Raw genomic sequence first — 45,194 nt, 5'->3', positions numbered from 1 at the left:
GGAAGAATTTCGCGCAAAGAATATAACCTGTAACTCATTGAAAACCACTAACTTACAAGTGGTATGCGCAGTGGGGTAAGGTCAGTATATGTGGAAAAAGCAAAGGGTCGCATGTGCATAAGCAAGATAGAATCTTCCCTTAGGCCTAATTTTCGCGCGCCTGTGTACTGATTCACTGCAATTATTGGTTGGCGGAGGTTTTTGCCATGCGCTCCTTAGGTTGACATCAAATTAGTACAAAGCATAATCGGCTGGAGACATGGGCAAGCCAGAAAAATCACCAGTAAAGAGTAGACTGCATGCAAGAATTCACAGTTAGACGTGTTCGCCAGGATGATTTGGAGAGTATAGCTGAAATAGAATCCGTGTGCTTTCCTGCGGCTGAAGCCGCCTCACGGGCCTCCTTTAAGGAAAGGATTGCGGCTTTTCCTGAGTCTTTTCTTGTGGCTGAAGTCGGCGGTAGATTGGTGGGGTATATTAATGGATGTGCTACCGATAGCCCCGTCATATACGATGAACTCTTTTATAGCACGTCTCACCACAATAAGACTGGTGAAAACCTAACTGTTTTCGGGCTGGCTGTGATTCCAGAATTTCGGAAACAAGGCGTTGCCTCTCAGCTCATGAAGAATTTTGTGCAAACAGCTAAAAAGTTAGGCAAAAAGAAAGTTATACTGACGTGCAAAGAGCAACTGATTCGCTACTATGAATGCTTTGGTTATGTGAATGATGGAATTTCGAAATCAAGTCATGGCGGCGCGCAGTGGTTTGATATGACGCTTGCGCTTGATACGTAAAGTAAACTGTAAAAATTGCAGTGTGGAAAAGTGTTCTGCTTCTTTTTCCACGCCCTTTGCGATTCCTTTAGAATTGCCAAAAAACAAGCCCGGCTTTTGGCCGGGCTTGTTGCGTATATCTGCGGGTTAATCCCAGTGACGCTTGTCTTCGATGGGTCTGATCTGCGGGGGCAGGCTGCCGGGAGCCAGCACGCGCAGTTCGGGGCGCAGTTTGATCTTTTCGCGGAACTGGTGCAGCAGCTCTTCTTCGCGCTTGAAGCCGCTGGTTTCCACAAACAGGGTCATTTCGTCGATGCCGCCGGGGTTGGTGACTTCGATCTGCCAACGTTTGATTTCTTCAAAGCGGCTCATGACCTGTTCAACCTGATGCGGGTACACAAACATGCCCATGATGCGGGCGGTGGTGTCCACGCGGCCCACAATGCTGCCAAGGCGCGGGCTGGTGCGGCCGCAGGCGCAGGGGCTGCGGTCAATGTACGAAAGGTCGCCCGTGGCAAGGCGGATGAGCGGGTAGGTCTTGTTGAAGGCCGTCACCACGATTTCGCCCACTTCGCCGTCCTTCAGCGGGATGCCCGTGTCAGGATGGCAGATTTCCACGTAGCAGCGGTTGGCAATGTGCAGGCCGGTTTTGTGGAAGCATTCGTAGCCGATGCAGCCCACGTCGGCGGTGCCGTAGCCCTGACGCATGACGAGGTCGTACTTCTTTTCCATCTGGGAGCGCATCTTTTCAGACAGGCGCTCGCCGGTGACAAAGGCCACTTCGAGGAAAAGATCCTTGCGCAGGTTAAGGCCTTTTTCTTCGGCCTTTTGCGCAAGGTGCATGAGAAAGCTGGGCGTGCCCACATAGCCGGAGACGCGCAGCTTCTGCATGATGTCGAGCTGGGTGGCGGCGTCTGTGGGGCCGGCGGGAATAACCGCGCAGCCCAGGTTGCGCAGCGGCTCTTCAAACATGAGGCCAGCGGGCGTCAACTGGTAGTTGAACGTGTTCTGCACGGCATCGCCGGGGCGGAAGCCAACGGAATAGAAGGCTTCGGTGTAACCCCAGTAGTCTTCTCCACGGTCTTCGGGATCGAAGATGGGCCCAGGCGACAAAAAGATGCGCTTGAGCTCGCCGATATCCTTGGTCAGCAGACCGCCCAGGCGCGGCCCCATGGACTGAAGGAAGATAAGTTCTTTCTTCTTCAGGATGGGAATGTGCTTTATATCGGTAAGTGTTTTGAATTTCTCCACATTGAACTGCGCACGGTCGAAGCGTTTTTTAACGTCTTCTGAATAGCGGTATGCGTAGGAGAGCAAATCTTTGAGCTGAATAAGGCAGTACTGGCGACGCTCACTTTCGTCCAGTACTTCTCGGCGGCTGTATATGCCTTCTGTGCGGTCTTTACGGGTCATACCTACTCCATGGGGCGCGGTTGGTTTTGCAATTGGTGAACATAGACACTCCAATTCCAAAACGCAAGCATTTTTTTAAAAATTCAAACATAACAAATAGTTATATGAATAAATTTTTTGCGGCATCGTGCCCCTTTTGCACGACCTTTCATTTTTGCAGTTGTGTTGCGTTGCCTGACGCATCGGTATCATTGCCATTTTTGTCGCTTGGGGCTGCCGCGCCAGCCAGATCAAGGCAGCGGGCGCGCAGGCTGTCGTACACAGGTTCGGAGCGCAAGGCATTGGCGGTGAAGGCGGCAATATAAGCCGTGAGCACCACCGTGGGGATGTTGTGGAACGATCCTGTCATTTCAAGCAGCAAAAATGCGCCGGTCAGCGGCGCGCGCACGGAACCGGCAAAAAGGCCTGTCATGCCGAGGGTCAGCACTGTGGCGGTCTGCTCCGGGCTGATAATTCCGGCAGATTGCAGGCCCGAGGCCATGCATGCCCCGCCAATGGAACCCATGAGCAGTACGGGCATCAGCAGGCCGCCGGAAACGCCGGAGGCAAAGCTTATCCATGAAAAGGCCATCTTTACCGCCAGCAGGCCAAAGAGGCCCAGCAAGGGCAGGGGCAGGCTCTCAAGCTGCAAGGTGCTGAAGCCAATGCCCACAAGCACCTGCGGGCATAGATAAAGCAGCGCGCCCGCCAGCATGAAGGGCAGGAGCACGCGCAAGGGGCGGGGCATCAGGGGGCTGTGGTCGGCCCAATGGGTGAGGCGCAGCAGTATCAGATTATAAAAAGCGCCCAGAACGCCCATGGCAATGCCGACAAAGGGGATGACCCACCACTGCGTCCAGTGGATAAAGGGCTGTTGCGCAAAGGGGAACACCAGGCCGAATCCGAGCAGAACCTGCACCACAAACCATGCGGCAAGGGCGCACACGCCCGTAAACAGCAGCATGGGGGCGCTGAGGATGGTTTTCATTTCTTCAAACGCAAAGAACATGCCCGCCAGGGGCGCGCCAAAGGCGGCGGCAAGCCCGGCAACGCTGCCCCCCACAAGATAACGCGGCAGGCTCTGCCCACTGCGCTCGCCCCACAGGTGCCCCACGCCAGCCCCCACGGCCGCGCCCATCATGATGGAAGGCCCCTCGCGGCCCACAGACAGGCCGCCGCTGAGCGAAACGAGGGTTCCGCCAAATTTGCACAGCAGCACGCGCAGCCAGTTCATGCGCATCTGCCCGCGCACCATCAGCTCCACCTGCGGAATGCCACTGCCGCTCACAAGGGGTTCAAGGCGCAGGGCCAGCAGTGCCAGCAGAGCCAAGATCGCCAAGCCGCCGAAAATCCAGGCAGCCGCAACAGGGTCATAAAGGTCGTGCTGGCGTATGGTGTGCACAAGCGCGGCGTTGATGTGGTCGTAAGCAAGGCGAAAAAGGCCGATAACGCCGCCAGTGACGCCGCCGGTAACAAGGGCCTGCATGATGACGCGCTTGACGCCAATGTTGCGCAGGGCATCGAGATCCCGCAATGTTGGGGGGATGGGGCTGTGAAAAGGCACGATAAATCCTTGATTTGATCTGTTGACGGGGGAAGTATGGCCGGAAGAAAGCCATATTTCAAGCCGTTGTACAAAATTCTTAAAAAAAAGCTTGCCAAAGTCAGCGCAAGTAGATAGAAGACTTTTCCAGCCGCTGTGAAAGAGCAAACGCTCTGGCGGCAAGCCCTAATGGGCCGAGGTAGCTCAGTTGGTAGAGCAGGGGACTGAAAATCCCCGTGTCGGCAGTTCAATTCTGTCCCTCGGCACCATATAGATTTCAAGGACTTATGCATGATTTGCATGAGTCCTTTTTCTGTTTCTTGGCTGTTTCTTTCCCCCGTTCTCCCCCCTTAGTGGTGCAGGACTGCACGTAACCTGTGCTTGTCCTCCTTATGCCCTTTCCTCCCTGCCATGCATATGGGCGGCAGCGCCCGTAACTGCTTTTATTGCCAGCCCTTCGCCATGCCGCGCTCGGTCTGCCCTTTCACGCTCTTGACAGAAAGAGTGAATGTGCGTCACATTTTTATTAGTGTGCCGCTTCCAGTCTCCATTTATCTCGTGCGCCCCCGTCCCATGCCCGCAACCAGTCCTTGCCCTGAATCCCGCGTAGCCCTTTTTGCAAGCCCCATGCGCGTTAAGGCAGCCATGTCAAAAGCGACCCCCGATAGTCATACATCCCACCTAGCGGAGCAGAATGCGTCTTCCGGTCTTTTTGACCTGAGCGGCGAAGAGTGGCGGTGCGCGCTTGGCGCGGTGAACCACTTTGACGACTGCGCCGAAGTCTTTCTCGGGCAGTGGACACTGCGCATGAAGGCTGCGGGCTACCTGTCCTTCACCACGGCCAGGCGGGAAGACTGCATGACCTCCTGCGACGGACTGCTGGACGCGGTGAAAGGCCATGCCGACCGCAACACGCCGCCTTCGTTCGAAATGCTGCGCACCAATGCCGACGGCTGGGCCGATGCGCTGAAAAGCTCGGGTCTGCGTCATTTGCGACGGGGCATCACCAGCAGTATGTTTCTGGGTTGCTACAAGACCTTCACTCTGGCGGTGCAGGATGCCCTTGAGGCCCTGCCGCGCCTCGCGCCTGAGGTAACGGAGCGCGCAGCGGCCCTGGCCGCGCGGCTGGTGGAGGTTTACAGTCAGGCTTTTGAAATAGTGTGGATGGAAGCCTGCATGCAGGCCGCCCAGAGCGCCCACTCCATTGATCAGGACGAGCTGTTTCGCCTGCTGACCGTGGAAAAGTGCCGCTTTGAAAACGTGTTCAACGCCACGTCCGACGGTGTGCTGGTCATGGATTCCGCCTGCCGCATAGTCACCGCCAACCGCTCCTTGCGGCAGTATGCGGGCGAGAACCTTGAAGGCAAATACATCTGGGATGCGCTTGGTCTGGAAGAATCAGACGCAAAAACATTTTTTGCCCGCTACAAGGTGGGGCAGACCGTCGAAATTTCCCCCTTCGGCAATGGCTTGGTGTTCCGGCTTTCCATGGCTTCGTTGGGGGACCTGAGCATGGCAAGCTCCGGCGACTTCTTGCTCCTGCTGAACAACATAACGCCGCACGTGTTGCACAGGGAAATGCTTGAAGACGCGGTGCAGCGGCAAACGCAGGATCTTCAGCAGGAAAAGCAGCGTCTTGAAGAGCTGAACATCACCCTGCGCAACGTGCTGCGGCATGTTGAGGAAGAGCGCTGCCAGCAGAGCGATGAGCTGGCCGAAAACGTGCGCAGCTTTCTGTGGCCCGCCCTGGCGGAGCTGGGCAGGGAGCAGGATGCCACAGCCCGCAAACAGGGAATCGAGCTTGCGCGCGAGCAGCTTGAGCGCATCCTTGGAGGCACAGGTTCCGCGCAGGAGCAGCTGGTTAAAGACAAGGGGCTGAGCAAGCTGACCCTCGCCGAGCTTAAAATCTGCCAGTGGATCCAGACCGGGCGCACGACCAAGGAGATTGCCGCCATCCTGCGCATTTCGCCGGAAACTGTGCAGACCCACCGCAGAAACATCCGGCGCAAGCTTGGCGTGCGCGGGCACGATACCCAGCTTGCCATGTACCTGATTACCAGTCAGGCCTGAGGCTCTGCCGGATTGCATCCGCAGTCCGGCTTCTCTTCATTTCGCTCCTTCATTTTTCCCTTCCTACCCAATGCCGATTAATCGGGTATAGCTGCATACCCGATCTCTCACCAAACATTCACTCTGGCGCACTGCACACAGAGCGGGCATTTTAATAACGTATCAAAATGCTCGTGATGCCCCGCGTGGGGCGTCCTGCCCGGAGGCTTGAATGTCCCCATCATTACCAGAAATGCAGACCCTGGCTCAGGCCTTGCGCGACTTTTTCAGCAGCAAGGATGCTGAGGCGCTGGCTGCGGCGGCCACGCGCTTTGCGCCCGTGGAAATCCTGCCCGACAGCATAAACTGGCAGGCGGAAGAGTACGCCTTTAACCGGCTGTTTGTGGGGCCGCAGGCCGTGCCTGCGCCGCCCTACGCCTCGGTGTATCTGGAAGCGGAACCCCGACTTATGGGCAATGCCGCAACAGATATGCGCGAAATGCTGCAAGCCCTTGGCCTTGCCGCGCCGGAGGGTCAGCCGGACGACTTTATCGCCTGCGAGCTGGAAGCCTGGACTATGCTGACCTTGCTCTTGCGCCCCGAGTGCGGCGCCCCTCTGCGCGTCCATGCCCGTGAGGCCCTTGCCTGGCTTGTGGATGAGCACATGGCGCGGTGGCTTCCCGCTTTTGTGGAAAGGGCACGCAAGGCGGACGCGCCCACGCCCGCAATGCAGGCTGCCCTGCGCTGTCTTGAATATTGGCTGTGTCATTGCACGCAAAGGAGTATGTATGCATAAATCTGATTGCTCAAAAGAACGGCGCGGCTTCCTTAAAGGATTGCTGGCGACCGGGGCCGCGGGCGCGCTCGGCGGTGTTTCCGGTTCGCTGCTTTTGCCTGCGCGCAGCGAGGCAAAACCCTTTGACCCCTCGGCCTATCAGGTGTTTCGCAACGCCTGCCCCCGCAACTGCTACGATACATGCAGCATAAAGACCTACGTCAAGGACGGCATCGTGCAGTTTGTGGAGGGCGCGCCGGAGTCAACCTTCACTCACGGGGCCTTGTGCGTAAAGGGCTATTCCTATCCCCGGCGGGTCTACAGCCCTGACCGCATCAAGTATCCCATGATTCAGGAGGGCCGAGGCTCGGGCAACTGGCGCAGAATCAGCTGGGACGAGGCCATGGACCGGATTTCGGACAAGATTCTGGAGCTGAAGAAAAAGGACGGCAACCTGCTGGGGCTGGGACTTACCAAATATTCCGGCAATTTCGGCATCACCAACTACGGTGTTGAAGGCATGATGTCTTCCCTCGGGTACACCAGCCGTTTTGTGGGCACGCCCTGCTGGCCTGCGGGCATTGACGCCCAGAACTACGACTTCGGCGACATGTGGTGCAATGATCCGGAAGACATGGTCAAGGCCAAGTACATCATCGTGTGGGGCGCAAATCCGGCATGGTGTTCCATGCACTCCATGAAGTACATCTACGAGGCCCGGCAGAAGGGCGCCAAGGTGGTGGTTATTGACCCCATCTTTACCCAGACTGCGGCCAAGGGGGATGTGTACTGGCAGGTGCGCGCGGGCGGCGATGGGGCGCTTGCGCTCGGCATGGCCCGGCATCTGCTGGATGCCGGCCTTGTAGATCAGGATTTTGTCAAAAACCGGGCCGTGGGTTTTGATGAATTTGCGGCCTATCTGCGGGCCAACGTCACCGTGGAGTGGGCGGCGCAGGTTTCTGGCGTACCCGCCCATGAAATCCGCGCGGTGACAGAAGAATTTGCTTCGGCCCACCCCGCGACGGTGTGGATTGGCTACGGCATGCAGCGCCACACCAACGGCGGGGCCATGGTGCGCGCCGTGGATGCCTTTGTGGCCATGACAGGCAACGTGGGTGTTGAGGGCGGCGGCGCTCGCTACGGGCATTTGCAAACCTGGGGGTTCAACTATCACGCCATGACGCAGCAGCGCCCCGCAGGCTCCAATGGTTTTGTGGGCGGCGGCGGCCCCAAGGGCGAGTTTGACTTTGGCGGCGGGGAGAAGGCCGCCTACACCGACCGCTCGCTGAACATCAACAGGATTGCCCAGGAAATTCTGGATGCCAAAGATCCCGAGCTGAAAATGCTCTGGATATCCTGCAAAAATCCTTTTGCGCAGGATTTTGACCGCAACAAGCTGGAACGGGCCTTCAAGAAGCTGGATATGGTTGTCTCCGTTGAGCAGTTCTTTACGGAAACCGTGCGCCATTCCGACATCGTGTTGCCGGTGACAACGCTTTTTGAGGAATGGACGATAAACGTATCTTACTGGCACTACTGGCTTTCGCTCAACGAGCAGGCCATCAAGCCCATGCACGAGGCGCGGTCGAACATCGAAATCGCTGCGGCCCTCTCCCGCGCCATGAACCGCAAGGAAGCCGGGTCGTGCACCTTTCCGCAGGAAGTGGACGGCAAGGAATGGATGGCAAAGGAATGCAACAAGGGCATTTACGACCTGTTTGGCATCCCGAGCTGGGAGGCGCTGCGTCAGGGGCCGGTCAAGGCCAAGCGCAAATCATCTGCCGCATGGCCGGAAGGCACCTTCAAGACTCCCTCGGGCAAGTACGAGTTCAAGTCCGACCTTTGCGCCAAAAACGGCTTCAAGGCCCTGCCCGAATTTGTGGAAGGGCGCAAGGCCAACGGGCCGTTCCGGCTGCTGACTCCGCATGTGCAGTTTGGCCTGCACTCCCAGTTTATCAACCTGGACTGGATGGAAAACTTCTATCCCGAGCCATATGTCTACATCCACCCCAAGGCGGCGCAGGAGCGCGGCATCAGGGATATGGGCATGGTCAAGGTGTTCAACGGCATCGGCGAGGTGCGCCTGCGGGCGCGGCTCAGCACCAACGTGGCTACGGATTGTCTGGTCATGTACGAGGCATGGTTCCGCAAGCTGGACTTTAACGTGCAGAACCTTGTGGACGATTGCTCGTCAGACATGGGGGCCATGAAAACCGGTTCGCCGGGTGTTGCAATTCACGATCAGTTTGCAGACGTGATTGCGGTGAGCGGAGGCTTGGCATGAGTAAAAGACGCGCGTTCTTGATGGATATGGATAAGTGCATTGGCTGCCGCTCTTGCGCCATGGCCTGCAAAAACTTCAACCAGCTGGAGCCGGACATGGTCTGGCGGCAGGTGTATCCGCTGGACGAGGCCATTTATCCGCACCACGACAGGGCCTTTCTTTCGCTGGCGTGCAACCATTGCGAGCATCCCGCCTGTATGGATGCCTGCCCGACGTCTTCGTACGAAAAGCGGCCTGACGGCGTGGTCGTGCACCACAAGGAAACCTGCATCGGCTGCACCAACTGCATCCGTTCCTGCCCTTACGGCGCGCCGCGCTTCAACAAGGCGGAAAAGCATGCGGAAAAATGCAGCATGTGCCATGAGCGCCTCGATGCCGGACTGTTGCCCGCCTGCGTGCAGGGTTGCCCCACTGGCGCGCTGGAGCTTGTGGATCTGGAGCAGTTTGACGATACCAACGCCGTGCAGAATCCGGCTGGCTATCCCGCCATGCCGCGCCTTAATCCTTCCACCCGGTTTATCCTGCCCAGGATGCCGCGTCAGGTCAGGGGGTAAAACCATGCATTACGAATTCCCTCTTGTCTTCTTTACGGTGCTTACCCAGCTTGCCGTGGGCATGGCCGTATTTGCGGCTTTTGGAATGCTGCGTCCGGCTGCCGGGGCCGTAACCTCGGCCCCTAGACAGGCCGCAGGGCTTAGCCCCCTTGGCGGCAAGGAATGGTACGTTGTGGCCGGGGCCGCCCTGCTTGGGCTGGCGGCTTCCATGCTGCATCTGGCCCAGCCCTGGCGCGCCGCAACGGCGCTCACCAACATGGGCGGCTCCTGGCTCAGCAGGGAAGGGCTGGTATTCGGCCTGTTCGCCGCGCTGGCCTGCCTTTGCTGCTTCAAACCTTCGCGCCTGCTGTGTGTAGTCACTGCCGTGGCGGGGCTTGCGGGCATCATCATGCAGGGTATGACCTATGCCGTCATTTCCATGCCTGCCATCAGCAACGGCGTGCCCATGCTGCTCTTCGCCCTTACCAGCCTTTCGCTGGGCGCGGCCTTTGCGCAAAACCGGGTTGGGGTGCTGCGGGTGTTTCTGGGCATGCTCATGGCGGTGCTGCTGATTGTGCCCTGCGTGTGGGCCTCCGGCGGTGCGATCATGCAGGCCACGGCCCAGGCATGGCTGGCTTCGCCCCTGTTCTGGGGCGGGCTGGCGCTGCTGGGCGCGGCCTTTGGCCTGACCTACGCGGCGCGGCAACGCGCCTGCGCGCTTGGCCTGCTGGTGCTCTGCGCCGTGCTGCTCAGCCGCATTGTCTTTTTCAAGGATACCATCCACACCGCTACAGGCCTTGGCTTGCCCTACTAACGGGCTGATGACACCTTATGTGAACGGCCTGCCCGCTGCTGCGGGCAGGCCGTTTTGGCGTTGTCTTGCTTGTCAGAGCTGCGGTAACAGGTTGTACCGCGCCTGTCACGCAACATGCGGTTGCCCGTAACGCGGGCGTCACCCGCATGGGCGAGCGTTAGCCCATTGTAGAGCCCGCAGGCAGCCTTGTATGATTTTGGGGAAGGCTGGCCGATTTTCGGGGGCTTTCCACCATTGCTTTTATGCAGGAGGTTCGGGTCATGGCCCAGTTTCGTTGGCACAATGCCGCACGGGCGGCTTTTGTTCTTTGCGTCATGCTGTTCGGCTTTATGGGGGTTGCCCATGCGGGGCAGGCCAAGTACGTCATTCTGCTCATAGGCGATGGAATGGGCATGGCCCAACGCAACGCGGCGGAGCTGTATCTGGCTGCGCAAAAGGGCGACACCACCCCCGGCATCGTCAAGCTCAACATGAGCCAGTTGCCCGTGCAGGGCGCAACCACCACATATTCCATTGATTCGCTCATTACGGATTCCGCCGCTGCCGGAACCGCCATGGCCTGTGGCGTCAAGACCACCAATCGTGGCCTTGGCGTGGACGGCAAGAACGTACCCGTGGTTTCCATTGCCGAAATGGCGCGCGATAAGGGCATGAAGGTGGGCATCGTGTCCACCGTGTCGCTCGACCACGCCACGCCCGGTTCTTTTTACGCGCATCAGCCCAGCCGTAAAAATTATTACGAAATTGGCCTTGAACTGGCCGCGAGCCGCATGGATTATTTTGCTGGCGGCGGTTTTCTTGATCCTGCGGGCAAAAAATCCAAGATGGAAGGCGACAAGCGCAACGTGCTGGACGCCATCCGCGCCAATGGGTTCCACTATGTGAACAGCGCGCAGGATTTTCGCTCGCTCAAACCCGGCAAGGAACGCGTGGTGTTCGTCAATCCGCGCCTTCAGGACGAATCAGCCATGACCTACGCCATGGATGCCGCCAAGGACGATGTTTCGCTGGCCGAGATGTCGCGCAAGGGCTTTGAACTGCTGGATAATCCCAAAGGCTTTTTCATGATGATCGAAGGCGGCAAGGTTGACTGGGCCTGCCATGCCAACGATGCCGTAAGCTCCATTACCGATGTGCTGGCGTTTGACGCCGCCGTGGCCGAGGCCATGCAGTTCATGCGCAACCATCCGGATGACACCCTGGTCATTGTTACGGGCGACCACGAAACCGGCGGCATGTCCATCGGTTTTGCGGGCACCAAGTACGATTCGTACCACACCCGCCTGAAAAACCAGAAGATATCCTACGTGGCCTTTGACGAAAAATTCAACGCCTTCCGCAAGGCCAATCCGCAGGCAAAGCTGGAAGACGTGCTGCCGCTGGTGAAGGAAAACTTTGGTCTTGTGGTGCTTTCTGATGCGGAAGCCGCCGCCCTGCCCAAGGATGGCGACGCCGCCGGCATGGTGCTGAAACCCTACGAGGTGGACGAACTGCGCGCGGCCTTTGAGCGCAGCATGAAGGGCGGCGACAGCAAGAATATTTCGGATCAGGATTACCTGCTCTACGGCGAATATGAGCCGTTCACCGTCACCCTCACCCATTTGCTTAACCAGAAGTCGGGCATTGCCTGGACAACGTATTCCCATACGGGCGTTCCGGTGCTGACCTCTGCCGGGGGCGTGGGCGCTGATCGCTTTGGCGGGTTTTACGACAATACGGATATCTTTGCCCGCATGGCTGAAATCATGGGGATGAAGAAATCCGCCGCCGTTGTCAGCCCTGCCGTAAATACTGCTGGCAGCCCGGCAATAAGCCTGGCGACAGCCGCTAACTAACGAAGTCTTGGCACAAGACTGGCGTAGTGTTGCAGGCCGGGCGGCGGGGCTATATGCCTGCTGTCCGGCCTGTTTATTATGGCTAAAAAAGCAAAGACTCGAGTATAACGCAGGAGTCGTCATGGCCCAGCAGAGTGAAGAAAACGAATTGTCGGGCAGCTCGGCGGATGTAACCGGGGCAGATCAGGCGCATCCGCAAATACAGGCTCAATCGCTGGCCAAGGCACAGGTTGGGGCCGCCGCAGGGCATATGCCCTTGCGCTCCACCCGGCGCGATGCCCTGCTGTGTGTGGTGTTGGGGCTGGCCTGTCTTGCGCTGTATCTGCTGCCCACTGGTTTTGAAAACCGCCTGCCGGATAATGCGGTGCGCTGCCGTGCAACGGTGCTGAGCGTGGACAACGAGCGGGTGCACCAGTACGGCATTGTGCGCATGGGTACGCAATATGTGACCCTGCGGGGCATTGATGGCCCCTATGCCGGGCAGACATGGCAGGCGGGCAACGATCTGGTGGGCAAGATGGAGCTGGATAAAGTATTCGCCCCCGGCGACACAGCCCTGATGGTGCTTACCCTGCGGGATGGCAAGGTGGCCGATGTGGTGGCGCAGGATCACTATCGGCTGCACACGCAGGCCGTGGCCTTTGGCATCTTTGCCCTGTTGCTGCTGGCCTTCGCCGGGGCCACAGGCCTCAAGGCGCTGCTCTCCTTTGTATTTTCTGCCCTGATGATCTGGAAGGCGCTGGTTCCGGCCCTGCTGCGCGACGTGGATCCCATCCTGCTGGGGCTGGGCGTCACCACGGCCATAACAGCTGCAACCATCTTGCTTGTAGGCGGCATGAACCGGCGCGGGCTGGCTGCCTGGCTCGGCTCACTGCTGGGCATTGCCGCCACCTGTGGGCTTGCCCTGGCTTTTGCAGGGCCGTTCCACCTGCACGGGGCCGTGCGCCCCTATGCGGAGACCGTGCTCTATTCCGGCTATCCGCATCTGAACATGACGCGCATCTTTCTTGCCAGCATATTCATGGCTTCTTCCGGCGCGCTGATGGATCTCGCCATGGATGTAGCTGCCAGTATGGCCGAGCTGGCGGCGCAGAATCCCGGCATTTCCCGTCGAGCTGCGCTGGCCTCGGGCCTGCGAGTGGGTCGCGCCGTAGTGGGCACCATGACCACAACCTTGCTGCTGGCCTATTCCGGCGGTTATATAGCCACCTTGATGCTGTTCATGGCGCAGGGCATCCCGCTGGAAAACGCCCTCAACCTGCCCTTTGTTTCCGCTGAAATAATGAACACATTGGTGGGCAGCATCGGGCTTGTGACGGTTGCGCCCTTTACGGCGCTCACAGGCACATGGCTACTCATACGGCCCAGGCATGCAAACAGCGTCAGCGTTGGGGCCTAAGGCATCGGGCCAGCGCATCAAACGTAGTGCATCAGGGGCAGTTTGTTTGATGCAGTGGATGGGAAACAGTAGAGAGGAGTCAGTGCGAAGGGCGAGGAGGGGGCTTTATAAATCGATTGTTTGCCGTGGGGTGTCCGCATTGGATTTGCGGCACCAGCGCATGGCAACTTCTGTTAGAGCCGTGGGGTCGATGGGCTTGGAAATGTGGTCGCTCATGCCAGCCTTGAGGCATTTTTCCCTGTCGCCCACCATGCCGTGCGCCGTGAGGGCAATGATAGGCAGATGGCGGAATCCAGGCGTGGCGCGTACCATGCGTGTTGCCTCAAATCCGTCCATTTCGGGCATCTGTATGTCCATGAAAACAGCCGCGTACGCACCCTTGTAGATCATGTCCACGGCAATGCGGCCATTATCGGCAATATCCACCACAAGACCCATGCCTTCCAGCAGTTCCTTGGCCACAATCTGGTTGATTTCATTATCTTCAGCCAAAAGCACACGCTGACCTTCCAGTCCCTCTATAAACCTTGGCAGCTCGTTGCCAGCCAGCAGGCTGTATTCTGCCTGCTGGTTGTTGCGCGTGGCCTCCTGAATGGCGCGCAGCAATGTTGTTCTGCAAACAGGTTTGCAGAGAACATGATTGATGCCCAGGGCGGTTGCCTGCGCATTGAGTTTGCCAAGATTATGGACCCCGGTCAGGACGATAACGGGTATGTTCTGCAATTTTTTCAGCCGGGCTGCCGCTTTCAGATTGATTTTTTCAGACTGGTTGCAGTCGATCAGCGCGACTTCGTAGACCATGCCTGCCTTGGCGGCTTTTGCGGCAACGCGTGCGCCCTGAGTGCCGTCTGCCGCCTCGCCGTATCGCAGCCCAAGGCCAGCGAGGGTTTGCCCCAGTTTCTCCCTCCGGGCGCTGTCGCTGTTAATCACAAGGGCGCGCAGGCCAGAAGGCGCCTGCACCTCCGGCAGAGTGGCAAGGCCAACCGGGGGCAGGTCAAAGGATGCGGTAAAGAGAAATGTGCTGCCCTGATCGGGCTTGCTTTCAACCGTGATCGTGCCATCCATCATTTCCACAAGCCTTTTGGAAATGGAAAGTCCCAGACCTGTGCCGCCGAACCGCCGGGTTGTGGACATATCGGCTTGCGAAAATGCGTGGAACAGCTTTTGTTTCTGCTCTTCCGACATGCCAACGCCGGTGTCGCTGATGCTGAATAGCAGGGTTATTTTGTTGCCCACGGCACCGCACCGCTGCACCCGCACGCAAACCTCGCCCTGATCGGTAAACTTGATGGCGTTGCCCACAAGGTTGATAAGTACCTGCCCCAGCCGCAGAGGGTCGCCCATGAGGGTGAAGGGAACGTCCGGCTCCACGTCAATCAGCAGTTCGACCTTGCTCTCGGCCAGTTTGACAATGTCGAGGCTTGCCAGCCCTTGCAGCACTTCGTCCAGCTCAAAGTCCACATTCTCAATATCCATGCGGCCCGCTTCAATCTTTGAAAAATCCAGAATGTCATTGATGATGCGCAGCAGTGATTTGGCGGAATCCTTGATGCTGGAGAGGTAGCTGTGCTGCTTGCCCGTGAGTTTGGTTTGCAGGGCGAGATAGGCCATGCCGATAACGGCATTCATGGGAGTGCGGATTTCGTGACTCATGTTTGCCAGAAATTCGCTCTTGGCGCGGTTGGCTTCTTCCGCAGCCAGGGCAGCCTTTTGCATGGCGCGCTGGCTTTTTACAAGCTCTGTGACATCGCGGCAGTCTTCAATGGCCCCCAGCAGTTCCCCTTCGGGCGAAAGAAAGGGCGTAGCCACAATATCGCAGTAAATTTCATCGCCGTTCTTGCGGCGGCGCATGGTGGTTTCCGCAGCTTTGGGCGCGCCGTTAAGCACTCGCGTGACTGCGCATGTGGTGCATTTTTCTGAATTTTGCGTGTAGTCGGAACAGCGGACGCCGATCACTTCTTCCCGGCTGAATCCGTGCAGCTTCAGAAAAGCATCATTGGCCTGCAAAACAACGTGATTGGTGTCCAGCACGCGCATGGCGCTACCTGCGGCGTTGAATATCTGAGCCATCTCGGTCTGCGTGCGCAGGGCCTGCCGCTCGGCCTTGCGTCTCTCGGTAATGTCTGTGGCAGTAATGACAATGCCAAAGATGTTGCCGTTGTCGTCCTTGAGCGGAACCTTGCAGGTGTCAAGATCCCGCAGGTCGCCGCTGGCATTGCGGTAGGATTCTTCACAGGTAAGTGGTTCGCCGGTTTTCAGGATTTCTGCATCAGCAAGCGTTGCGGCAGCGGCTATTTCCGGGGGCAGGTTGTCTTCGTTCCGTTTGCCGATCATGGCCTCTGTCGGGCGGCCTATAAAGCGCTCAAACTGGCGGTTGACCAGTACATATCTGCCAGCCGTGTCGATCAGCATGACCATGCTTGGCTGGTTGTCCATAACCGTTTTAAGCTGGCGCTCCCTTTGGCGCAGGGTACTTAAGGCAATCTGGGTGGCCTGGCTTTCGCGCGCAAGCCTGTGGTTGGCAATCAGCATTACGCACACAAAACTGCCCACAAGCAGGGCAACCACGCCGCCCACCTGTTTGATGCGTTCCCAGTCAATGTCTTTTTCAAGCCGCAGGCTGCCCCAGCGTTGGGCCATTTCCAGCAGGTTGGTGTAGGGGATGCTCTCGTAGGCTTTTTCAAAAATTCTGGGAAGTTCTGACCAGTCAGAACGAAAGGCAATTTGCGCCGCATAACGCAGATCGGGCAGCCGGGTATGCCTGAGGTCGTTGCGCTCGCCGTTGGTCAGAAAAAAACTGATGGAAACAGAAAGGCCCACAACAGCATCGTAGCGCCCTGAACGCAGGCCATTAAGGGCATCGTCCATGACTTGCAGGGGAACCACAATGGCGCTGGGCACGAGTTTTTCCAATTGGATTGCCACGCCGGGGTATGCCAGCACGGCTACGGTCTTTTTTGCAAGGTCACGGGGGCTGGTAACGGAAAAGCCCGCATTGGCCCTGGTGACCACATCCAGCGGCAGATAGAACAACAGGCTGTGCTGGTGCGTATTCTCGTGCGCAGGCGGCAGCTTTTCGCTGAAGGGCACCACGTCTATCTGCTGGGTCGCCAGATCTGTGCTCAGGTTTCGGGTAGAAGCTTCGGGCTGGGGGATAATTTCCACGCCCAGAATTCCTGCGACAGCGCGAAGAATATCCGCGCTGATGCCGTCAAAATGCCCCTGTTTGTTGGTAAAGGCGAGCGGTGCTCCATCCTTAAGAAAACCAACGCGCCAGCGGGAATGGGTTTCAAGCCACTGGCGTTCATGTGTGCTGAGATTCAGAGGGCGGCGCACCCTGTTTATTTCCCGCATGGCGGGAACGCGCACCCAATACTCCTCCAGGGCAATGAGCTCCGCACGGGGTATCTGGGCCATGCCCTGTTCCACAAGCTCCAGAGTGTCCATATCGCCTTTGCGCACGCCGGGCCGGAGCGTGTCTTCCATTAGTGGGAAAGGCTCAGTGGAAAATTTTTCGTTGAGTCCCAGGCGGTCGATGGCACTGATAAGCGGCAAGAGCGGCCCGGCAACACCTTGAGCCAGACCGCCGCCCACAGCCATGAGCATATCCTTGAAGGATGTCAGCGACAAAAGACGCAGGGTGGGGTAGCGGGTGCGCAGATGCGTTTCAAGGATTGTGCCCTTGAGAGTGGCGATGACCGGTGCGGGCGTGCTGTCCAGATCAGCGCTGATGCCCGAAGCCATAATGATCACGCCGCGCGAGGAAAAGAGCGCTGGGCCGAAATCCAGCAGCAGGGAGCGGGTGGCGGTGCGAAAAAGTCCGCCGTGGATTTGCGATTGCCCTGAGCGGACATCAGTTAGCAAGTCAGGCCATTCCCCCATGCGAAATTTGACGTCTCGCCCGACCTTCTCGCCCCACAGTCGCCAGATATCCACAAGCAGGCCAGATGGCTCGCCGAACATGGATACGAAGGAATAAGGCTCGTTTTCACGGGGAAGGGAAACAATGATAGGGGCGTGGCTGTCGGCGGCCAGAGCGCGGGAAGGAACTGCGGCGGTCGTAATGGATGCGATCGCCATAAAAAGCAAAATTCCAGCAATAAAGCCGCGCATAGAATTCCTGGGCCGTTGGAGTTGTGTGCTTGTCAGGCTTGCCAGCAGTTTCAAAATATTATTTCAAAAAATGCAGCATCGCTGATTGGAAAATTCTCTCCTAGTTTAATGCAGTGAAAGTGAAGGTGTGTCAATGGCTTGCCCGGCCTCAGCGAGAGGAAGATCCGGGCAAGCCATTATGTATTACATTGATTATTTCTGTGTTTTCATTTCGTGAATGAGGTTTTGCAGTACTTTTGACTGTTGCGCAAGTTCAGACACGGCGCTTGATGCCTGTTCCATTGCCTGAGCTGTTTCAGCAGAAATTGCAGAAACCTGTTCAACGGACTTGTTGATTTCTTCGCTTGCCGCTGATTGCTGTTCACTTGCAGTCGCAATTGACTGTACTTGATCGTTAACCTGTTCAACGAGGTTGAATATCTGGCTCAAGGCTTCGCCGGAACGTACGGAAAGGTCTGTAGCGCTTTCGATGGTTACGGCAGCCTTGTCCACGTTGGCAATGTTTTTGCGGGTGCCATCCTGAATGTCGCGGATGGCCTGTCCCACTTCCTGCGTGGCGGCCATGGTCTTTTCCGCCAGTTTGCGCACTTCATCGGCCACAACTGCAAATCCGCGGCCGGCATCGCCAGCGCGGGCGGCCTCAATGGCCGCGTTAAGGGCAAGCAGGTTGGTCTGGTCGGCAATGTCGGCAATCACGTTCATGATCTGGCCAATGCCTTCAGCCTGCTTGCCAAGGGCGTTCATGTCTTCCTTGATGGCCAGCGACTGATCCCGGACAGTTTCAATGCCCTTGACCGCATCGCTGACGATATTGGAGCCCTCAAGGGCCTTTTGCTTGGTCTGGGTGGAGGCGTCCGCTGCCTGCTGGGCGTTGCGGGCCACTTCAAGCACGGTGGCGTTCATTTCTTCCATGGCAGTGGCGGTTTCGCGCACACGCCCAGACTGCTCGTCCGCACCTCGGCTCGATTGCTCAATCTGGGATGAAAGCTGCTGCGAGGCCGCAGTGACGATTTCCACAACGCCTTCAAGCTGCCCGGCAGCATGCAGCATGCCCTCGGCCTTGGCCCGCTCGGCCTGAGCCTTGGCGGCGTGGGCCTCCTGCATGGCGGCCTGCGCTTCTTTCATTGCTTTTTGGGCTTCTTCGCCCTTGGCGTGCGCCTCGGCTATCATTGCTTGCAGATTGGCAACCATGGTGCGCAGAGAGTTGGCCAACACGCCGATTTCGTCCTGCTGGTTCACCACCAGTTCCCCGCTGAAATCGCCTGCGGCAACACCTTCGGCGTAGTTCTTGGCCCTGATGAGCGGCCGCGTGAGGGAACCCGCAAAGAACCACAGGCAGATTATGCCCAGCAGGGCCACGCCTGCGCCGACCATGATCTGATTGAATGCATCGTTTTTGGCGCGCTCGTTGAGTTGCGCCTCAAGGGCATCGGCATCAGCCAGCACAACATCTCTGGGCAGCCTGACAAGTACTGACCAGAACTTGCCGGAGCGACCAAGCTTGACCGGGGCGTATGCCACAATGGACTTGCCGTCCACACTCAGCCCGGCATAGGCCTTGCCATCACGCACGTTGGGCATGACCTTGTCTGCATTGGGCAAGCCATTGCTCAATGCTTTGCCGACCATTGAGGCGTCACCGCTGTTGGCAACTACCAGACCGTCATAGCTGATAATGAATACGTCGCCCTTGCCGCCGTATATTTTGGCATCAACATCTTCTGCCATCTTCTGCAAAAAGGTGAGGCGCAGATCTGTGCCGGAAACGCCGAGGAACTTGTTGTTTTCCTTGACGGGCACGGAGATTGTGGTCAGCCATTCCGTTTTGCCCTGCACGATGTAGGGGAAGGGGTCAAGTACGCTTTCCTTGCCGGTTTCCCTGGGGCCAAGGTACCAGCCGCCCTTGCGCACGCCGTTGGCGTGCTTGGCATCGCTTTCGTACTCCACCAGCGCCTGGCGGCTGATCTTGCCTGTTTCATCGCGGTTCCAGTACGTAATAAAGCGGCCCGAAGCATCGTGGGCTTCTGTATTGGCGTACAGGGCATCCATGCCGTCAAGGGCGTTGGGTTCCCATGCGGAATATGAACCCAGATATGTGGGGTTGTTATCAAGGTTGGCGCGCAGAATTTTGACAAAAAGATCGCGCAGGTGCTCGCTGCCGAGATTGGCGCGCAAGACCTCGAATATTTTTCCTGTTGTGCGGGCGGTGTCAATGTTATCCTGAAGGGCCGTTTCCACAACGGAGGCCCTGTCTGAAACCAGAGATTCAAGTGATGAAATGGCGCTTTCTTCCAAAAGTTGTGAGACTCTGTGGGAAACAAAATCCTTGGTTTTGCTGGTGGAGTACAGCCCGAAAGCCATCAGAATGGCAGCCGTGACAATCAGCCCGAGACCCGCAGCCAGCGCAATTTTTTGTTTGATAGAACGCATAAGTCCTTGCCCCCCTGAGATTGGCGCCGAAAGATCGGCACAGGATTGTACCTCTATGCTATGAACAAAATTATTATTTATTGAGCGTTCAACCAATATGAATCTGCATTCAACTAACTTATCGGCTGATTATGTAATAAGATTAGAGCGAAGAATATGGCTTGTAAAGAATGTAATTGACTTAATCTGGTTGTGTGGGTGTGTAAAAAAAATTAACTGAATCGTATTTATAATTAACTTGTTTAATAAAAATGGATAAATTAAATTTTTGTTTGGAGTAAATGTAGATTTGAAAGTTGGAAAAAATGTTGTGAATGTAGAATCTCTATAGTAGTGGCATAACACTTAACAGCAAAATGATTTTAACATTTGTGGATTAATCTGCTGTGGCATTGTGGCGCGTTTTTGTATCGCGAGGTGTTGCGGCATCAGAAGAAGGCGGGCCACCAAAGCAAAAAGCGCCGAAAAAAATGGCGCTTGAATGGGTGACCATATCAAAATGGCAGGAATGTGGGTGCAGGCCGCACCCCTGATGTGTGAAAGCATAGGGTGAGCGAGTTTTTTCACCTTAACTCGCAGTCATGCCGCCAGTGGCTGGATAAACCCCGCAAAGCGGGGTTTGTCCGAAAGGTGTCTGCAAAGCCGGAGACCGGTGGTTGCAACAGGCGATTCTGCACGGTGCAAAGCAGCAGCTCTATCTATGCGGCTTGGCCCTGAGCCTTCATTTCAGAGATAAGGCCTTGCAGTACTTGCGATTGCTCCAGCAATTCGGAAACGGCGCGCGAGGCCTGCTCCATGGCCTGGGCGGTTTCAGCAGAAATAGTCGCCACCTGCTCCACAGACTGGTTGATTTCCTCACTGGCGGCTGACTGCTGCTCACTGGCTGTGGCGATGGACTGCACCTGGTCGTTCACGTGTTCCACAAGGGTGAGAATCTGTTGCAGGGAATCGCCTGATTTTACAGAAAGGGTGGTGGCGCTTTCAATAGACGTCGCCGACTTGTCCACGTTTTCAATATTCTTGCGGGTGCCTTCCTGAATATCGCGGATTGCCTGCCCGACCTCCTGCGTGGCGGACATGGTTTTTTCCGCCAGTTTGCGCACTTCGTCAGCAACCACGGCAAACCCACGCCCGGCATCGCCCGCGCGGGCTGCCTCAATGGCCGCATTGAGGGCCAGCAGGTTTGTCTGGTCAGCAATGTCGGCGATCACGTTCATGACCTGTCCAATGCCTTCAGCCTGTTTGCCAAGGGCATTCATGTCTTCCTTGATGGCCAGCGACTGATTTCGGACAGTTTCAATGCCCTTGACCGCATCGCTGACGATATTGGAACCTTCAAGGGCCTTTTGCTTGGTCTGGGAGGAGGCATCCGCCGCCTGTTGGGCGTTGCGGGCCACTTCAAGCACGGTGGCGTTCATTTCTTCCATGGCTGTGGCGGTTTCACGCACGCGGCTTGACTGCTCGTCTGCGCCCCGGCTGGACTGCTCAATCTGGGCGGAAAGCTGCTCGGAGGCGGTGTTGACAATGCCCACAACGCTTTCAAGCTGGCGGGCGGCCTGCAACATGCCCTCGGCCTTGGCCCGTTCGGCCTGTTTGCGGGCAGCTTCCGCCTCAAGGGTCGCCTGCTGGGCTTTTTTTGACTCTTCGGCTGCCTCGAGGCCTTTTTGCTCGGCTTCGGCTATTTTGGTCTTCAGCGTGGTCACCATGTTCTTCATGGCTCCAAATACGCCTTGCTCTGTGCGGGCCGGGTCAAAGCGCGCGTCCAGATCGCCGCTGGCGATTGCCAGGGCCAGCTTTGAAAGCGAGGCCGGTTCGTCGCCCAACTGGCGCAGCATGTTGCGGGCCATAGTAAAGCCCAGCCCAAGGCCCACCAGCACAGAGGCAATGATGCCAATAATGGTGATGAGGCGTGAGGTTTCATACATGCGCGTGCTGCTTTCGTTCAACTGATCTGTGCGCATGAGCTTGAAATCAACAATCTTCTGGATGTCTTGCGCCATTGCCGCCATTGTTTGTCGTGCCTGGGTAGTGGAAAGCTTTTGCGCCTGCTCGTTCAATGCGGCATCGCTCGTTTTACCGAGTTCGACAACTTTATCATGTACGGCAAGCCACGTCTGAGCAGATTGCAATACTTTACTGCACAAAGCCTTGCCTTCGCCCGAGGTGAAATACTTGGGCAGAGTTTGCATCATGCCTTCAAACACTTTGCGTTCTTTTGCAAGAACATCAAGATATCGCTGAATTTCTGCATCCTCATTGGTCAGGATAATATTTTTTTCTTCACGGAGAATTCTGAGGGCACTGATATTCATTGCACGGGCGGCATCAAGCCCTTTGACGTGCATGCTATAAAGGGTGTCAATGTCATCTGATAGCCTGCTAAGATTGCTTACGGCATACATACCTACAGCAACAGTAAACAATGAAAGAATCAGCGACAGACCGAATAATTTTTGCATAGTCGAGAGCTTAATCATTTTCCCCTCCGCGTCAGGGACGTGGTTGGCTGTGTGTTTGTAAGCATTGGGGGAACGCTTATGGCTAGAGTTCCATTCGGCATTTTTCTGATTTATTATAGAGTATCGTACAAAAAAAATTTCAAGAGTAAATGATATATGGTATTGTATGCTATTATTTTATATATGATAGTAATCAATATTATAGAGAGGTTGTGTGCAAAGTGCAGTTTTGGCAATTTGGTCAACCAAGCGGTGTGGTCAGAAATAATGTTGAAAATCACTGCTTGGCAGGCGCTCGTCGCAACGAAAAATATTTTGCCCCGGCGGGGGAGATATATACGGGCTGCTTGACATCTCCTTGCAAACCACGGCAAAGTAGCTTTGCCAGAGCTGGGTATCACGCGCGGCGGCAGCAGCCGTATGTGCGCGGGCCAGTTGGCGGAGGCCGACCCTAAGGCCTCTCTTAGACACGACTACTACGCCGAACCTGCTTCGGGTTCCGGTGTGTCGATAAAAAGGGCTGTCGGCAGCGTTGCTGCTGGGCGTTTTTCCTTTTTATTCGCGAAGGTTTACCCTTCTTTACTCCCAATCATTGCGGCGCATTGGCGCCTGTTTTCCGCAAACACGCGAGTGCCGTTTTTGCGGCTTATGCCGTTTTGCGTGTTCAACCGGGTGTTTTTGTAATGCCCAGTAAAAAGAAGGTATTCCCATGGCAGACATCAAGCTTGTTCGCCCCTCCGCCGGTCAGACTGCCGTTATCCCCAGCGCGCCCGATGCCCGCATGGTTCTTGATTTTTCTGCTGACCAGGTCAGCATTGAACGCCCGCAAGGCTCCGACAGCCTTTTTTTCCGTTTCGACGATGGCGCAGCCATTGAATTGCAGAATTTTTACACCCAGTACAACAAGGACGACATCCCCTCATTTGAGGTTGACGGTCAGCTCATTGCGGGTGCGGATTTTTTCAGCGCCTTCGGGCCTGACCTTGCCCCTGCCGCCGGGCCTTCAGCTTCGCCCACCCGCAGCGGCAGATACAGCGATTTTGCCAACGCAGGACTTGAAGACGGCGTAAACCACCTTGACGGTCTTGATTACCGCCTTGGTTTTGGCGGCGATACCCAGCCGAATATCAATCCCTACGCTTCGCCCTTTCTCGCCAATGCCGCGCCCACGTTGTCCACTGGCGGCGCAGCCATTGCCATTGGCCTCACGGAATCCGCGTGGGACGGCAAAAGCGCCAGCGCCGCGCCTGTGGTCAGCCAGAGCGGTTCATTTTCTGTGGCCGACCCGGATGGCGACAGCCTGACCACCACTGTGAGCATGGGCGGCAAGGTTGTAGCGGTCAGCACCGCTGGCCCCACCACGGTTGCGAGCGACTATGGTACGCTTGTGATCACGCCCAAGGGCGGCGGCAGCAATGTCACCTTTGAATATACCTACACCCTCAAGCAGGATCCTTACAGCCCCACGGATAGCCTTGCCGAAGGCGAAAAGCAGGCCGACAACATCGTCTTCTCCATCAATGACGGCAAGGGCCATACCGTGACCCAACCCATCAACGTGGTAATTACCGGCAGCAACGATGCGCCGGATATCACAGGGGTGCAGAACGGCACGGTCAAGGACGATGGTGTGTGGGCCAAGGGCGAGCCCAGTGACGACAACAAGACAGACAAGGCGCTTAACAGCGATGAACTGAATCCCATCACAGCCAGCGGCACGGACGAGGGGCAACAGCGTCTTTCCGTCAGCGGAACCATCACGGCTGTGGATCCGGATCATGACGCACAACTGACCTTTGGTTTTGTGGATGTGAGCGGCGCGGCAATTGCGAAAGGCTCCGTGCTGGGCAACCTGCCCGATGCGGCCAATACCCCTATTGAAGTCACAGGCGTGACACAGTCGGGCACTCTCCTCACCATCACTACGGACTGCGGCACCCTGACCCTGACCACCAGCGGCCCCGGAGCCGGGCAGTACACCTTTAAGCTGGATTCCGACGCCGACAAGACCAACCAACTGGCCGAGGGCAAGGAGGCCACACTGACCCTGCGGCCCACGGTAACGGACAACCACGGCGTAACGGACGGCAGCGCCGACATCCGCACTGGCGGTTCGATAGGCAACCTTGAGCTGACCATCAAGGGCAGCAATGACCTGCCCTCGGTGACGGACAACCAGTGGCGAGCTTCAACGCCGGGCATCATCACCGAAGATGTTAAAAATTCCGAAGGCGAATACAAAATCACCGGAACCATCATGGGCAAGGATGTGGACGCTGGCGAAGCCGCCACTCTGGCCTTCGGCTTTGCCCATGAGAGCAAGATGGAGAGTACGCTCTATGTGGTTCCCAACGGAACGGATACTGAGGGCAAGCTGCAGTACAGCCTGTCCACCGCGCCTCCGGCGGATGGCAACTACTACGGTACGCTGACCATCACCGGGGGGAAAGCTGCGGATGACGGCCAAAGCTCCTCGGCCACCTATTCCTTTGAATTGAACAACAGTGCCGATTGCGTTCAGGCTCTGGACAATGGGAGCAGCAATACAAGCGGTACTACCAACTGGACGTCCCTTGTGGTTGCGGTTCCAGTGGTGGTGCGGGATTCCGTGGGCGGTTATGTGGAGCAGGATATCCACCTGACCATCAAGGGTGCCAACGACCTGCCCACGTTCACCAGCGGGAATGCCGCGCACAGTGTGAAGGAAAACGGCGTGTACCTCAATGGTGAGCGCACCAATACGCTGATTAACGCTGAAAACACGACCCTCACAACGGATCATGTGCTCACCGCCACAGGCAGTGTTGCCGCCAACGATGTGGACGGCCACGGCGCAAGCGATACCCTGACCTACAGCCTGCAACTTGGTACTACGCAGGGCGCCGCCACCATTTTTGTAACGGCCCAATATACGAAAAATGCTGATGGCACGAGCTCATGGAAGGCAGGCTATACCACAGCTGAACCAGCCTCCACCGATAATAGCTATCTCGGCAAGCTGACCATGGGCACGGACGGCTCCTACAAATTTGAACTGGTCAATACCACCAATGACAACAGCGCCGCCAACAGAATGGGCGAAGGCGCCACGCTTGACCTCACCTTCACGCCCGCCGTGCATGACGGCACAGGCTATAATGTTCAGGGCAGCTCTGTGCCGACCATCACGATTACCGTCAATGGCAGCAATGAAGCGCCCACCATCAAGTCCGCCGCCGCATGGGGCACATCGGGCGATACTCTTGTGGAAACGGGCTTCAATGTTGCGGGCACGGCAAACATTATCGGATCCTTCAAGGCTGGGGACGTGGATGCCGGCGACAAGTTGACCTACTCCCTGGCCCTTGGCGGCACCGAGAGTGCCAATTTTGACGGTGCAAAGCTTTACCGCGTGCTGTATCTCGTCAAGGACGGCGAGGGTGGCATCAAGCTTACTACAGCAGCTGGCAATGATGGCGATGCGAACTATTATGGCAAGGTCAGCATTAACCAGAGTGGCAAGTATACTGTGGACTTGTTCAACAATTCCGAAGCGGTGCAGGAACTCAAGGGCGATGGCTCCACAGACAAGACGTTTTCATTCACCATGGCGGCCCAGGATAACCACGGTGCGTATGTAACACAAACCGTTGAAGGAAAAATCAAGGGCAGCAACGATGCGCCCCATAGCATCACCATTACCTCTGCCTACGTTAAGGATGATGGTGTGTGGGCCGATGGGACATCCTCTACCAAGCTTGTGGCCGGGGAAAATAGAGATGTGGATCCGGAAACGGGTGCGCCCGATTTCACAACGCAGCCTGCCGCTGGCGTCTACAGGGCAACAGCCACAGGCACTGTGACAGCCGAGGATCACGAAGGTGATACGCTTACGTTCAAGTTGTGGGACGGCAGCACCGAAAAGGCATCAATCACCAGTGACTACGGTACGCTCTCGCTCGATCCGACCACTGGCAAATACACCTTCACCCTTGCTAAGAGCAGCGACAAGGTCAACGCCCTGGGCGAAGGAACCACTCACCCGGACACGTTTACCGTGCGCGTTTACGACGGCAAGGGTGGCTATGCTGACAGCACCATTACCATCAACATTGTGGGAACCAACGACGCGCCCAAGGTTGACACGGTAAAGTGGACCGGCAGCAGCAACGGCATCATTACCGAATCCGGCTCTGTGCCCGCGTCCATCAAGGGCCAGGTCACGGGTAAGGATGTGGATACCGGGGAAGAGGCCCATCTCAAGTTCGGCCTTGTGACCGAGGTGACCGATAGCGCCCCCGTTGCGCAAACCCTGTACGTCAAGGCTGACGGCGAGCTGACCACCGAAGCCCCCACAGGCGGGCACAACGGTTACTACGGCCAGCTTACTATTGACGCCTCAAACGGCAAATACACCTTTACGCTGTATAATGACTCCAAGAGTGTGCAGGGCCTGGACGGCAACTATGACAAAACTATCAGCATTCCCGTGGTGGTCATTGACCCCAAGGGCGCGTATGGCCACAGCACAATCAATGTGACCATCAAGGGCGAAAACGATGCCACCACTCTCAATACCAAGTGGCTCACGCCTGACAAGGCCGCCATTGAGGAAGGTGTGCAGCCCGCCACCAAGGATCGCACGGAAGATTCCCAGTACAAGAACGAGCAGCCCCGCGCATCGGCCAAGGGCTACATTGGCGCCACTGACGTTGACACAACGGACCAGGCCGAGCTGGAAAAATCCGGCTCTGACGCCAAACTGCATTACTCCATTACTACTACCAGTGGCAACGTTATTGACATCAACAACCATCTTGCCCTGACTGATGGCTCGTCCGGCACGGGCTGGGAAGTGGCCACGGTTCACGGTGTAAAGCACCTGTACGTCACAACGGAGTACGGAAGGCTGGACATCACCGCCTTTGACTTCAAGGCCCTTACGGTAGACGAACAGGCCAAATTCTCTGCTGGCCCCATGCCTGCCTTCAGCTATACCTTCTCGGCCACTGATACCCTCGATGCCGTGCAGGAACTGCAATACAACGGCAAGCTTTCGGACGGCTTCACCATTACGGTGACGGGAACCAAAGACACAAAACCGCCCACCTTTGATGTGCAGTTGACCATCAACGGCACCAACGACAGGCCTGAGATTGTCATTCACGAGTCGCAGACGCATATCAAGGATAATGAAACAACCTTAACCTTGACAGGCAAGCTTACCGCCGAAGATGTGGACGACAAAAGCGGTTTCACCTACTCGCTGGTGGAAGACGGCAGTCATACTAAAGAAAACCTTTCCAGCGACAATGTGATCATGAAGGGCGACCACGGCTGGATAGAGCTGAACGGCAAAACCGGTGAATATACCTATCACCTCACCGATACCGACAAGATGGCCAAGCTGAACAGCGGCGAAAAGAGCTACGACACCTTCTATGTGCGCGTCATGGATGCTCATGGGGCCTATTCCGAAATCAAGGAACTGAAGGTTACCATTGACGGAACCAACCACGAGGGTTCGCTGAATGCGTCTTCCGCCACGGCCAGCGGTGCGGAAGCGGGCGTTACCACCGAGGCGGATTACAGCGCCAATGCCAACCTGCATTTTACCAGCGAAGGTGACCGCTATCTTGGCGCCAATGAGGAAAAGCTTCCCGAAGCTATTGGGCATACGCTGAAAGTTGATGACAAGGACAATACCAACTACGGCAACTTCCGCTTTAATGATGCGGACAACGACAACAAGGTGACCGTAACTATCACCAAAAATGGCGTAACAACCACAGAAGAATGCAGCATCAGCAATGGCACCATTACAACAAGCTATGGCAGCCTGACCCTGAACAACAGCACCGGCGTGTATTCCTTTACCGTTAATGAAGACACCATGAACCCGCTGACACCCAAGGACAACGTGAGCATCCGCGTTTCCGTCAGTGCCGATTCCGCGACCACGGTAAACAACGCGGACGGAACTAACACCGGTGCTAACCTTGGTGCAAACGCAACCGTTACCGACAACCTGATCGTCAATATCCGCGGAACCAATGACGCACCTGTGGTGCAAATTGACGCGGGCAAACTTACCGGCGGCTTCACCACGTTGCACAGCGGCACGGCTGCCGTTGATTTTCTGGTGGCTGACAGCGCCTTGGTAAAAGAGTTTATTCATGACTATGTGCCCGGCAAGGGCTTGTCGTGGTTGGCCAATCTTTTTGCGGGCGGGCTTGATCGCCTGGGATTGCTTGATGATTTTCTTAAGTCTTCCACTGAGGCGCAAGCGGCGGTCAGCGACTTTCTCACCGGCAAATTTGGCAATCAGGTGCTTGTTGACAGCGATGAAACCGCCAGTTGGAACAGCAAGGGGGGCCATCTGGAGGTAAGGGGCGACCTTAATCAGAAGGCCATAGTCACCGATGTGGACAATGGGCACAAGCTGACCTTCTTTGTCGTGGAAGACACGACCAAGGACGGCATTGTTAACGGCCCTGTAGTGCAACAGTTTGACGGCAAGTACGGTACGCTTGTTATTCAGCCTGACGGCTCGTACCAGTATATTCTTGACCGCAACGGCAGATATGCCGAAGCGTTCAAGGGAGATGCCCTCGGCTCCGGCACGGAAAAGTTCACCATCTATGTGCGGGATGAATACAATGCCGTGGCTGAAAAACCCATTGAACTGGTCATCAACGTCAACGGCCCCGGCCTTGGCGGTGGTGGTGGCACTGCCACGATAGTGGATCTTGACAATGCTGGCGACAAGAAGGACGTGTACGAAGACGGTGTGGGCGGCCTGATGAAGATCACAGGCTCAGTGGCTGCCGACGAAAGTAATACGAAGTACGACAACGGCATGTATCTGGTAAAGGATGACGGCGGCAAGAGCAGCGTCATCAGTAACGACTACGGAACCATAACCCTGCTGCCTGATGGCACATATACCTACACCCTGAATAACGATCATCCTGCCGTGCAGGGCCTGGGTAAGGATGAAAAGCTTCCGCAGTATTTCAAGGTTATCAATGGCGCTGGCGAAGAGCGGCTCATTACCATTATCATTCATGGTACTAATGATGTGCCCTACCTGACCAGCAAAGATCCTGAGCTTTCCATGCACCAGGGTGAAACCGGGGGATGGGATAAGGCCGAAGTGGAGGGCAGCTTTACCGCCACCGACCGTGACGTGATTGACCGTGACAGCTTGAGCCTGGTGGATAAGGACGGCAACACGCTGTCGGGAGCGGGAACCAATGCCACCCCCTATATCGTTCACGGGGAACATGGGGAATACCACATATGGAAAGAAACCACTCAAGATGGGCAGACAAAGTTTTCCTATACCTACACGCTCAACAACACGGCCACCAACTACGACGGTGCAGCCAGTGACAAGGTGACGTTCCTGATTGCGGACGGCCACGGCGGCACTGTGGAAAAAAGCCTGACGGTTGACCTCAGCGCGGAAAATGCAAAACCCACGCTCACTAACGCTGCGGCCACACATGAGGTGGTGGAAGACAGCAACGACGGTGTGCCTCTGGTTTCCGCCACTGTGCCCGCTACGGATGGCGACGCCGCGCACCTGGGCGGCTCCAGTGCCCTCAGCTACGCGATTGAAGGCGACAGTGGCACGGGTATGTACCAGGGCAAGTACGGTACGCTCTTCCTCACGGCTGACGGCACATACACCTACAAGCTCAATAACAACGACCCACGGGTGCAGGCGCTGGGTGCAGGCGAAAAGCTGACGGATGAGCAGTTCACCATCAAGGTGAGCGATAACGGCAGGGGGAACGATACCCCCAAGTCGAGTGACTTCACTGTGAATATCACGGTCAGCGGAACCAACGATGCCCCCAGCATCACCCTGCATGAGGCTGACGGCACGGGCGCGGCTGGCTCCGGCGCGGCGCTCTACATAACGGAAGGCGATATGGCCTCGGTGAGCGGCCAGGCCAGAGTCTACGATGTAGATACGTATGACACGCACACCTATGCAATTAAGAGCAGCGAGGAGGACGGGGACACTGTTTACGCCAAAAAGAACTCCGACGGCGCATGGAAGCAATGCAAGGCGAGCGAGCACGGTACAGCAATCGGCACGTTCGAGATTGGTACGGACGGCAAGTATACCTTTACCCTGAGCAAGGATGCCGATGCCCTGGCCCATGGCGATAAGGTGGTGCTGAACGCCATAGTCACAGTAACAGACAACTCCGGAGTTACAACCTCGAACTCTGCCACAGCAAAGGTGCAGGTTACGGTTACAGGAACCAATACGGCTCCTGTTATTGAGAAATTTACGGACATAATCCTTGAGGACGTGGCAGCCACAGCTGGCAGCCCCTATACAGCCCCCACGCTCACCGGCTCCATCTATGCGACCGATGCCGATGCCCTTGAGGGTGAAAAATTGAGTTACTTCATCAAGTCCGGCAACAACAACGTCACACAGCTTTCCAACACCTATGGCACGTTGAAGCTTGATGCCACCACCGGGGAGTATACCTTTACACTGAATAACGATGGTGTGAAATTGCTTCGGTCGCTTGGGCAAGACAAAAGTCTGGACAGCATCACCGCCGCCGACTTTGCGTTCACCCTGGTAGCCAAGGATAAGTACGGCGCAGAAGGCGAAAAGACACTGCACATTGACTTGGCGGGCGTCAACGACGCGCCTGTGGCGACAAGTGGAACTTTTGGCACAGCCAACGGCCAGTTGCACGCCATAGATCCGGATACTGGCGACACAATAGATTCTTATGCCTTGCAGAAAGATGCTGCCTATGGGCATGTTGTTGTATCTGACGACGGTCATTACAATTATGACCTCAACATCCACTCCGAGCAGGAGCTGGATGCTCTGCAACATCATCTGAGCGGCAGTGGGGATACGTGGGCTACCAGCTTTACGGATTCCTTTATGTTTACCGCCACGGACAACCACAAGCTTACATCTGCTCCTGGCACGGCAAGCCTTGCCTTTGATGTTACCGTTAAAGAAGAAGACGGCGGCCACCATGTAGATATTACCACTGGCGGCGAAACCAGCCACCTGCTGTTTGGCAGCAACAGCGCGGATTACCTTGATGCGAGTAGCGAGACGCAGAATCACATTCTCTACGGCGGCGGGGGCGATGACATCCTTCAAGGCGGCAGCGGCGACGATATCCTCTATGGCGGCACAGGGCACAATGAACTGTACGGTGAAGGCGGCAACGATACCCTCTATGCCGGCAATGATGGCGACCACCTTTACGGCGGAGCTGGCAACGACCACCTTTACGGCGGAGCTGGCAACGACCACCTTTATGGCGGTGACGGCAACGACTTTCTGGACGGCGGCGCGGGGAATAATGTTCTCTACGGCGGCGCAGGCAACAATGTGCTGGTCTTCCATCAGGGCGATACCATTGATGGCGGCACCGCCACGGGCCTGAACGTACTCATCAACCACAGCACCGAGAATCTGGATTCACTGTTGGCCGATCCCAGCCAGGTAAAGAATGTGAGTGTTTCCATTCAGGATGGCGCGCAGACTGGTGACGGCACTGACAGCCTGACGGATATGAACGCGCTTATCAATGCGGGCATCAAGATGGGTACGGATTCCATATCCCTGGACAGCTCGCAGTGGACGAAGGGCGACGACGGCAAGACTTTTACCAACACCTCGCACGACCTTGTCATCACCACCACGGCTGATATACAGGTGACTGATCATGCAGCCGACAAGCAGGAATTTATTTTGAAAAATTCGTAACCAGGGGCTGCGTGCCGTTATGCGGCGCGCAGTGCCATCATAAAAAACCGCCCGCACCTTCTTGCGAAAGTGCGGGCGGTTTTGTGCTTTTGGCCAGCGCGCAATGCGCGTCGATATGTTGTGGGTTGTGTGCTACAGCCCCAGGTCGCGCAGCAGATTGTCCACGGCCATGTTGCCCATGGTTTCCGTGGCTCCTGCGGTGGAAGAAGAGCAGTGCGAACCCATCACAAGGTTGTCCAGCTCATACCAGGCCGGATCAGCCGGGGGCTCCTGTTCAAATACGTCAAGGCCCGCGCCGTAGATGCTGCCCTCTTTCAGAGCCACCAGCAGGGCGGCTTCGTCGATAAGCCCGCCGCGCGCGGTGTTGATCAGCACGGCTGTCTTTTTCATGCTTGCAAGGCGCTGGGCGTTGATGAGGTTGCGGGTTTCGTCCGTCAGCACCGTGTGCAGGGTGATGAAGTCGGCCTCGCGGCAAATGCGGTCAACATCCGCGCGTTCCACGCCTTCCTTGGCGGCCCAGGCATCGTCCCACACAACGTCGTGGCCCAGAATCTTCATGCCAAAGCCCTGTGCGCGTTTGACCACGCAGCGGCCAATGGCCCCAAGGCCGATAATACCGATAGTTTTGCCGTACAGGTCAATGCTGGTGATCTTGCCCCAGTCTTTCTGGCGGCAGCGGCGGTCAATAAGTCCTGCCTTGCGCGCCACCATGAGCATGAGGGTCAGGGCGTAGTCGGCCACGGCATTGCTGTTGGCCCCCACGGTGCGCGAAACCGCGATGCCGCGCTCCTTGCAGGCCGCAAGGTCGATGTTGTCCAGCCCAACGCCGTATTTGGCAATGGCCTTGAGGGCAGGGGCAGCAGCCAGCACAGGGGCGTCCATGGGGTCAACGCCAAGAATAACGCCAGCGCAGTCGACCAGCTTTTCCTTCATCTGCTCGGCGGAGAGAATGCCGCCCGTGTCGTTGCGTATCACTTCCAGCCCGGCCTGGGCCAGACGGTCAAACAGCTCGGGATTGGTTTTGCCGAAAGAACGGGGTGTTACAAGAATTTTCACAAAAACTCCTTGTGCGGATATGGGCAGAATCTGGGCCGGGAACCGGCGCATACAGCCTTACTACTCTGCGGGTATTTGTCAACGAGTGCGGATAAACGAAAAAATGTCGGAAAGGCGGCAGCGGAATGCGCAAAATGGCCGCTTGCAGCCGGGCCGCAGGCTGATCCTGATTCCTGGTTTGTCCTCGTAACGCGCAACAGCCGCCGGGCAAAACCCGGCGGCTGTTCCTCTTCGTACGGCAAAGCGTATTAAGCCTGCACGTCCAGCTTCCCGCCAATGCCCTCGGCGGCAAGCCCTTGGCTGCGCATGTTCTGCTCCATTTCCGCGCCCTTATCAATAGTTCCGTTGATAAGTGCGGCAGACATGTTGGCCTGAATGTTCAAGGCGCTTCTGGCCAGGCTTACGCTCATGCCCATCTTTACATCGTCCATGGCTTGCTCCTTGGCCGCTTGTGCGAACCTGTGCATCCATCTGATCGGCCAAAGCGCAAAAAACTGTAGGGCAAAATACAAAGGCAAAACCAGCCGCGGCTGGCTTCAGGCCATGTCCGTACAACTTGGGGTCAGTCCTGCCCCTGCTCTTCGCCTTCAAGTTCCTTGAGTTTTTTCCATACCGTCACGCGGCTGATGCCAAGAGCGTCAGCCAGGGCTTTTTTGTTACCGCCGTGCTCCTCGAGCGAGGCCTCCAGAATGAAGCGTTCCATCTCTGCCATGGTGCCGCGCGGCACTTGCAAAACATCATCCAGAGGATGGCATGGGCCAGCCATACCCTGTCGCAGGCAGTGTCGCCGCATGATGTCTGTAATCAGCGCGTCAAAGTCCTGTTGCTCGTCATAGAGGGTAAACACGCGCTCCAGAATATGTTCCAGTTCGCGCACATTGCCCGGCCAGCCGTGCGCTGACAGTGCGGAAAGCGTTGCATCGTCAAACTTGAGGCGGCTGCGCCCGGCCACGTGTTGATGGTTCTTTTTGATAAAATGGGCAATGAGCGTGGGAATGTCTTCCTTGCGCTTGCGCAGCGGCGGTATTTGCAGCGGCAAGATGTTGAGCCTGAAAAACAGATCGCGCCGAAAGGAACCTTCCTGCGCCATGGCGTAGAGGTCGCGGTTTGAAGCCGCAATGATGCGGACGTCAATGTTGATTACGCGGTCGCCGCCAATGCGGAAGATTTCTTTTTCCTGCAAGGTGCGCAGCAGGCGCACCTGAGTCGCGAGGCTCATCTCGCTGATTTCATCCAGAAACAGCGTTCCCCGGTGGGCCAGCTCAAACATGCCCGGTTTGCCGCCCTTGCGCGCGCCGGTAAAGGCCCCTTCTTCATAGCCGAAAAGTTCGCTCTCCAGCAGATGCTCGGGCAGGGCCGCGCAGTTCAGGGCCACAAATGGGCCTTTTTTGCGCTCGCTGAAATTGTGGATGCTCTGGGCAAAAAGTTCCTTGCCGGAGCCTGTTTCTCCTTCAATGAGAATGGATGCGCTGCTGCGGGCATAGCGCTTGGCTTCGGCCACAACCGGGCCAAGGGTGTTTTTTGAACCGATAATGTCCGAAAAATTGTATTTTGCCACCAAGCCCTTGCTGGCAAGCTGTACGCGGGCCTCAGCTTCGATTTTCTGGATTTTGGAAAGTTCCTGAAAAACAATGATGGTGCCCTGGTCATGCTCGCGCACGCGGATAGGCACGCGGTTGACCACCAGGGTCTTGCCCTTGAGGGGCAATACCTTGTCCACTGTGTATTCACCGTTGCCGAGCATCTGCTTGAGTTCCGGCGGCGTTGACGGGGCATCAATGTTCATGCCCACGAGCTTCTTGCCGTGCAGGTCAAGCATCTGCTTTGCCGGGCGGTTGCAGATGGCAATGGTTTTGTCTCGATTAACGGAAACGATGCCGCTGAGGGAATAGTTGATAATATTGTTCAGACGGCGGGAGCGGGTACGCTCCTTGATGTGCTGGTCAACAATGTTGCGGGCGGAAAGCACCGCCTGATGCACGCTGTCCTTGCTGGAACGTATGAGATAGTAGGGCAGGCCGTACTGAGCCGCCTTTTCAATGACGCATCCGCCAAATCCGACAATGGCAACATCGTTCAGTGTGGGAAGACGGGAAATAATGCTGTTGAAGTCCTGCTCGTTGCGGTAGATAACCTGGCGAAAATTCTTAAGCCGCGCAAAGGCCGCCAGGGATTCAATATCAACGCTGAGATTGCTGTCGTAGGTGATGCAGAGCAGGTTCTGGTGACGTTCTGAGGCTTCGCGGAGGGGGGTGACGATGTCGTTTGCTGTAATCTGGATGGGCACCACAGGTGTTTTGACCATCTGCTGGATGGCGATGGCCGTTCCCGCCTGACTGATGATGACATCGTAACGGTTTTCCACCTCAAGCGCGTGGAGGTGCCCGCTGTTGTAAATGCCGCCATCAAACACATCAACCTCAACGCCGAACTGGCCCGCGGAGTGGCGCACAAGCTGGGCCATTTCATCATAAATGGAGACGCAAAGAATACGCGGTTTGAAACTGGCTGGCAGCATGGGAGCCTCGTCATCTGATGGATTCGCACATGGCGTATGCGCCGGGCGGTGTTAAAAACATAAACCTCGCTGTATGCAAAGTAAACATGAACAGTATAAAATATTGAATGAATACAGCAGGTATTGACAAAACGCAGGCCAAAACCTGTATTGCGTCAGTGCCGCTTTGCCATTTCATGCAAGCAACGCAAGCCATGAGGGTCTTGCACCATGTATGCCGCAATTATCCCGTATATTCTGTTCAACGACGCAGTCACGGCAAGGACTTTATAATAAATCCATGCCGCGACTGCGTAATAAATCCGATTTGCGTACCCAACACGCCGGAAGCGCGCTATTTTATGAGCCCGAGCATCTTCCAATAGGGTATGCTGATAAGGAAGGCCACTATACATATGGCGGTATAGGCAGCCGAGAGTTTGATCATGGCTCCGTGCCGCGCCATTTTGCCCTGTGTGCCGAAATGGGCGCAAAGGTAAATGGAGTTCATGTAGCTCAGGTACCAGATATCGCTGCCGGCAAAAGTGACCATGCAGGCGATCCAGGGGTTCATGCCGTGGGCAATCATGATGGGCGGAAGAATCAGCACAAAGATTGCCGAGGCGGATGTGAGCGACACTATAACCAGTTTGACGAGCGAGGCCACAACGACCAGTGTCACAATGAACAGGGCGGGTTCGGAAATCACGTTGGCAAGAAGGGGCTGCAGCTCCGTACCAAGCCAGCGGTCAACCTTGAGCGACTGGATAACCGAGGCCATGTTCAGGATGCTGCCCACGAAAACAACGGACGACCAGTCGATGCCCGTTTTGAAATCGCTCTTGTCCATAACCTTGAGCAGCATGAGCACGCACATGGCCATGAGGGAAACTTCACCGGCAGATATCTTGTGCAGCGATTCGGTCATCCACATAAGCAGGGTGACGATAAGCACGCCCATGCACAATTTTTCATTCCGCGTCATGGGCCCGAGCTTTTCAAGCTGGGCGGTGCTGTAGCCTGCGGGCAGGCTGACCTTTTCCTTGGGCTTGTAGCAGGTCACGATGAAAAGACCCATGCCGAGGAAAACGCACACGCCATAGGGCAACGACCACAAAAGCCACTGCAGCCACGTAACGCCGCGATAAGCCTCGGGCAGCATGCCCACCAGCACATAATGGCTGAACGAGCCGCTCATGAACATGTGGCCCATGAGGATAAAGCCCACATAGCATGCGCCAAACAGGCCGTTTGCCGCGTTGGACTTGCGTTCAATGCCAAGTTCATCGCTGATGCCCATGGCAATGGGCGAAGAAAGCGTGGCCTTGGCGTTCATGCTGGGAATGAGCGGCCCGATCACCGTGCCCGAACCAATCAGCCCCCATACCTGTCCGGCAAAGCTGGCAGGGAACAGCTTGAGCACCCAGAGCGAGATACGCTTTAACAGGCCCGTTTTACCAGCCACTGCGCCCAAGGCGAATGCGCCGACCATGATCCACCAGCCGGAGGTGGAAAACGTGGCAAACGCTGTTTTAAAGGGCACGCACTTGAAGGCCGACCACAAGATACACATCATCAAACCGGTGACAAATTCGGGCACGATCTCGGTAATCCACCAGCCCACAGCCCACACGGTGATGCCAAGAGCAATCATGGTCTTTTCATTCAGGCCTTCCGGCGGCGCTTGCAGGGCGACCCAGATGCCAAGAATGATGGAAAGAACAGACCCGGCAAGGCGAATGTTTTTGACCAGATTCCCTTTGTTTTCAGCAGCGATTTCAGCCATGACACTCCCTTTGTGTAAAAAATGGAACGGCCTCGGGGCATAAAAATGGACGAAAAATTGTAAGCCCTGAGCAGGCCGGAAAAGCAAAGGAGGCGCTATTCACCCAACCTGAAAATGTACTTTACTTCATATGTTAAGTGTCACATCAGATACAAACACAATAACGCCCTTGCTATCCTCTATTGTGCGGCATACCGAACACAGACAACCAGTCGCTCTCAACGCGTTTGAGATATCCACGGCGCTCTTTCATGAGCGCTACTATTGATACCGCTTTGAGCAATTTTTATGCCATAGTTGTCTTGTAAAATTATTGTTTATTTTCAGTTAATTGCCATGCAGCGTGCGCACATGTGCTTTTTTTGCGCTAAGTAAATTAACACGCAAGTTAAATATTGTATTGTTAGAAATGCACCACCTGCCAGAAGCCGCTGATCATCGGGCAGGGACAAGGCGCAGTATGCGCCCTGCCCCTGAGGGTCTGCTTGAATGACAGGGATTGGGGCAAGCAGAGTGACACGGGTAGCACCTGGCTATTCGTGGAAGGTATGGAAACCTTCTTCCTTGCGCAGTACGCGCAAAATTCCGTAAGCCAGCGCTTCCAGCTCGTTTTCTCCCGGCAGCACCATGACTTCGCCGAGGAACTGTATCCGGGGCACCACACGTTCAATGATGTATGAGGAGTTGGCCAATGCGCCGGTAAGCACCACAACATCCACCTGGCCGTTGATGACCGCCGCCAGCGAGGCAATGTGCTTGGCTACCTGATAGGTCATGCCGTCGTACACAAGGCGGGCTTTTTCATCGCCTTCGGCAATGCGGCGTTCAACCTCAAGGGCGTTGTTGGTGCCAAGATAGGCCATCAGTCCGCCCTGACCGCGCGTGCGCCGCGTGGCTGAATGGCGGTCAAACTTGCCCGAAAAGCACAGGTCGATGAGCTGCCTGTTGGGCAGGCCGCCGGAACGCTCGGGCGAGTAGGGGCCTTCCTCATCGGTGATGACGTCAATCATGCGGCCCTGATGAATGACCGTGGCGCTGATGCCCGCACCCATGTGGCTGACAATGATGTTCTTGTCCGCCAGCTTCCAGCCCTTGCTCGCGGCGGCCTTGATGGCCATGGCGCGCATGTTGAGGGCATGGCACGAGGCCTTGCGGCGAATTTCCGGCAGGCCGGAGAGCTTGGCGATGTCTTCCATCTGATCCATCACCACGGCGTCATAGATGTAGGAGGGGATGTTCAGCGGCTTGGCGATTTCGTGCGCCAGCAGCGCCCCGAGGTTGGAGGCGTGGTCGTCAATGGGCCGGTGCCGCAGAAAGTCCAGCATGCCTTCGTCAACAAGATACGCGCCTTGCAGCAGTGGGGGCAGTTTGCCGCCGCGCCCGGCCACGGCGGAGAGCTGGTGCAGGTCAAACTGCTCTTCCTGCAGCGCCTTCAGTATGGCATCCAGGCGGATGGGGAACTGGGCAACGTTGCTTTCAAAGCCGCGCAGGGATTCTGCCGGATGATCCACCTTTTTCTGGAACAAAAGCTCGTGGTTCTTGTAAACGGCAATCCGCGTGGAGGTGGAACCGGGATTGATGGAAAGAACGGTATAGTTGGTTTCCGCCATGTCGTATCCTTATGGGACAATGTGAAATGCTCTTGCTGCCATGGGCTGCCGCGTCTGATGCGCTGAGCTGCATGCAGCGCGGCAGCCTGAAACCTTGCGAGCAGGTGGCTACCCCGCGGCAGAGGCCGCAAGAACCATGGTTCTGAACTTGTCTTCAGCGCTTGCCGCGCGGGAATTGAGCACCACTGGCACCCTGCCGCCCACCACTATGCCTGCGGTCAGCGCGTTGGCTGTATGGCGCAGGCACTTGATAAGCACATTGGCGGTGACAATATTGGGGCACACCAGCAGGTCGGCATCACCGGCAACGGGGCTTTCGTAGCCCTTGGTGGCGGCTGATTCCGCGCATACCGCCAGATCATAGGATATGGGGCCTTCAATCAGGCAGCCGGTGATCTGGCCTTTTTTGTTCATTTCTTTCAGCGCGGCGGCGTCAACGCTTTCAGGCATTTTTTCATTAACTGTTTCCGCAGAGGACAGCACCGCAACCTTGGGGTTATCAATACCCATGCGCGCAAGGGCATCCACCGCGTTCTGGATAATGTCGCGCTTCTGTTCAAGCGAAGGCGCAATGTTGATGGCGGCATCGCACAGGGCCAGAAGCTTGGGGTAGGTGGCAACCTGTACAATATTCATGTGCGAGATCAGCCGCCCGGTGCGGAAGCCGGTTTCTTCCTTGAACAGGCCCTTGAGAAGAATTCCGGTCTGGATCAGGCCTTTGAGAATAAAGTTGGCCCGGCCTTCCTTGACCGCCATGCCAGCTCCGGTGGCCGATTCCTGCGGCGTGGCGGTTTCAACAATGGGATAGGCATCGCCCGGCAGGCCTATGGCTTTGAGTTTGGCTGCGATATCTTCCCGCTTGCCAAACAGCAGCGGCTCCACAAGGCCAACTTCAACAGCGTGCCGCACAGCTTCAAGCACATGTTCGTCTGCGGCTTCCACCACAGCCACCTTGCACTTGTGGGCCTTTTGCATCACTGCTGCTTCAAGCTCGTCAAAGCTTTTGTATACCATGATAGACTCCGGCCTGTTATTTTTCCAGAACTTCAATGGCAAAGTCGGGGCAGACCATCATGCACGTGCGGCAGCCTATGCAGGCCTGCGCACTGACCGGAGTCATAAAGAGATAGCCAGCCGCATTGTATTCCGTGCCGAAGTCGTAAACGGACTTGGGGCAGAGTTCCTTGCAGTAGCCGCAGCCCTTGCAGAGCACGGCGTCCACGCAAACTTCAAAAGTTTTCTTTTCCTCGCTCATCAGTTTCCCCCCCGGGCGGCTTCGGCAGCAGCAGCGCCTCGCCTGATCACTTCCATGTTAATCTTGGCCACTTCGGGTTTGCCCTTGCGCTCGGCGATGCTCAGCAGCGTGTCCAGAGGCAGTGCCCCTGTAAGCGCCATGGCCGCTCCAAGACCGGCAAGGTTGGCCGATTTGGGCGCGCCCAGTTCATGGGCGATCTCGGTCATGGGGATGCCGATCCAGTTGCTCATCTGGCGGGGTTTCATGAGCGAGGTGTCGTACACTACGGGGGCTACGGCATTGTCGTAGCGGGTGCCCACAACTTCGTTCAGCGCAATGATCAGATTGGGTTTGACGACCTGCTGGAAAAGAATTTCCGCATCGTCCATCAGCACTTCGGCGCTGATAAAGCCGCCGCGCTGCGAGATGCCGTACGACTGGGACTGCACTACGTTGCGGCCACCCAGAATTGCGGCTTCGGCAAGGAAGGACGCGCAAAACACAAGGCCCTGCCCGCCGGTGCCAGCCATGATAAATTCATACTGGGCCATGCTACTTTCCTCCCTTGGCGGCCGTGATCACCGCGCGCTCGGCCTCGTAGCGAGTGTTGAAATCATGAACGTCCTTGTCGGCGATGACGCCGGTGACAAAGTAGCCAAGATCCGCGGCATTCTCGATGGAATCAAACTTGGCCTGGGAAACGGCCTTTTCCTTGAGATTGCGCAGCATATCCACAGGCTGCTTCATCTTGTTGCGGGGGCCGAACAGGGTGGAGCAGGGGCTCATGGCCTCGATAAGCGAAAAACCCTTTTTCTGAATACCGGCAACGATGCGGTTTTTGAGGCGCATGCCGCTGGTGACGGATTCGCGGGCAACAAAGTTGGCCCCTGCCGCGCGCACCAGATCGCACACGTCAAAGCCGCGTTCGGGGTTGCCGCCAACAGACGTGCTGGTGATGGCCCCGTTGGGCGTGGTTGCCGAGTACTGGCCGCCGGTCATGCCGTAGTTCAGGTTGTTCACAATGATGGCAGTGAGGTCCATATTGCGGCGGGCCGTATGGATAAGATGGTTGCCGCCAATGGTGGTGCCGTCGCCGTCGCCCATGAGGACGATGACGTGGAGATTGGGGTTGGCCGCCTTGGCGCCGGTGGCGAAGGTGAGGGCGCGCCCGTGCGTGGTATGCAGGGCATTGGCGGAAATATAATCATCGGCCTTGCCCCAGCAGCCAATGCCGGTGACGACAAGAACGTCTTCCTTTTTGAAATTCAGCTCGTCCATGGCGCACAAAAGCGCGTTCAGGACAATGCCGTTGCCGCAGCCCGCACACCACATGAGCGGCAGTGCCTCTTTGTTAAGAAGCGAGCGTGAAATAGCCTGTGCCATTGTATTTCTCCTTTACTTCAAGGCGGCTGCGATCTGGGCCGGGGTCATGATGCTGCCGTTGTAGCTGTTAACCCCAACAACCAGCGAAGGATCCGGCACATACTTTTTCACTTCTCCAGCCAGCTGGCCGGAATAGTTCATTTCAGCAACAACAATGCGCTTGGCCTTGCGTGCGGCTTCCCGCACTTCCACATCGGCAAAGGGCCACAGAGTCTGCAGCTGGAGAACGCCAACCTTGCCGCCGCTGGCATTGGCCTCTTGCGCCACGCTGCGGGCTGCGCGGGTGACCACGCCGGAAGTAATGATCAGGGTTTCGCAGTCTTCTTTACCGAAGTAGCGCGTCATGACGATTTCATCACGGCCCTTGGCAATCTTGGTGTGCAGCTGGGCGACCCTGCGTCCGGCATTTTCGGGCGTATTGCAGCTAAAGCCGTTTTCGCCATGCATGGAGCTGGTGACATGGAAAACATAGTCGCTGCCATATCTGGCCAGAGGGGCAACCGCGCCTTCGTCAAAGCAGAAGGGCATGTAGTCTGCGGGGGCGCAGGTGGGCTGGCTGCGGTCAACCACCTCCACCTCACCCTGGTCAGGAATGACAACGTTTTCACGCATGTGCCCGCAGACTTCTTCCGGAGCCATGATGACCGGCACGCGGTATTTCTCGGACAGGTTGAAGGCCTTGACCGTCAGGTCAAAGCATTCCTGCACCGAAGCCGGGGTCAGCGCGATGATTTCCTGGTCGCCATGCCGTCCCCAGCGCAGTTGCATGATGTCGGACTGGGCCGGTTTGGTGGCAAGTCCTGTGGATGGGCCGGAACGTTGCACGTTCACCACCACCACAGGTACTTCGCCCATGGTCGCCATGCCGAGGTTTTCCTGCATAAGCGAAAAACCGGGGCCGCTGGTGGCGGTGAACGACTTCACGCCAGCCAGTGATGCGCCCACAATGGCGCCCATGCTCGCCAGTTCGTCTTCCATCTGCATGAAAATCCCCCCGAGCTTGGGGAGCTCGCGCGAGGCGATTTCAGCAATTTCGGACGAAGGGGTGATGGGATACCCGGCGTAAAACCGCGCTCCTGCGTAGAATGCGCCTTGGGCGATGGCGGCGTTACCCTGGATGAGCTTGCTTTGTTTTTTCATTGCCTTTCTAAACCTCGTTTCCGTTGTGGTGCCACCAGTAATTATTCTGCCATTGCTCAAATTGATGTGTACTGCTTTGTGCAAAACAACTTCATTTGTCGAATTTCACGGCATTAATTGCAGTTTGAGTGGCTGTAGTTTTCTTTTTTATATGAAAAATACAAGCGCTTGAGAGCGTATTTATCTGCCATTATCCAAGAGTTGCAGTCTGTAATTTAGCAAATATTGTGCCAAATAATTAATTACTGCACTGCGCTGAAATTACTTCTCTTTTTTCCAGAGGCTGGATTGTTTTGTTAACGATGTGTTCGGCAGTGTTGCGAAAGTTAACGTTGTGTGGGGCTGACCCCTTATTCCCGCGCAAAAGATTAAACCGCAGGGAGTTACAAGTATTTCGCGACTGATCAGATCCTGTTTCCCCTGCGGGCATGCTCGTTGTGCAGATGGCTCAATCAAAACAGCAAGCATGCTCGCAAGGGATGCCGCGTAGGGGACGCGGCATGGCCCTGTTACAGGCCATATGCCTTGGCAAGCAGTTCGGCAGTGTGCAGCACGCGAATGTTTGCGCCGCGGTGGCTCAAACCGTCGATGAGCTGCATCTTGCAGGCGGAACAGCCAGTGGCGACAACATCTGCCCCTGTGGACAGAATGTCGCTGGTTTTATCCGCCAGAATCTGCTGGGACAGGTCATAGTGGGTGGCGCTGAACGTGCCCGCGCAACCGCAGCAGACATCGGGGCGGCTCATCTCCACAAAGCGCAGGCCGGGTATGGCGCGGATGAGACTGCGGGGCTGCTTGGAGACGCCCATGCCGCGCACAAGGTGGCAGGCATCGTGATAGGTCGCCTTGAGAGGGACGTTCTGCACATAGGGCGCGGGGCCAAGCCTGGTGAGGAAGTCGGAAAAGTCGAAGACCTTGTCCTTGAATCCCTCCCACGCAGAAAGCGCGTCGCTGTTTTGCAGCACCTCGCCGTATTCCTTGCTGAGGGCCGAGCCGCAGGTGGCGCAGCCGGTGATGACGGCGTCAAAGCTGCCGCGCGAAAGGATGCGCGCGTTGTTTTCAGCCAGCAGGGCCGCGCCGTCAAAATCGCCGGATGAAAACAGCGGTGTGCCGCAGCACTGGAGGTTGTCCAGCAGGTGAACTTCCACGCCGTTGGCCACCAGCACGTCTATGAGGGCTTTGCCCGCATTGACGTAGACATAGTTGAGCATGCAGCCGGGGAAAAAGGCCACCCGCGCACGGGCGGAGCCCTTGGGGCTGCTGACGGCAGGCATGACCTTGCGCAGCGGCTTGTCGGCCAGGGCCGGGACAACGCGGCGCAGGTTCAGCCCTGCGGCGGGGATGGGAATGCGTGAAACCTTGCCCGCGCCGTTTTCAGTATTTTTGAAGAGTATGGACTGAAAAGGTTTGGCGTGGCTCAAGGCCATATCAAACAGCCGACCCTTGGTGACAGCTTTGAATGCTATGGTCTTTGCGGCTGGCAGCTGGCCTTCTTCCGCCATCTTGCGGCGCAAGGCCATGATCAGGTCGGTGGTGTTGACGCCGGAAGGGCAGATGGCCTTGCAGCGCATGCACAGGGTGCAGCGGGCGGCCAGTTCCATAAGTTCCTTGGTGGGCTTTACCGTGCCGTCTGCCAGAGAACGCAGCAGAAAAAGCTTGCCGCGCGAAGAATTGGATTCTTCGTATGTCTTGCCGTAAACTGGGCAGATGGTGAGGCACTGCCCGCAACGGGTGCATTTGAGGGCGGCTGCTTTCAATTCGTCCAGGGACTTGCTCATGCCTGGCCTCCGAAGATGCAGCCAGGATTCAGGATATTGTTGGGATCAAGGGCCTTTTTGATGGCCCGCATGGCCCCGACCTGAGCTTCGCCCAGCTGCTTGGTGATGTAGGGCGCTTTTTCGCGGCCCACGCCGTGTTCCGCAGAAACTGTCCCGCCCATCTTGATGATTTCGTAATGGAATTCGGAACGGGCCTTGGCGGCTGTTTTCTTTTCTTCATCAGAGTTGAAGAAGAAGTGAGGATGAATGTTGCCGTCGCCCGCATGGCCCTGACAGCTCACCTTGATGCCGTGCTTTTTGCCCACTTCAAAGAGCATGTGCACGGCCTGGGCGAGCTTGTTGATGGGCACAGCCGGGTCGCCGCCCAAGCGTCCCTTTGCCACGCGGGCAAGGGCGGGCAGGCCGGAACGGCGGGCAACCCAAAGCTGCTCGGCCTCTTCCGCAGTTTCTGCCACGTGAAAATCGACCATGCCCAGCTGCTCGCACACCCGGCGGATGACCTCCACCTGCGGTTTGAGGGTGGAAACATCGCCGTCCACTTCGATGAGCAGCATTGCGCC

General features: G+C 56.6%; 26 protein-coding genes and 1 tRNA gene (1 of these 27 cut by a window edge). 10 read left to right on the top strand and 17 right to left on the bottom strand.

What is annotated here, in order from left to right:
* The first annotated feature begins 299 nt into the window (after positions 1–299).
* Positions 300–797, top strand: coding sequence for a GNAT family N-acetyltransferase (locus tag QZ383_RS10655; protein ID WP_291445317.1), 498 nt, complete (start codon positions 300–302; stop codon positions 795–797).
* A 126-nt stretch (positions 798–923) separates the two neighbouring features.
* Here QZ383_RS10655 and QZ383_RS10650 read toward each other — a convergent pair whose 3' ends face one another.
* Positions 924–2,189 (bottom strand): AMP-binding protein, encoded by a 1,266-nt coding sequence (locus QZ383_RS10650; RefSeq protein WP_022659670.1) that lies wholly within the window; start codon positions 2,187–2,189, stop codon positions 924–926.
* Positions 2,190–2,337: 148 nt separating this feature from the next.
* Entirely contained in the window at positions 2,338–3,732 is a 1,395-nt protein-coding gene (locus QZ383_RS10645; RefSeq protein WP_291445315.1) for a chloride channel protein, read from the bottom strand.
* Between the two features lie 172 nt (positions 3,733–3,904).
* On the opposite strand from QZ383_RS10645, the gene QZ383_RS10640 reads away from it, so the two are divergent.
* From QZ383_RS10640 to QZ383_RS10605, 8 genes are all read left to right on the top strand, one after another.
* Positions 3,905–3,980, top strand: a tRNA-Phe gene (locus QZ383_RS10640).
* Between the two features lie 376 nt (positions 3,981–4,356).
* Positions 4,357–5,781, top strand: a complete 1,425-nt coding sequence (locus tag QZ383_RS10635) for a LuxR C-terminal-related transcriptional regulator (protein WP_291445314.1) — start codon at positions 4,357–4,359, stop codon at positions 5,779–5,781.
* Between the two features lie 211 nt (positions 5,782–5,992).
* A complete protein-coding gene (locus QZ383_RS10630; RefSeq protein ID WP_291445313.1) occupies positions 5,993–6,556 on the top strand; it encodes a molecular chaperone TorD family protein in 564 nt (187 codons plus the stop codon).
* Positions 6,549–8,819, top strand: a complete 2,271-nt coding sequence (locus tag QZ383_RS10625; protein WP_291445311.1) for a molybdopterin-dependent oxidoreductase — start codon at positions 6,549–6,551, stop codon at positions 8,817–8,819. Before QZ383_RS10630 ends, QZ383_RS10625 begins: the two co-directional genes overlap by 8 nt.
* Positions 8,816–9,373 (top strand): 4Fe-4S dicluster domain-containing protein, encoded by a 558-nt coding sequence (locus QZ383_RS10620; protein WP_022659675.1) that lies wholly within the window; start codon positions 8,816–8,818, stop codon positions 9,371–9,373. Before QZ383_RS10625 ends, QZ383_RS10620 begins: the two co-directional genes overlap by 4 nt.
* A 4-nt stretch (positions 9,374–9,377) precedes the next feature.
* Positions 9,378–10,166, top strand: coding sequence for a DmsC/YnfH family molybdoenzyme membrane anchor subunit (locus QZ383_RS10615; RefSeq protein WP_291445309.1), 789 nt, complete (start codon positions 9,378–9,380; stop codon positions 10,164–10,166).
* A 260-nt stretch (positions 10,167–10,426) separates the two neighbouring features.
* Positions 10,427–12,001 carry an alkaline phosphatase gene (locus QZ383_RS10610; protein ID WP_291445307.1) on the top strand — a complete coding sequence of 525 codons (1,575 nt, stop codon included), beginning with the start codon at positions 10,427–10,429 and terminating at the stop codon, positions 11,999–12,001.
* 121 nt (positions 12,002–12,122) lie between these two features.
* On the top strand, positions 12,123–13,400 hold the full coding sequence (locus QZ383_RS10605) for a YibE/F family protein (protein ID WP_365861738.1): 1,278 nt from the start codon (positions 12,123–12,125) through the stop codon (positions 13,398–13,400).
* 105 nt (positions 13,401–13,505) lie between these two features.
* Here the strand turns inward: QZ383_RS10605 and QZ383_RS10600 are convergent, their stop codons facing one another.
* The 3 genes from QZ383_RS10600 to QZ383_RS10590 form a co-directional block, all read right to left on the bottom strand.
* Positions 13,506–17,480 carry a transporter substrate-binding domain-containing protein gene (locus QZ383_RS10600; protein ID WP_291445306.1) on the bottom strand — a complete coding sequence of 1,325 codons (3,975 nt, stop codon included), beginning with the start codon at positions 17,478–17,480 and terminating at the stop codon, positions 13,506–13,508.
* A 225-nt stretch (positions 17,481–17,705) separates the two neighbouring features.
* Positions 17,706–19,943 (bottom strand): methyl-accepting chemotaxis protein, encoded by a 2,238-nt coding sequence (locus tag QZ383_RS10595; protein WP_291445305.1) that lies wholly within the window; start codon positions 19,941–19,943, stop codon positions 17,706–17,708.
* Between the two features lie 698 nt (positions 19,944–20,641).
* On the bottom strand, positions 20,642–22,402 hold the full coding sequence (locus QZ383_RS10590) for a methyl-accepting chemotaxis protein (RefSeq protein WP_291445328.1): 1,761 nt from the start codon (positions 22,400–22,402) through the stop codon (positions 20,642–20,644).
* A 709-nt stretch (positions 22,403–23,111) separates the two neighbouring features.
* Here QZ383_RS10590 and QZ383_RS10585 point away from each other — a divergent pair.
* A complete protein-coding gene (locus QZ383_RS10585; RefSeq protein ID WP_291445303.1) occupies positions 23,112–32,150 on the top strand; it encodes a VCBS domain-containing protein in 9,039 nt (3,012 codons plus the stop codon).
* A gap of 132 nt (positions 32,151–32,282) precedes the next feature.
* On the opposite strand, the gene QZ383_RS10580 is transcribed toward QZ383_RS10585, so the two are convergent.
* The 12 genes from QZ383_RS10580 to QZ383_RS10525 form a co-directional block, all read right to left on the bottom strand.
* Positions 32,283–33,206, bottom strand: a complete 924-nt coding sequence (locus QZ383_RS10580) for a phosphoglycerate dehydrogenase (protein WP_291445300.1) — start codon at positions 33,204–33,206, stop codon at positions 32,283–32,285.
* Positions 33,207–33,454: 248 nt separating this feature from the next.
* A complete protein-coding gene (locus QZ383_RS10575; RefSeq protein ID WP_291445298.1) occupies positions 33,455–33,637 on the bottom strand; it encodes a hypothetical protein in 183 nt (60 codons plus the stop codon).
* A 131-nt stretch (positions 33,638–33,768) separates the two neighbouring features.
* Positions 33,769–35,724: a sigma 54-interacting transcriptional regulator gene (locus QZ383_RS10570; RefSeq protein WP_291445296.1), complete on the bottom strand. Its 1,956-nt coding sequence runs from the start codon at positions 35,722–35,724 to the stop codon at positions 33,769–33,771.
* A 334-nt stretch (positions 35,725–36,058) separates the two neighbouring features.
* Positions 36,059–37,489 carry an SLC13 family permease gene (locus tag QZ383_RS10565; protein ID WP_291445294.1) on the bottom strand — a complete coding sequence of 477 codons (1,431 nt, stop codon included), beginning with the start codon at positions 37,487–37,489 and terminating at the stop codon, positions 36,059–36,061.
* Between the two features lie 533 nt (positions 37,490–38,022).
* Entirely contained in the window at positions 38,023–39,099 is a 1,077-nt protein-coding gene (gene buk, locus QZ383_RS10560; protein WP_291445293.1) for a butyrate kinase, read from the bottom strand.
* A gap of 108 nt (positions 39,100–39,207) precedes the next feature.
* Positions 39,208–40,113: a bifunctional enoyl-CoA hydratase/phosphate acetyltransferase gene (locus tag QZ383_RS10555; RefSeq protein WP_291445291.1), complete on the bottom strand. Its 906-nt coding sequence runs from the start codon at positions 40,111–40,113 to the stop codon at positions 39,208–39,210.
* A 16-nt stretch (positions 40,114–40,129) separates the two neighbouring features.
* Positions 40,130–40,354, bottom strand: a complete 225-nt coding sequence (locus QZ383_RS10550; protein WP_291445290.1) for a 4Fe-4S dicluster domain-containing protein — start codon at positions 40,352–40,354, stop codon at positions 40,130–40,132.
* Positions 40,354–40,884 (bottom strand): 2-oxoacid:acceptor oxidoreductase family protein, encoded by a 531-nt coding sequence (locus QZ383_RS10545; protein ID WP_291445288.1) that lies wholly within the window; start codon positions 40,882–40,884, stop codon positions 40,354–40,356. The genes QZ383_RS10550 and QZ383_RS10545 overlap by 1 nt, the downstream gene beginning before the upstream one ends.
* Before the next feature lies 1 nt (position 40,885).
* Entirely contained in the window at positions 40,886–41,716 is an 831-nt protein-coding gene (locus tag QZ383_RS10540) for a thiamine pyrophosphate-dependent enzyme (RefSeq protein WP_291445287.1), read from the bottom strand.
* 12 nt (positions 41,717–41,728) lie between these two features.
* Positions 41,729–42,856, bottom strand: coding sequence for a 2-oxoacid:acceptor oxidoreductase subunit alpha (locus QZ383_RS10535; RefSeq protein WP_291445285.1), 1,128 nt, complete (start codon positions 42,854–42,856; stop codon positions 41,729–41,731).
* A 509-nt stretch (positions 42,857–43,365) separates the two neighbouring features.
* Entirely contained in the window at positions 43,366–44,634 is a 1,269-nt protein-coding gene (locus QZ383_RS10530; protein ID WP_291445284.1) for a (Fe-S)-binding protein, read from the bottom strand.
* Positions 44,631–45,194 carry the 3' portion of an FAD-linked oxidase C-terminal domain-containing protein gene (locus tag QZ383_RS10525; RefSeq protein WP_291445283.1) on the bottom strand. 828 nt of this gene lie beyond the right edge of the window, so only the last 564 of its 1,392 coding nucleotides appear in the window; its start codon lies beyond the right edge, outside the window; the stop codon is at positions 44,631–44,633. The genes QZ383_RS10530 and QZ383_RS10525 overlap by 4 nt, the downstream gene beginning before the upstream one ends.

Origin of the sequence: Desulfovibrio sp. (assembly GCF_019422935.1) — a bacterium.
Lineage (GTDB): Bacteria > Desulfobacterota > Desulfovibrionia > Desulfovibrionales > Desulfovibrionaceae > Desulfovibrio.
Note: the sequence above shows the minus strand (reverse complement) of the source record. Positions and strands in the feature narration are given on the sequence as shown.

Bases quoted from the DNA above. Each gene is read 5' to 3' on its own strand.
- QZ383_RS10655 (WP_291445317.1), top strand. From the start codon at position 300: ATGCAAGAATTCACAGTTAGACGTGTTCGCCAGGATGATTTGGAGAGT.
- QZ383_RS10650 (WP_022659670.1), bottom strand. From the start codon at position 2,189: ATGACCCGTAAAGACCGCACAGAAGGCATATACAGCCGCCGAGAAGTA.
- QZ383_RS10635 (WP_291445314.1), top strand. From the start codon at position 4,357: ATGTCAAAAGCGACCCCCGATAGTCATACATCCCACCTAGCGGAGCAG.
- QZ383_RS10630 (WP_291445313.1), top strand. From the start codon at position 5,993: ATGTCCCCATCATTACCAGAAATGCAGACCCTGGCTCAGGCCTTGCGC.
- QZ383_RS10625 (WP_291445311.1), top strand. From the start codon at position 6,549: ATGCATAAATCTGATTGCTCAAAAGAACGGCGCGGCTTCCTTAAAGGA.
- QZ383_RS10620 (WP_022659675.1), top strand. From the start codon at position 8,816: ATGAGTAAAAGACGCGCGTTCTTGATGGATATGGATAAGTGCATTGGC.
- QZ383_RS10615 (WP_291445309.1), top strand. From the start codon at position 9,378: ATGCATTACGAATTCCCTCTTGTCTTCTTTACGGTGCTTACCCAGCTT.
- QZ383_RS10610 (WP_291445307.1), top strand. From the start codon at position 10,427: ATGGCCCAGTTTCGTTGGCACAATGCCGCACGGGCGGCTTTTGTTCTT.
- QZ383_RS10605 (WP_365861738.1), top strand. From the start codon at position 12,123: ATGGCCCAGCAGAGTGAAGAAAACGAATTGTCGGGCAGCTCGGCGGAT.
- QZ383_RS10600 (WP_291445306.1), bottom strand. From the start codon at position 17,480: ATGGCGATCGCATCCATTACGACCGCCGCAGTTCCTTCCCGCGCTCTG.
- QZ383_RS10595 (WP_291445305.1), bottom strand. From the start codon at position 19,943: ATGCGTTCTATCAAACAAAAAATTGCGCTGGCTGCGGGTCTCGGGCTG.
- QZ383_RS10590 (WP_291445328.1), bottom strand. From the start codon at position 22,402: ATGCAAAAATTATTCGGTCTGTCGCTGATTCTTTCATTGTTTACTGTT.
- QZ383_RS10585 (WP_291445303.1), top strand. From the start codon at position 23,112: ATGGCAGACATCAAGCTTGTTCGCCCCTCCGCCGGTCAGACTGCCGTT.
- QZ383_RS10575 (WP_291445298.1), bottom strand. From the start codon at position 33,637: ATGGACGATGTAAAGATGGGCATGAGCGTAAGCCTGGCCAGAAGCGCC.
- QZ383_RS10570 (WP_291445296.1), bottom strand. From the start codon at position 35,724: ATGCTGCCAGCCAGTTTCAAACCGCGTATTCTTTGCGTCTCCATTTAT.
- QZ383_RS10565 (WP_291445294.1), bottom strand. From the start codon at position 37,489: ATGGCTGAAATCGCTGCTGAAAACAAAGGGAATCTGGTCAAAAACATT.
- buk (WP_291445293.1), bottom strand. From the start codon at position 39,099: ATGGCGGAAACCAACTATACCGTTCTTTCCATCAATCCCGGTTCCACC.
- QZ383_RS10555 (WP_291445291.1), bottom strand. From the start codon at position 40,113: ATGGTATACAAAAGCTTTGACGAGCTTGAAGCAGCAGTGATGCAAAAG.
- QZ383_RS10550 (WP_291445290.1), bottom strand. From the start codon at position 40,354: ATGAGCGAGGAAAAGAAAACTTTTGAAGTTTGCGTGGACGCCGTGCTC.
- QZ383_RS10545 (WP_291445288.1), bottom strand. From the start codon at position 40,884: ATGGCCCAGTATGAATTTATCATGGCTGGCACCGGCGGGCAGGGCCTT.
- QZ383_RS10540 (WP_291445287.1), bottom strand. From the start codon at position 41,716: ATGGCACAGGCTATTTCACGCTCGCTTCTTAACAAAGAGGCACTGCCG.
- QZ383_RS10535 (WP_291445285.1), bottom strand. From the start codon at position 42,856: ATGAAAAAACAAAGCAAGCTCATCCAGGGTAACGCCGCCATCGCCCAA.
- QZ383_RS10530 (WP_291445284.1), bottom strand. From the start codon at position 44,634: ATGAGCAAGTCCCTGGACGAATTGAAAGCAGCCGCCCTCAAATGCACC.